At 63.6% G+C, this 56639-nt stretch carries 56 protein-coding genes and 1 riboswitch (1 of these 57 running past the window's edge); of the genes, 29 read left to right on the forward strand and 27 right to left on the reverse strand.

Annotation, left to right across the window (positions count from 1 at the left end; genetic code table 11):
- Both HCN50_RS30795 and HCN50_RS30800 read right to left on the reverse strand, forming a co-directional pair.
- On the reverse strand, positions 1-173 hold a 173-nt coding region (locus tag HCN50_RS30795; RefSeq protein ID WP_283812145.1), incomplete at its 3' end, for a sigma factor.
- On the reverse strand, positions 174-503 hold the full coding sequence (locus HCN50_RS30800; protein WP_171713640.1) for a hypothetical protein: 330 nt from the start codon (positions 501-503) through the stop codon (positions 174-176).
- Between the two features lie 197 nt (positions 504-700).
- Between HCN50_RS30800 and HCN50_RS30805 the strand changes: the two genes are divergently transcribed.
- Positions 701-1975 carry an NAD(P)/FAD-dependent oxidoreductase gene (locus HCN50_RS30805; protein ID WP_171713641.1) on the forward strand — a complete coding sequence of 425 codons (1275 nt, stop codon included), beginning with the start codon at positions 701-703 and terminating at the stop codon, positions 1973-1975.
- A gap of 343 nt (positions 1976-2318) precedes the next feature.
- Here HCN50_RS30805 and HCN50_RS30810 read toward each other — a convergent pair whose 3' ends face one another.
- The 3 genes from HCN50_RS30810 to HCN50_RS30820 form a co-directional block, all read right to left on the reverse strand.
- Complete coding sequence (locus HCN50_RS30810) at positions 2319-3533, reverse strand: ABC transporter substrate-binding protein (protein ID WP_171713642.1); 1215 nt, start codon at positions 3531-3533, stop codon at positions 2319-2321.
- An 88-nt stretch (positions 3534-3621) separates the two neighbouring features.
- Entirely contained in the window at positions 3622-3945 is a 324-nt protein-coding gene (locus tag HCN50_RS30815) for a 2Fe-2S iron-sulfur cluster-binding protein (RefSeq protein ID WP_171713643.1), read from the reverse strand.
- Positions 3946-3955: 10 nt separating this feature from the next.
- Positions 3956-5191: a cytochrome P450 gene (locus tag HCN50_RS30820; RefSeq protein ID WP_171713644.1), complete on the reverse strand. Its 1236-nt coding sequence runs from the start codon at positions 5189-5191 to the stop codon at positions 3956-3958.
- Positions 5192-5271: 80 nt separating this feature from the next.
- Here HCN50_RS30820 and HCN50_RS30825 point away from each other — a divergent pair, with 80 nt between their 5' ends.
- Positions 5272-5802 (forward strand): MarR family winged helix-turn-helix transcriptional regulator, encoded by a 531-nt coding sequence (locus HCN50_RS30825; RefSeq protein ID WP_171713645.1) that lies wholly within the window; start codon positions 5272-5274, stop codon positions 5800-5802.
- A 250-nt stretch (positions 5803-6052) separates the two neighbouring features.
- Here HCN50_RS30825 and HCN50_RS30830 read toward each other — a convergent pair whose 3' ends face one another.
- The gene (locus HCN50_RS30830) at positions 6053-7270 is read right to left on the reverse strand and encodes an ABC transporter substrate-binding protein (RefSeq protein WP_210265165.1); all 1218 of its coding nucleotides are present in this window, start codon (positions 7268-7270) and stop codon (positions 6053-6055) included.
- 118 nt (positions 7271-7388) lie between these two features.
- Here HCN50_RS30830 and HCN50_RS30835 point away from each other — a divergent pair, with 118 nt between their 5' ends.
- On the forward strand, positions 7389-7904 hold the full coding sequence (locus HCN50_RS30835) for a MarR family winged helix-turn-helix transcriptional regulator (RefSeq protein WP_171713646.1): 516 nt from the start codon (positions 7389-7391) through the stop codon (positions 7902-7904).
- A 14-nt stretch (positions 7905-7918) separates the two neighbouring features.
- Here HCN50_RS30835 and HCN50_RS30840 read toward each other — a convergent pair whose 3' ends face one another.
- Entirely contained in the window at positions 7919-9781 is a 1863-nt protein-coding gene (locus HCN50_RS30840; protein ID WP_171713647.1) for a feruloyl-CoA synthase, read from the reverse strand.
- 150 nt (positions 9782-9931) lie between these two features.
- Between HCN50_RS30840 and HCN50_RS30845 the strand changes: the two genes are divergently transcribed.
- Both HCN50_RS30845 and atzF read left to right on the forward strand, forming a co-directional pair.
- A complete protein-coding gene (locus tag HCN50_RS30845) occupies positions 9932-10465 on the forward strand; it encodes a MarR family winged helix-turn-helix transcriptional regulator (protein WP_171713648.1) in 534 nt (177 codons plus the stop codon).
- A gap of 211 nt (positions 10466-10676) precedes the next feature.
- Complete coding sequence (gene atzF, locus HCN50_RS30850) at positions 10677-12485, forward strand: allophanate hydrolase (RefSeq protein WP_171713649.1); 1809 nt, start codon at positions 10677-10679, stop codon at positions 12483-12485.
- Between the two features lie 92 nt (positions 12486-12577).
- Here atzF and HCN50_RS30855 read toward each other — a convergent pair whose 3' ends face one another.
- From HCN50_RS30855 to ugpB, 10 genes are all read right to left on the reverse strand, one after another.
- Complete coding sequence (locus HCN50_RS30855; RefSeq protein WP_171713650.1) at positions 12578-13282, reverse strand: GntR family transcriptional regulator; 705 nt, start codon at positions 13280-13282, stop codon at positions 12578-12580.
- Positions 13279-13692, reverse strand: a complete 414-nt coding sequence (hpxZ, locus tag HCN50_RS30860) for an oxalurate catabolism protein HpxZ (protein WP_171713651.1) — start codon at positions 13690-13692, stop codon at positions 13279-13281. Before hpxZ ends, HCN50_RS30855 begins: the two co-directional genes overlap by 4 nt.
- Positions 13693-13694: 2 nt before the next feature.
- Positions 13695-15092, reverse strand: coding sequence for an AtzE family amidohydrolase (locus HCN50_RS30865; protein ID WP_235977327.1), 1398 nt, complete (start codon positions 15090-15092; stop codon positions 13695-13697).
- Between the two features lie 7 nt (positions 15093-15099).
- Complete coding sequence (locus HCN50_RS30870) at positions 15100-15282, reverse strand: DUF4089 domain-containing protein (protein WP_171713653.1); 183 nt, start codon at positions 15280-15282, stop codon at positions 15100-15102.
- 103 nt (positions 15283-15385) lie between these two features.
- The gene (locus HCN50_RS30875) at positions 15386-17188 is read right to left on the reverse strand and encodes a dipeptide ABC transporter ATP-binding protein (RefSeq protein ID WP_171713654.1); all 1803 of its coding nucleotides are present in this window, start codon (positions 17186-17188) and stop codon (positions 15386-15388) included.
- A gap of 115 nt (positions 17189-17303) precedes the next feature.
- Entirely contained in the window at positions 17304-18203 is a 900-nt protein-coding gene (locus HCN50_RS30880; protein WP_171713655.1) for an ABC transporter permease, read from the reverse strand.
- Positions 18204-18212: 9 nt separating this feature from the next.
- Positions 18213-19226, reverse strand: a complete 1014-nt coding sequence (locus HCN50_RS30885) for an ABC transporter permease (RefSeq protein WP_171713656.1) — start codon at positions 19224-19226, stop codon at positions 18213-18215.
- A gap of 119 nt (positions 19227-19345) precedes the next feature.
- A complete protein-coding gene (locus HCN50_RS30890; protein ID WP_171713657.1) occupies positions 19346-20968 on the reverse strand; it encodes an ABC transporter substrate-binding protein in 1623 nt (540 codons plus the stop codon).
- Between the two features lie 227 nt (positions 20969-21195).
- A complete protein-coding gene (locus HCN50_RS30895; protein WP_171713658.1) occupies positions 21196-22149 on the reverse strand; it encodes an aminoglycoside phosphotransferase family protein in 954 nt (317 codons plus the stop codon).
- 205 nt (positions 22150-22354) lie between these two features.
- Entirely contained in the window at positions 22355-23665 is a 1311-nt protein-coding gene (gene ugpB / locus HCN50_RS30900; protein ID WP_283812144.1) for a sn-glycerol-3-phosphate ABC transporter substrate-binding protein UgpB, read from the reverse strand.
- Between the two features lie 586 nt (positions 23666-24251).
- Between ugpB and HCN50_RS30905 the strand changes: the two genes are divergently transcribed.
- From HCN50_RS30905 to HCN50_RS30955, 11 genes are all read left to right on the forward strand, one after another.
- Positions 24252-26252, forward strand: a complete 2001-nt coding sequence (locus HCN50_RS30905) for a sensor histidine kinase (protein ID WP_171713717.1) — start codon at positions 24252-24254, stop codon at positions 26250-26252.
- Positions 26222-27967 carry an ATP-binding response regulator gene (locus tag HCN50_RS30910; protein ID WP_171713660.1) on the forward strand — a complete coding sequence of 582 codons (1746 nt, stop codon included), beginning with the start codon at positions 26222-26224 and terminating at the stop codon, positions 27965-27967. The genes HCN50_RS30905 and HCN50_RS30910 overlap by 31 nt, the downstream gene beginning before the upstream one ends.
- Positions 27964-28701 (forward strand): response regulator, encoded by a 738-nt coding sequence (locus HCN50_RS30915; RefSeq protein ID WP_171713661.1) that lies wholly within the window; start codon positions 27964-27966, stop codon positions 28699-28701. Before HCN50_RS30910 ends, HCN50_RS30915 begins: the two co-directional genes overlap by 4 nt.
- 347 nt (positions 28702-29048) lie before the next feature.
- Entirely contained in the window at positions 29049-29660 is a 612-nt protein-coding gene (locus HCN50_RS30920; protein WP_171713662.1) for a sigma-70 family RNA polymerase sigma factor, read from the forward strand.
- Between the two features lie 177 nt (positions 29661-29837).
- Positions 29838-30038: a hypothetical protein gene (locus HCN50_RS30925; RefSeq protein ID WP_171713663.1), complete on the forward strand. Its 201-nt coding sequence runs from the start codon at positions 29838-29840 to the stop codon at positions 30036-30038.
- Positions 30039-30256: 218 nt separating this feature from the next.
- Positions 30257-31222 carry a hypothetical protein gene (locus HCN50_RS30930; RefSeq protein WP_171713664.1) on the forward strand — a complete coding sequence of 322 codons (966 nt, stop codon included), beginning with the start codon at positions 30257-30259 and terminating at the stop codon, positions 31220-31222.
- Between the two features lie 147 nt (positions 31223-31369).
- Positions 31370-32767 (forward strand): cytochrome ubiquinol oxidase subunit I, encoded by a 1398-nt coding sequence (locus HCN50_RS30935; protein WP_171713718.1) that lies wholly within the window; start codon positions 31370-31372, stop codon positions 32765-32767.
- Positions 32764-33774, forward strand: a complete 1011-nt coding sequence (gene cydB / locus HCN50_RS30940; protein ID WP_171713665.1) for a cytochrome d ubiquinol oxidase subunit II — start codon at positions 32764-32766, stop codon at positions 33772-33774. The genes HCN50_RS30935 and cydB overlap by 4 nt, the downstream gene beginning before the upstream one ends.
- A 29-nt stretch (positions 33775-33803) precedes the next feature.
- Positions 33804-33902 carry a DUF2474 domain-containing protein gene (locus tag HCN50_RS30945; protein WP_171713666.1) on the forward strand — a complete coding sequence of 33 codons (99 nt, stop codon included), beginning with the start codon at positions 33804-33806 and terminating at the stop codon, positions 33900-33902.
- Between the two features lie 153 nt (positions 33903-34055).
- On the forward strand, positions 34056-34655 hold the full coding sequence (locus tag HCN50_RS30950) for a L,D-transpeptidase (protein ID WP_171713667.1): 600 nt from the start codon (positions 34056-34058) through the stop codon (positions 34653-34655).
- 57 nt (positions 34656-34712) lie between these two features.
- A complete protein-coding gene (locus tag HCN50_RS30955; RefSeq protein ID WP_171713668.1) occupies positions 34713-35753 on the forward strand; it encodes an amino acid ABC transporter substrate-binding protein in 1041 nt (346 codons plus the stop codon).
- 118 nt (positions 35754-35871) lie between these two features.
- On the opposite strand, the gene HCN50_RS30960 is transcribed toward HCN50_RS30955, so the two are convergent.
- Both HCN50_RS30960 and HCN50_RS30965 read right to left on the reverse strand, forming a co-directional pair.
- On the reverse strand, positions 35872-37011 hold the full coding sequence (locus HCN50_RS30960) for an acyl-CoA dehydrogenase family protein (protein WP_171713669.1): 1140 nt from the start codon (positions 37009-37011) through the stop codon (positions 35872-35874).
- A 151-nt stretch (positions 37012-37162) separates the two neighbouring features.
- Positions 37163-38347 (reverse strand): acyl-CoA dehydrogenase family protein, encoded by a 1185-nt coding sequence (locus tag HCN50_RS30965; protein ID WP_171713670.1) that lies wholly within the window; start codon positions 38345-38347, stop codon positions 37163-37165.
- Positions 38348-38508: 161 nt separating this feature from the next.
- Here HCN50_RS30965 and HCN50_RS30970 point away from each other — a divergent pair, with 161 nt between their 5' ends.
- Positions 38509-39054 (forward strand): carboxymuconolactone decarboxylase family protein, encoded by a 546-nt coding sequence (locus tag HCN50_RS30970; protein WP_171713671.1) that lies wholly within the window; start codon positions 38509-38511, stop codon positions 39052-39054.
- 143 nt (positions 39055-39197) lie between these two features.
- On the forward strand, positions 39198-39692 hold the full coding sequence (locus tag HCN50_RS30975; RefSeq protein ID WP_171713672.1) for a VOC family protein: 495 nt from the start codon (positions 39198-39200) through the stop codon (positions 39690-39692).
- A gap of 92 nt (positions 39693-39784) precedes the next feature.
- On the opposite strand, the gene HCN50_RS30980 is transcribed toward HCN50_RS30975, so the two are convergent.
- From HCN50_RS30980 to HCN50_RS31000, 5 genes are all read right to left on the reverse strand, one after another.
- On the reverse strand, positions 39785-41023 hold the full coding sequence (locus HCN50_RS30980) for an MFS transporter (RefSeq protein ID WP_171713673.1): 1239 nt from the start codon (positions 41021-41023) through the stop codon (positions 39785-39787).
- A gap of 119 nt (positions 41024-41142) precedes the next feature.
- On the reverse strand, positions 41143-41502 hold the full coding sequence (locus tag HCN50_RS30985) for a nuclear transport factor 2 family protein (protein WP_171713674.1): 360 nt from the start codon (positions 41500-41502) through the stop codon (positions 41143-41145).
- Positions 41503-41531: 29 nt separating this feature from the next.
- Positions 41532-42776 (reverse strand): MFS transporter, encoded by a 1245-nt coding sequence (locus HCN50_RS30990; protein ID WP_171713675.1) that lies wholly within the window; start codon positions 42774-42776, stop codon positions 41532-41534.
- A 123-nt stretch (positions 42777-42899) separates the two neighbouring features.
- Positions 42900-43577 (reverse strand): DUF938 domain-containing protein, encoded by a 678-nt coding sequence (locus HCN50_RS30995; RefSeq protein ID WP_171713676.1) that lies wholly within the window; start codon positions 43575-43577, stop codon positions 42900-42902.
- 47 nt (positions 43578-43624) lie between these two features.
- Complete coding sequence (locus tag HCN50_RS31000) at positions 43625-43990, reverse strand: ArsR/SmtB family transcription factor (protein ID WP_171713677.1); 366 nt, start codon at positions 43988-43990, stop codon at positions 43625-43627.
- A gap of 216 nt (positions 43991-44206) precedes the next feature.
- Between HCN50_RS31000 and soxC the strand changes: the two genes are divergently transcribed.
- From soxC to HCN50_RS31050, 10 genes are all read left to right on the forward strand, one after another.
- Complete coding sequence (gene soxC, locus HCN50_RS31005) at positions 44207-45451, forward strand: sulfite dehydrogenase (protein WP_376700342.1); 1245 nt, start codon at positions 44207-44209, stop codon at positions 45449-45451.
- Positions 45435-46109: a c-type cytochrome gene (locus HCN50_RS31010; RefSeq protein ID WP_171713679.1), complete on the forward strand. Its 675-nt coding sequence runs from the start codon at positions 45435-45437 to the stop codon at positions 46107-46109. The genes soxC and HCN50_RS31010 overlap by 17 nt, the downstream gene beginning before the upstream one ends.
- A 65-nt stretch (positions 46110-46174) precedes the next feature.
- Positions 46175-46498, forward strand: a complete 324-nt coding sequence (soxX, locus tag HCN50_RS31015; RefSeq protein ID WP_210265169.1) for a sulfur oxidation c-type cytochrome SoxX — start codon at positions 46175-46177, stop codon at positions 46496-46498.
- 38 nt (positions 46499-46536) lie between these two features.
- Positions 46537-47022: a thiosulfate oxidation carrier protein SoxY gene (soxY, locus tag HCN50_RS31020; protein ID WP_376700343.1), complete on the forward strand. Its 486-nt coding sequence runs from the start codon at positions 46537-46539 to the stop codon at positions 47020-47022.
- Between the two features lie 21 nt (positions 47023-47043).
- Positions 47044-47355, forward strand: coding sequence for a thiosulfate oxidation carrier complex protein SoxZ (gene soxZ, locus HCN50_RS31025; protein WP_171713681.1), 312 nt, complete (start codon positions 47044-47046; stop codon positions 47353-47355).
- On the forward strand, positions 47352-48218 hold the full coding sequence (gene soxA / locus HCN50_RS31030) for a sulfur oxidation c-type cytochrome SoxA (RefSeq protein ID WP_171713682.1): 867 nt from the start codon (positions 47352-47354) through the stop codon (positions 48216-48218). Before soxZ ends, soxA begins: the two co-directional genes overlap by 4 nt.
- An 8-nt stretch (positions 48219-48226) precedes the next feature.
- Positions 48227-48532 (forward strand): hypothetical protein, encoded by a 306-nt coding sequence (locus HCN50_RS31035; RefSeq protein ID WP_171713720.1) that lies wholly within the window; start codon positions 48227-48229, stop codon positions 48530-48532.
- A gap of 26 nt (positions 48533-48558) precedes the next feature.
- Positions 48559-50307, forward strand: a complete 1749-nt coding sequence (gene soxB, locus HCN50_RS31040) for a thiosulfohydrolase SoxB (protein ID WP_171713683.1) — start codon at positions 48559-48561, stop codon at positions 50305-50307.
- A gap of 14 nt (positions 50308-50321) precedes the next feature.
- Positions 50322-50765 carry a DsrE family protein gene (locus HCN50_RS31045; protein ID WP_171713684.1) on the forward strand — a complete coding sequence of 148 codons (444 nt, stop codon included), beginning with the start codon at positions 50322-50324 and terminating at the stop codon, positions 50763-50765.
- Between the two features lie 177 nt (positions 50766-50942).
- Positions 50943-51983, forward strand: a complete 1041-nt coding sequence (locus HCN50_RS31050) for an MBL fold metallo-hydrolase (RefSeq protein ID WP_171713685.1) — start codon at positions 50943-50945, stop codon at positions 51981-51983.
- 100 nt (positions 51984-52083) lie between these two features.
- Here the strand turns inward: HCN50_RS31050 and HCN50_RS31055 are convergent, their stop codons facing one another.
- From HCN50_RS31055 to HCN50_RS31065, 3 genes are read right to left on the reverse strand one after another with little or no spacing between them, the layout of a single operon-like run.
- Positions 52084-52905 carry an ABC transporter substrate-binding protein gene (locus HCN50_RS31055; RefSeq protein ID WP_171713686.1) on the reverse strand — a complete coding sequence of 274 codons (822 nt, stop codon included), beginning with the start codon at positions 52903-52905 and terminating at the stop codon, positions 52084-52086.
- A 17-nt stretch (positions 52906-52922) separates the two neighbouring features.
- Positions 52923-53705 (reverse strand): ABC transporter ATP-binding protein, encoded by a 783-nt coding sequence (locus HCN50_RS31060; protein ID WP_171713687.1) that lies wholly within the window; start codon positions 53703-53705, stop codon positions 52923-52925.
- The gene (locus HCN50_RS31065) at positions 53702-54745 is read right to left on the reverse strand and encodes a FecCD family ABC transporter permease (protein ID WP_171713688.1); all 1044 of its coding nucleotides are present in this window, start codon (positions 54743-54745) and stop codon (positions 53702-53704) included. The genes HCN50_RS31060 and HCN50_RS31065 overlap by 4 nt, the downstream gene beginning before the upstream one ends.
- 135 nt (positions 54746-54880) lie before the next feature.
- A riboswitch (cobalamin riboswitch) is annotated at positions 54881-55078 on the forward strand.
- Positions 55079-55196: 118 nt separating this feature from the next.
- Between HCN50_RS31065 and HCN50_RS31070 the strand changes: the two genes are divergently transcribed.
- Positions 55197-56639: the 5' portion of a TonB-dependent receptor gene (locus tag HCN50_RS31070; RefSeq protein WP_171713689.1), read on the forward strand. 849 nt of this gene lie beyond the right edge of the window; the window shows 1443 of its 2292 coding nt (coding positions 1-1443); it begins with the start codon at positions 55197-55199; its stop codon lies off the right edge, out of view.

A 56639-nucleotide genomic window follows, 5' to 3' on the forward strand; every position in this document is an offset into this window, starting at 1 on the left:
GCGCCGGCGATGGCCTGCGCTTCCACCGCCTTGATCAGCGCATCCTGCAGCACGTCCTCGCCGTCGATGACGGAGCCGACCATGCGCGCGCAATAGCGATGCAGTTTTGGCCGCATCGCGGCCAGCAGACGATCGATATCGAACGCGGCGGACGTTTCGGGAACCACTGTCATTCAGTCTCCGGCAAGCGCGTTCTCGGTCTCGCGCAACATGCGATAATTGCCGACGATCGTCACCCCTTTGGCCAGAGGCGGTTCGGCGCAACGCTCGCGAATGCTGCTCTGGAATGCCTGGAAGGCCGCCAGTTTCGGCAAGGCGCTGGAGCCGTCATCGGCTGCGGACTCGACGAAATGGATGAACGTATCATCCTCCAGCCGCAGCGACAGATAGCGGAATCCCTCCGGCTGCGCCGCCTTTAGTTCCGCAAACACCGCGGCCACCAGTTCGGCATTCCTGTCGCTCATTTCCGGCTTGGTTTTGTACCTGATTACGGTCCGTCGCATGGCTTTCTCCTCGTTGGCACTGCAAAGGCAGCGCCTCGATCCCAAGGACGTTTGGAACAGGCCGAAGGATGCGTCCCGGACGAATCTTTTTCGACCACGATACGCTTTCGCTATCGACCGATTAGCAAACGCGTCTTGGACCGGCGCCGCAGATGGTTACATTATCTGACGAAGCCGATTTCGAACGGGGCCATGCCATGACAACAACGCCGAACCAGCCCCATCACGTGGTGATCGTTGGCGCCGGTTTCGGCGGACTGGAGGCCGCGTTCGGCCTTGCCGGCGCACCTGTTAGGATCACGCTGATCGACCGCCGCAACCATCATCTGTTCCAGCCGCTGCTCTATCAGGTCGCGACCGCCTCGCTGGCGACATCGGAAATCGCCTGGCCGATCCGATATCTGCTGCGCGGACGCAAGGAGGTGACGACACTGTTCGCCAATGTGAATGGCGTCGATGCCGCGAGCAAGCGCGTGCTGCTCGAAGACGGCGAGGCCATCGCCTACGATACGCTGGTGCTCGCCACCGGAGCCCGCCACGCCTATTTCGGACACGACGAATGGGAGCCGTTCGCGCCGGGCCTGAAGACGCTGGAGGATGCCACCACGCTGCGGCGGCGCATCCTCGTCGCCTTCGAGCGCGCCGAGCGCGAGACCGATCCGGCGCGGCGCGCCGCTCTGCTCACTTTCGTCATCATCGGCGCCGGTCCGACCGGGGTCGAAATGGCCGGCACCATCGCCGACCTCGCCCAGGACACGCTGCCGCCGGACTTCCGCAACATCGACACCCACAAGACCCGCGTTGTCCTGGTCGAGGCCGGCCCGCGCGTGCTGGCGGGCTTTCCCGAGGATCTGTCGGCCTATGCCCACCGCTCGCTCGAGGAACTCGGCGTCGAAGTCGTGCTGGGCCAGCCCGTCACCGAATGTGCCATCGATGGCGTCGTCTATGGCGGCAAGAAGCTGGAGGCCAGAACCATCGTCTGGGCGGCTGGCGTGCGCGCCTCGCGCGCGGCCGAATGGATGAAGGCGCCCGCCGACCGCGCCTATCGCCTGAAGGTCGAGCCTGATCTGACCGTGCCCGGCCATCCCGACGTGTTTGCCATCGGCGACACCGTGACGATCGCCGGTCCCGACGGCAATCCTGTGCCGGGCATCGCGCCGGCGGCCAAGCAGCAGGGGCGCTATGTGGCGGCACTCATCAAGGCGCGCCTTGCCGGTGGCACGCTGCCGCCGTTCCGCTACAAGCATGCTGGCAGCCTGGCGCAGATCGGCAAGAAAAAGGCCGTGATCGATTTCGGCTGGATGAAACTGCGCGGCAATCTCGCTTGGTGGATCTGGGGCATCGCCCACATCTATTTCCTCATCGGCCTGCGCAACCGGCTCAGCGTCGCGCTGAGCTGGTTGTGGATCCATGCCCGCGACCAGCGCGCCGCGCGGCTGATCACGCAGGGCTCGAGCAAGGTCACCGGGTAGTTCGCGCGTTCTGCGCGCACTCACGGCGCGCAGGTAAAACTGGCCGCGCTACCCGTCGGCCCCGACTTGTAATGCGGCCATGCCGGCCACTGGCACAATGGCAGCGAGCGCGTCAATCTCGAACGCCGGCGCCTCGACCTTCTGCTCGATCACTGGAATCTGAGATCTTGCATCATTTCCCCTTCGCTGATGCAGCGGTCTCTTTGACCGGCCTTTGACTGGCCGCCGCGCTTACATGGTTCAAGCTACGCGGGCGTCAACAGAAATGGGACCAGGCAAGATTGACGCCGATGTCTTATCTTTGGCCCTCCCCGGCAAGCGGGAGAGGGAGGGCGGCGTCGCGTCACTTCACCAGCGAGCAGCCGCCGTCGGCGAGCGGGCGGAAAGCCTGGTCGGCCGGAATGGTCGAAACCAGCTTGTAGTAGTCATAAGGGTATTTCGACTCTTCCGGTTTCTTCACCTCGAACAGGTACATCGGGTGAATGACGCGGCCGTCCTGGCGGATGGTGACGTCGCCGAACAATTTGTCCTTGCCCTTGAACTTCTTCATCTGCGGTACGGCGTCCTTGGCGTGGTCGCTGCCGGTCGCCGCCACCGCATTGAGATAGGCCAGCGTGGAAGCGTAGACGCCGGCCTGGTTGCCGCTCGGCATCTTGCCGTTCACGCCCGGCCGTGCCGCAAAGCGTTTTGCGAACGCGCGGGTGTCGTCGTCCATGTCCCAGTAGAACGCCTCGAACAATTGCAGGCCCTTCCCCACTTTCAGTCCCATGCCATGGACATCATTGATGAAGAGCAGGAACGCCACCATCGTCTGGCCGCTCTGCTGAAGGCCGAACTCGGCGGCCTGCTTCACCGCGTTGACGGTGTCGCCGCCGGCATTGGCGAGCCCGATCACCTTGGCCTTGGAGTTCTGCGCCTGCAGCAGGAGCGAGGCAAAATCCGGAGTGTTGAGCGGATGCTTGGCCGAGCCCAGCACCTTGCCGCCATGCTTTTCGATGTAGCTGGTGGCCTCTGCCTCTATGCCCTGGCCAAGGGCAAAGTTCACCGTGATGAAGTACCATTCCTTGCCGCCGCGTCCCATCATCGCCGCCGCCGTCGAATTGCCGGTCGCCCAGGTGTCATTGACCCACTGGATGGTGTTGGGCGAGCAGGCCTTGCCGGTCAGATCGGAACTCGCGGTCGATGACGCCAGGAACGTCATCCGCGAATCGCGCAAGAGCGAGTTGATGGTGAGACCGACGGCCGAATTCGGCACGTCGACCACCGCATCGACGCCATCGACATCGAGCCATTTGCGCACGATTGCCGAACCAACATCGGCCTTGTTCTGGTGGTCGGCATAGACGATCTCGACCTTGATGCCCTTGCCGCCGCCGTTGAAATCTTCCGCCGCCATGCGCGCGGCCTCCACCGAGCCCATGCCGTTGGTATCCTGGAAGATGCCGGAGATGTCGTTGAGCACGCCGATGCGCACGACATTGTCGGAAATTTCCGCGCGCGCCACGGGCGATAGCGCGCAAGACAACGCAAGCGCCAGTCCGAACTTGAAATCCCTCATTGTTCTCTCCCTCTGCTATTTGATTTTGGACGCTCCCGGACTTCGCCGGGTTTGACTTCAACGCGACCGATGGCCGCCGATCACCCCGTCACAATTGCCGGTCCGGCAGATTGAGGACCAAGCCGTCGAGATCGACAGCAAGCTTGATCTGGCAGGACAGCCGGCTGCTGGGCCGCCGTTCGGCGGCAGCGCCGTCGAGCAGTGCGTCCTCGTCGTCGCTCATGGCCGGCAAGCGGGCGAGCCATTCCTCGGCGACGTAGACGTGGCAAGTGGCGCACATGGCGTTGCCGCCGCACTCCGCCAGAATTCCGCTGACATCATTGCGCGTCGCGGCCTGCATCGCGCTTTCGCCGTCGCCGGCCTCGATCTGCTGCTGGCGGCCGTCGGGATGGATGAAGGTGATGCTCGGCATGGGTGGTCCGTCAGGCCGGAGACATGGTGATGGGGAGGCTTTCGAGACCGCGCAGCGTGTTGTTGTAGCGGCGCTTCACCGGGCCGGTGATCTCGATTTTTCCAACCTTGCGGGCGATCGCCGCCAGCATCACCTCGCCTTCGAGGCGCGCGAGAAGCTGGCCGACGCACATGTGAATGCCCGAGCCAAACCCGACATGCCCCGAGGTACGGCGGGTGACGTCGTAGCGATCAGGATTCTCCCAGCGCCGCGGATCGCGGTTGGCGGCGCCGAGGAACATCAGGACCTTTTCGCCTTCACCGATATGATGTCCCGCAAGTTCGACCTCCCGCGTCGTGGTACGGAAGAAGGTCTGCACTGGGCTTTCGAAACGGATCGCCTCCTCGAACGCATTGCGCGCCAGCGTCGGATCGCTGCGCAGCCGCGCAAGCTGATCGGGAAAGCGCGCCAGGCAATAGACCGCGGCACCGATGCCGTTGACCGTCGTATCCAGCCCGGCCGAAAGCAGCGAGCGCACCAATAGCGGCGCCTCTTCCGCCGTGATATCGCCGGCGTCGGCGCGGGCATGGACGCAGGCGCCGAAGCCGCCGGGCGCAAGATTTTCGCGCTGGCATTGCGCGGCGACATAGGCCTGGTGCGGCGCGGAGCGTTCGATCGCCTCCTGGCGCAACTGGTTCGGCGGCCCGAAGGCGTTGAACACCAGGCTGGCATAGGGCAGCAGGTTCTCCCGCCCCTCCTGCTTCAGGCCCATCGCATCGGGAAACACCGAGAGCGGATAGGCTTCCGCCAGATCGGCAACCGCATCGAAACTGCCGCGCGCCAGCAGTTCGTCGACCTTCGCGGCGGCGGTCGCCGTGAAATGTTCGCGGACCCCCTTCATCGCGGTCGGCGACAGCACCTGGGCGAGCACCGCGCGCGTCCTGGTATGGGCCGGCGGATCCGCCTCCAGGATGATGCTTTGCGGGCGCCATGGCTTTTCCTTGGCGAAATCGCTCAAGCCCACGCCCCGGCTCGAACAGAAGGTGATGGGATCGTTGAGAACCGCGTGCACCTCCGTATAGCGCGCGATGCCAAAGACGACCCACTTGTTGAGCCACACCACCGGCCCGGCCTCGCGGAGGACCTCATGAATACGGTGCGGATCCTCAAAAAATTCGGCCGAGAACGGGTCGACGTCCAGGCTCGGAACGCCGGCTGACACAGCCTTCGCCGATGTTGCGGGATCGGTGGGAGATGTCGCGCTCATGTGGGTCTCCTGCATAATGTTCTTGCAGAGCGGCGTGCGCTGTCTCTATGTCTGGAAAGCTGGAGCGGCTTCGGAAGACCATGAGCAGGAACAGACAGGCGCGCGCCCCTCGCGCGGGCACGGCAGGCAGGAGCGGACGGGCCGAACAGGTGCTCGACCTCGACCGTTATGTTCCGGCGCTCATCACCTTCATCGCCAACAAATTGTCGCGCAGCGCGACGGTGGTCTATCAGAAGCGTTTTGGGGTCAACGTCACCGAATGGCGGATCCTGTCGCTGCTCGCGATCGAGCCGGAAATTTCGGCAGCCCGCATCTGCCATGTGATCGGCTTCGACAAGGGGCCGGTGAGCCGGACGCTGGCGGCGATGGAGGAGCGCGGGCTGGTCAGCATCCGCGCCGACCGGCAGGATGGACGTAGCCATTCCATCTCGCTCACCGCAAAGGGATATGCCACCCACGACCAGGTCATCGCCGTCGCGCTCGAACGCGAGCGCCGCCTGCTTTCCTGCCTGAGCAAGCCGGAACGCGAAACGCTGATCGCGCTGCTCTTGCGGGTACACGGCAATCTCGATGCCGTCAAAGGCGCGGGCGAGATCGACGACAGGGCTTGAACCGAGCGAGCCGGCCCGCGCGTTCATGCCGGCTGCCGTAGCGACAGGACGCGCGCACTGGCGCATCACGTCGTGACGATACGATTGACCTGACATCCGTTTCTCCCTGCACGGCCTGGCAATCTCGGTGCTCTTTGATCGGCCGCTTGTCGAAAGCAGGCTCTCACAAATTAGTTGCCTTGGCAACATCAAGAGCGGGGTTCAGCGGATGGGTTCCGCGAGCGGCCGCAAGCCGCTCGCGGAGACAAGATTACCGCTTGACCAGCGGGCAGTTACCTTCGCTCTCGGGACGAAACGCCTGATCTCCGGGAATGGTGGCGACGACCTTGAGGAGGTCCCATTTCGACGTGGACTCGTCGGGCTTCTTGACCTCGAGCAGATAGAGCGGATGAATCTTGCGTCCGTCGCTGCGGATCGTTCCCTTGCCGAACAGCGGATCGTCGGTCGGCATCGCCTTCATCGCCGCGACGACGGCCTTGCCGTCGGTGGCGCCGCCGACCTTGTCGACGGCTTTCAGGTAATGCAGCACGGACGCGTAGACGCCAGCCTGCATGTCGTTCGGATAATTCTTCTGCGGATGGCGTTCGGCGAAACGCTTGGCGAAGGCACGCGTGCCGTCGTTCAAATCCCAGTAGAACGGATTCATGATCTGCGCGCCTTGCGCGGCCTTCAGCCCCAGCGCCGGAATGCCGTTCATGCCGAGGATCAAGCCGACCGGCTTCTGCTTTTGCGTCAGCCCGAATTCGGCCGCCTGCTTGATCGAGGTGATGGTGTCGTCGCCGGCATTGGCCACGCCGACGATGTCGGCGCCCGAGGCCTGTGCCTGCAGCAGGAACGAGGCGTAGTCGGCGGTACCGAGCGGATGCCGCACGGCGCCGAGCACTTCGCCGCCGGATGCCTTGACGCCTTCCATCGCCTGCTTCTCCAAGTCATGGCCGAAGGCATAGTCGGCGGTGAGGAAGAACCATTTCTTGCCGCCCTGCGCGACCACCGCTTTGCCGAGGCCGCGCCCATAGTCATAGGTATCGTAGGTCCAGTGCACGGTATTCGGGGTACATTTCTCGCCGGTGAGAAGCGCGGTGCCGGCGCCCGAGCCGATGAAGACCTTGTTCTTCCGCTCGCTCATATTGGCGACCGCGAGCGCGATCGCCGAATTCGGCAGGTCGAAAATGGCGTCGATGCTTTCGGTGTCGTACCAACGCCGTGCGATGCCGACGCCGACATCGGTCTTGTTCTGATGATCCGCAGTGATGATCTCGACCACCTTGCCGGCGGCCTTGCCGCCATAATCTTCCACCGCCATCTGCGCCGCGATGACCGAGCCGATGCCCTGATAGGTCGAAAACACGCCCGACTGGTCGTTGAGCACGCCGATCCGGACGCGGTCCTGGGCTTGGACTTGCGCGGTGCCGACTATCAAGCCGCCAAGCGCGGCCACGAGCATTCCTGTACGAAAAAGCCGTCGCATGCGTTCCCTCCCCTCCTGAATGGAAAGGGCGAGCCTTCGCGGGGTCGCTTCTGATTAGTTATAATTTATAAGCATTTTGAGGATTGTCAATTCACGTGGCAGCGTGCGAGCTATTGCCATGAGCAGAATCGGCAAAATTTCGACAGGCAGGGGGAACGGCGCAGCGAAAGCGGCCGAGCCAAATGGGGAGCGGGAGCTCGATCTCTCTGCGCTGCGACAGACGCCTGGATTCATGATCCGGATCCTGCAATTGCAGAATTTCGAGGCGTTCTATCCGTATTTCGAATCGCTGAAGCTTTCGCCGCTCGAATACGCCATTCTCGTCGCGGTGCGCGACAACAAGGCGGTGACGCAGAGCGAGCTTGCCGGCGTGCTGAAAATGCAATTGCCCAATCTGGTGAAGATCCTGTCGCGGATGGAGGAGAGTGGCATTCTCCGGCGCAAGCGGTCGGCGCGAGACCGGCGAGCGGTCGAGCTCAGCCTTAGCGCGGCCGGCGAGCGGCGCGCCGAGGAGGCCAGCCGCCTCGGCGAGCGCTTCAATGCGCAGACGCTTTCCGCGCTGACCAAATCCGAGCAGGCCGCATTCCTGCAGATGCTGGCGAGGCTGGTCGAAGCGCACAAGAACGGGATTTGAGCCGCGAATGCGCCTCAGCCCGCGCAGCCGATCCATTCGGCTGACGCGTCGTCGTCCAGCGTTGCCACCGCGCCCGCGCGCCGTGTCAGCACCGCGCGCTGGTTGATGTAGCCCTTGTCGGTGATCTCGCCGCCGTCAACCGAGGCCGGCTCGGCGAGCAGCAGCGCCCGCGTGGCGTGACCGGACGAGTTGCCGCTCTGCGCCTTTAGTTTCGCAAGGCCTTGCGCGATGGCGCGACGAACCCTGTCGTGACCGATCACCTCTTTCACATCGGCATTGTCCGATAACCCGGCATGGGCCCGGCAGGCCGCGATGTTCGGGAATAGCAAAAAGCGAACCTCGTCGCCGCCATGGCCCGTCACGACAATGTCCTGCGCCAGCGGCGCCAGCGCCGCAATGCCGGCGACGCGCAAGGTGCCGACGCTGACCCAGGTGCCGGAATTGAGCTTGAAATCTTCGGCGACGCGCCCGTCAAAGAACAGTCCGAGTTCGGGGTGCGCCGGATCGGCGAAGGTGACGGCATCGCCGATCCGATAGAAGCCTTCGGCATCGAAGGCTTGCGCGGTCAGATCCGGTGCCTTCCAGTAGCCGGGCGTGACGTTGGGGCCGCGCACGCGTACCTCGAGCTTGTCACCTGACGGCACCAGCTTCAGTTCGGTGCCCGGGATCGGCACGCCGATATTGCCGGAGCGTTTTGCGAGGAAATGGCAGTCGGTCGCCAGCGGCGACGTTTCCGTCGAACCCCAGGCCGACACCATCGGCAGCGCTCGGCCGGTTGTCTTGATGGAGAGCTCTTCCAGCGCATCCCAAAGATTTTGCGGCAGCGCCGCGCCGGCATAGAAGGCGAACTTCACCTCGCTGAAAAACTTCTGCCGCAGCTCGTCATCGCTGCGCAGCGCCGATATCAGCATGTCAAAACCGCGCGGAACGTTGAAATAGACCGTCGGCATCACGCTGCGAAGATTGGCCAGCGAGGTCGCAAACAGCCCGGGCGCCGGCTTGCCGCCGTCGACATAGAGCGAGCCGCCGTTGCGAAGCACCAGATTGAAATTGTGGTTGGCACCGAAGGTGTGACTCCAGGGCAGCCAGTCGAGGATTACCAGCTGGTCGCCGATGTCTTCGAGGAAGGTCCAGATCTGCGCCTTGGCCTGCTGGCTCGAGGTCAGCATGCGCTGGGTGTTGATGACGGCCTTTGGCGTGCCGGTCGAGCCCGAGGTGAACAGGAATTTTGCGATGGTGTCGGACGTGATCGCGGCGAATGCCGTTTCGACGTCGGGCGTTTCCGGCGTCGCCGCAATGGCGCGGAACGAGATCGCATCAGCATCGTCGGCATTGCCGCTGACGATGGCGGCCGTATGCAGCGGCTTGATCGCGGCGAGCGCCGCGGCAAACGGCTTGGTGGCGGACACATAGATCGCGCCAGGCCCGAGCAGCGTGACCATGCTCTTGAGCTTGTCAAAATCTTTCGACATCAGCGAATAGGCCGGCGAGATCGCAGCCGACGGCACGCCGACATGCTGGGCCGCGAGCGCAAACAGCGCGTGCTCGACGCTGTTGTCGGAGAGGATCACCAGCGGACGCTCGGCGCTCAGACCCTGTGCGAGGATCCACGAGGCCGCGCCGCGCACCTGCTTCAGCGCATCCTTGTAGGTGACCATCGTCCACGGCGCATCGATGCCGGCACGGTCGGCAAGGAAGATCCGGTCCGGCGCCTGCCGCGCCCAATGCTCCAGCCAGTCGCCGATGCAACGCGCATACGGCTTAAGCGGCGTCGTCGTCCGCACCAGAATGCTTCCGTCGGCGCGGCGATCGGCGACGATCGCGGGTGTTGCGAACAGGCTGCTGGAATTGTCACCGCTGGTGGCGGCGGTGGCCATGAACTTCCTCCTGTCCCGGCTGGTGCGGGATGCCGGATCATACCGGCGTGCGGCTCGACGGCGGCGCTTGCCGCTAATGTTGAGCACAACAATTGTTGTCGTCAACAACAATCTTTCGCTTGAGTGCGCGACGCGCTAAAAGGGAAGACGATGACGGGGAACGCACAGCTATCCAAAGCGACGAAATCACGGACCGACGCACGGCCGCCTCGCGGTCGCAAGCGATCCGCCAATAGCGGCGCAGGCCAGCACGCCCTCGACGACGAGATCGGCCTCGACGCGCTGGCCGGCCACGCCGGCTATGCGGTGCGGCGTTTCCAAATCTGGATTTTTCAGGACTTCATCCGCACGCTATCGGCGGTCGACATCCGCCCGACGCAGTATTCCGTCATGACGGTGATCGGCGCCAATCCGGGCTTAAGCCAGATGGCGGTCGCCAAACGGCTCGGCATCGAGCGCGCCAGGCTGGTGCACCTGCTCGACAGTCTCGAGCAGCGCGACCTCGTCAGCCGGATCAAGTCCGCCACTGACCGGCGCTCCCATGCCCTGCACCTGACCGCGCGCGGCCGAACGGCCTTGGCGCAGTTCAAGCGGCTCGCGGCTGAACATGAGCGCCATGTGGCGGAGAAGATCGGCAAGGGAAACCGGGAGAAACTGCTGCAGATCCTTGCCGCCTTCACCTGAATGAGATGCCGCCTCGCCCGAGGCGCTTCCGCCTAAACTTTGTGCACATGCCCGGCCGCAACAGGCCACCCGGGCGCACGCAATTGGACCGCAAACAACTGAAATAGCGTCGCTATTGCCAAATGGCGGCCTGACTTCATCATTGTACACAATGGCACATCGCTTGCTTCTTCCGCGGTAACCTTTTGCTCGCTGGAGTTTTTTGCTCGCCATGGGGTCCGACGCGCCTGAAACCGTTGCCGCCATCGTCGCCGCGCATCGCGCCGACGCCGTGACCCCGGCGCAAACCGTCGCCCGCTCCTACCAGCGCATCCGCGCCCACAACGATCCCGCCATCTTCATCAGCCTGCGCGACGAGAAGGATGCGCTCGCCGAAGCCGAAGCGCTGGCGAGCAAGGATGCTGCGGCACTGCCGCTGTTCGGCGTCCCGGTGGCGGTCAAGGACAATATCGATGCGGTGGGCTTGGCGACCACGGCGGCCTGCCCGGCCTTTTCCTATTCGCCCGCGCAGGACTCGACCGCAGTCGCAAGACTGCGCGCAGCCGGCGCCATCATCATCGGCAAGACCAATCTCGATCAGTTCGCGACCGGCCTCGTCGGCGTCCGCTCGCCCTATGGCATTCCCGTCAATCCAGTCCGCGCCGATCTCGTTCCGGGCGGATCGAGTTCGGGGTCAGCGGTTGCGGTTTCCGCTGGCCTCGTGCCACTCGCGCTCGGCACCGACACCGCCGGCAGCGGCCGCGTGCCGGCGATGCTGAACAACATCGTCGGGCTGAAGCCGAGCCTCGGGCTGATCTCCAACGCCGGTCTGGTGCCGGCATGCCGGACGCTGGACTGCATTTCCGTGTTCTCGCTCACCGTCGACGACGCGATGACCGCGCTGGCGGCGATGGCAGGACCCGACGGCGCCGATCCGTTTTCGCGCGACCGGCCGCTGGGCACGATGTCCGCGTTTCCGGAAAAACTCCGGCTCGGCGTGCCGCGCAACGGCCAATTGATCTTCTTCGGCGACGCGGCTTCCGAGAAAGCCTATGGCGAGGCGCTTCAGCGCTGGACGCAGCTCGGCGCCACGCTGGTCGAATTTGATCTCGAACCGTTTTATGAAACCGCGCGGCTGCTCTACGAGGGGCCCTGGGTCGCCGAACGCTACCTCGTCATTCGTGACCTCCTCGCGTCCGTGCCGGATTCGATCCATCCGGTGACGCGCGAGATTACGGCCGCCGGCGCGCGGCTGACCGCCGCCGACGCCTTCGCCGCGCTTTATCGCCTGCAGGCGCTGCGCCGCACCGCCGAGCGCACCTTCACCGATTTCGACGCGGTGGTACTGCCGACGGCGCCGACCGTCTATTCGACCGCGCAGGTGCTGGCCAATCCGATCGAGCTCAACAGCCGGCTCGGCATCTACACCAATTTTGTGAATTTGCTCGATCTTTGCGGCCTCGCGCTGCCGGCCGCGATGCGGCCAGACGGAATTCCGTTCGGGATCACATTGCTAGCGCCCGCGGGGCATGATGCAAAGCTCGCCAGCATCGGGCGGGTCTTTCACGCCGATACAAAACTGGCGATGGGAGCCAAGCGTGTGATGCAGCCACCGCTCGCTGCATTGCCGGCAGTGGCGGCTGGCGACGAGATCACGCTCGCCGTGGTCGGCGCGCACCTCTCCGGCATGGCACTCAACGGCGAACTGCAGGCGCTCGGCGCACGCCTGCTCGAGACCACCGCGACTGCGCCGGACTACAAGCTCTACGCACTCGATACCACGCCGCCGAAGCCCGGCATGCTGCGCGTGGACGCGGGCGCGGGAAGCTCGATCGAGCTGGAGCTATGGGCGTTGTCGGCGGCGGCCTTCGGCAAATTCGTCGCCGCGATCCCGCCGCCGCTCGGCATCGGCACGGTGCGGCTGGCCGATGGAAGAGGCGTGAAGGGTTTTGTCGTCGAGGCCGCCGCGGTCGACGGGGCGCGCGATATCTCCGCATTCGGCGGCTGGCGCGCGTTCATGGCGGAGAGGGCGGCGGTGTAGCCGTCATTGCGAGCGAAGCGAAGCAATCCATCCCTCCACGCGCGCGGACCGATGGATCGCTTCGTCGCTTCGCTTCTCGCAACGACAGATACTTACACCGACACCGCGTAGAGCTCGTACTCTCCGCGCACCAGCTCGATATGGGCACGCATCGCAGCCGCGGCTCCGGCCTTGTCCCCCCGCATGATCGCGACGACCACGCGGTCGTGCTCGGCGTGCGATTTCGCCAGACGCCCGAGGTTGCGAAACTGGGCGCGGCGGAATGGCTGCACCCGCACCCGCGTCGCCAACGTCATCTCGGCGATGTAGCCGTTCTGCGACCCGGCATAGATCGCGTTGTGGAAGCGCTCGTTGACCTCGTGAAACCGTTCGGGATTGCCGGCATGGCTGAGCACCCGCAATTCCTCGTGGATCGCTTCCAGCTTCTGGCGATCCGCAGGCGACATCCGCTCGGCAGCGAGGCCCGCGCACAGCGCTTCGAGCTCCGCCATCGCCTCGAACATCTCGGTCAGTCGATCGAGCGAGGGCCGCGCCACCACAGCGCCGCGATGGGCGCGAGCTTCGATCAGGCCACTGGCCACCAGTTGCCGCAACGCCTCGCGCACCGGGGTGCGCGAGACGGAGAAGCGGCGCGCGATGTCGGTCTCGTCGAGCGGCGATCCCGGCGGCAACACGCCGCGCACGATCTCGTCGGCAAGCTGCAATCTCAGTTCTTCGGCGCGCGTGACCTTGTCGCGTTGCGACGACGGCCGGTCGACACGGCGAACCGTGGTTTGCGGCAAATCCTCCAGGCTCATGTCTTTTGATCCGCTTGCTTGGAAGATTCTGACACGTCGATGACGCTGACATGGGCGGCGACGATCTTCCAACCTTCCGGAAACCGGACCCAAGTCTGCATCTGCCGCCCTACCCTGCCCGGCGCATTGTCGCGATAGAACAGCGTCGACGCGACGGCGGTGTCCCGGCCATAGGTCGTGATCACCGTCTTGTCAGTTCGCCGCATCAGCCCGACCGGCGAGCGCGCGGCGCGAAACGCCATGATGGCCTCATAGCCGTAGAGATTTTCGGCAATGCCATAGCGCAGCGTGCGCGGATCGTTACGGAACAATTCATCCAGCACCGCGACATCATTCGCCACCAGCGCCCTCTCGTAGCGTTCGAACTGCGCCGTGACTTCGGCGAGCACGTCGGGAAGGTCGATCTCCATCGTCACAGCCCTCTCGGCGTCGGCGCAGCGGCGACGCCCATTCTTTCCAGCGCATGCGCCACCCGCAGCGCGATATCTTCCCGCCACGGCGCGGCAATGATCTGCACGCCGATCGGCATCGGCTGCAGCGGCACCGGCACCGCCACGACCGGCAGGCCGATGAACGAAATCGGCTGGGTGTGGATGCCGATATTGGCGCGCACCGGCAGTTCGACGCCATCGAGCACGAAGTTGACCTGACCCAGTTTCGGCGCGATGCAGGGCGTGGCGGGCGCGATGATAACGTCGACCGACTTGAACAGCTCCAGCACCTGCGCGCGATACCAGCGGCGGAATTTTTGCGCGCGGTCGACCAGCGGCGCCGGCACCATGGCGCCGGCGATCAGGCGGTCACGGACTGCGGGATCGAAATCATTCGGCTGCTTGCGCAAGCGATCGAGATGCAGCGAGGCGCCCTCGGTGGTCGTGATTACGTAAGCCGCCGCGCGGGCGCGCGCGGCTTCGGGAAGTTCGACCGTCATCGTGGCATCGAGCGCTTTCGCAATGCGCGACACCGCCTCGAGCGCTTCGGGAAAGACGTTCTTTTGGAAATAGCCGCCGGCGACCGCGGCCCGCAAACCGTCCGCGCCGTTCGCCAGCAGCGACGTGACCGGCTCGACCGGCCGCGTCGTGCACGCCGCATCGTCCGCATCTTGCCCCTGCATCGCGTCATAGGCCAGCGCGAGGTCGCCGACATTGCGCGCCAGCGGACCGAGATGATCGAGGCCAGCGACAAAGGGAAAGGTTCGCGCCCGCGACAGCCGGCCGTAGGTCGGCTTCAGGCCGAAGACGCCGCAGAACGACGACGGCACCCGGATCGATCCATTGGTGTCCGAGCCCAGCGCGATTGGAACCAGCGCGCCGCCGACCGCGCTGCCGGAGCCGCCGGAGGAGCCGCCGCTCATCCGCGAGGGATCGTGCGGATTGCGCGACGGACCATCATGCACATTCTCGCCGGTGAAATCATAAGCGTACTCGCCCATATTGAGCGCGCCGACCAGGACGGCACCGGCCGCCTCCATCCGCTCGATCAGCGTGGCGTCGCGTGACGAGGGGGCAAGATCGCGGTTGATCTTCGACCCGGCGCGGGTGGCGAGGCCCTTTACGTCGAACAGATTCTTGACCGCAAACGGCACACCGGCGAGCGGACCGACCTTTTCGCCGGCGGCGATTTTGGCATCGATCGCTTTGGCTGTGGCGCGGGCGCGATCCGCAGTGACGTCGGTAAAGGAATTCAGCACGCGATCATGTTTGGCGATCCGCGCCAGCGCGGCCTCGGCCGCATCGAGCGCGGAAAGCTTACGATCGGTTACGGCTTGCGCGATCTGTTGGGCCGAAAGCCCGTCGGTGTTTGCGCTCATGACATTCTCAGGCGGTGTAGACGCTGGCCGGCTCGGTTTCATCCGGGAGCGGGAATTCATCGACCAGCCGCGCCAATCTCAGCGACACGTCGAGGTTGGCCCGTACTGCGGGACGCCAGGCTTCCTCGACAGACAGCGCCAGCGCTTTCGATACAGCATCGATGTAATTATCAAGATGATCGGCAGCCATTTCGCTCCACCTTCTCTTCCTTGTCATCGCCCGACCTGACCGGGCAATCCAGTAAACACCGCCATCGGTGAGTACTGGATGTCCCGCTTTCGCAGGGCAACAGCTAAACCGGCAACGGCGGATGCGGGATCGCCGTCAGCAATTCCTTTGTATAGCCGTCCTGGGGATCGCCAAGCACGCGCTCCGACGAGCCGTGCTCGACGATTCGGCCCGCACGCATCACGATGACACGATCGCATAGCAAACGCACCACATTCAGATCATGCGACACGAACAAATAGCTCATGCCCATCGACGCTTTCAGATCCTGCAGCAGGTTGAGCACGATGGCCTGCACGGATACGTCGAGCGCCGCCGTCGGCTCATCGAGGATCACGAGTTTTGGATGCAGCGCGATCGCGCGCGCGATGCCGACGCGGGCCTTCTGGCCGCCGGATAGTTGGTGCGGGAAACGATCGAGCAAATTGACCGGCAGACCGACCAGCCCGGCAAGTTCCTCGCATCGCGCGCGCAGCGCGTCGCGCCCCCTGATGTTGCCTAGCTGCATGATCGGATCCGCAATGGCGCGCGCGGCGGTGAAGCGCGGGTTGAGGCTGTCGGTCGGATCCTGGAACACCATCTGGATGCTCTTGCGCTGCGGCAGCCGCGCAAAGGCCTGCGGCAGGATGGCGCCAATCTCCTCGCCGTCAAACGCGATGCGGCCGGAGCTCTGGTCCAGCAGTCGCATCACCATCATCGAGGTCGTCGATTTGCCGCAGCCGGATTCGCCGACCAGGCCGACGCTCTCGCCATGGCCAACCGTGAAGCTGATGCCGTCGACGGCGCGGAACACTTCCGCCTCCACCGGCGGCTTGCGTGAGAACAGTTTTGACAGCAGCGCGCCCGCGCCCTGGCGCGGATATTCCTTGACCAGCTTTTCGACGAGGAGGAGCGGTTTCTGCTTCCTCTCCCCGCCTGCGGGGAGAGGGTCGGGGTGAGGGGCTGTTTCAGCGAGCGCAGTCTGCGGAGAGTCCCCCTCACCCGCCGCACTGCGCGCGTCGGCCTCTCCCCGCAGGCGGGGAGAGGCTGAAGAAAGCGCAACCTCCTCCTCCGGAAGCAGATCCCGCAACGACACGCCAATCCGCGGCGTCGCGCGCATCAGCTTCCGCGTATAGGGGTGCTCGGGCCTGGCAAAGATATCAGCGGACTTCGCTGTCTCCACCACGCGGCCCTTCTCCATCACCACCACGCGATCGCAATAGGCGGCGGCGAGGCCGAGATCATGCGTGATCAGGATCGTCGACATGTGCCGGCGCTTGGTCAGCTCGACGATCAGATCCATCACCGCCTTCTGCGTGGTAACGTCGAGGCCGGTAGTCGGCTCGTCCGCGATCAGGAGCTGCGGATTGCAGGCCAACGCCAGCGCGATGACGACGCGCTGGCACATGCCGCCGGAGAGTTCGAACGGATAGGCGTGATAGCGCTCGCGGGGACGGGCGATCTTGACCTGCTCCAGCGCCTCGATCGCCTTTTCGCCGCGGTCGCTGGCGGCGCTCTGCACATGCTGGCGCAGCACGTCCTCGATCTGGTCGCCGACCTTTCGGATCGGGTTCAGTGCCGCGCGCGGGTTCTGGAAGATCATCGAGATTTCGCGGCCGCGCAAATCGCGCATCTCGTTCTCGCTTGCCGCCTTGACGTCGATGCCGGAAAACATCACCGAACCCTCGGCGATCCGCCCCGCCCGGTCGAGGATCCGCATCACGGCATAGGAGGTCACCGACTTGCCGGAGCCGGACTCGCCGACGATGCCGAGCGTCTCGCCCTTGGCCACCGAGATATTGACGTGCTGCACCGCCTTGACGATGCCGCGCCGGGTGGTGAATTCGATGGTGAGGTCGTGGACGTCGAGCAGAGGCTGCGCCGTCATGGCGACCTCCGCCAAAATCTCGAAAACAACCCCATGCAAAGTAGAACGGTCAGCACTCCTGTCGCATTTCCTCCTCCGATGCGGGGGCTGAGACGAGCAAGGCTTGAATCAGCCATCACGTCCTCCGCTGCGGATCGACGATGTCGCGCAAGCCGTCGCCGAGCAGGTTGAAGCAGAACACCGCGATCATCAGCGCAAGACCCGGGAACAGCGCGATCCACCATTCGCCAGAAACCATGAAGGTGGCGCCTTCCGCGACCATGATGCCCCATTCCGCCGTCGGCGGCCGCACGCCGAGCCCGATGAAGGAAAGGCCGGCGGCGTTGAGGATCGCGTAGCCCATGGTCAGCGACATCTGCACAATCATGATCGGCATGATGTTGGGCAGGATATGCACCAGCAGAATGCGCGCTTCGCCATTGCCGGACAGCCGTGCCGCCTGCACGAAACCGGCGTTGCGGCGGACATTGGCTTCGGCGCGGGCGACACGCGCATAAAGCGGGAAGTTCACGATCGCGGTTGCGATAATGATGTTCTGCACGGTATTGCCGAGCGCGGCGACGATGCCCATCGCCAGCACGAACAACGGGAAAGCCATGATGGTGTCGGCGATGCGTCCGACGATGCGGTCGGTCCAGCCGCCGAAATAGCCGGCAGCGATGCCGGCAAGCCCGCCCATCAGGAACACCAGCGCCACGGAGGCGACCGCGATGAAGGTGTCCAGCCTTGTGGCCACGATGACGCGGCTGAAGATATCGCGGCCCAATTGATCGGTGCCGAACCAGTGCGCCGCAGACGGCGGCTTCAGCGCCGCCGCGGTGTCGCTGGCGAGCGGATCGTAGGGTACGATGTAAGGGCCGAAGATCGCGGCGAACAGAATGATGATCAGAAGGCCGAAGGCAAAGGCCGTGACGCGGTTCTCGCCGAGCACGTATCTGACGTGCTCGAATGTCGCTGATAGCCCTGAGGCACGCCCGGGCGCAGCGGGTTCAACGGCAGGCGCAACGCTACTCATGTTCCAACCTCACCCTTCAAGCCGCACGCGCGGATCGATCACGCCGTAGAGAATGTCGATGAACAGATTGAGCAGCACGTACATGACCGCCATGGTCAGCACGAAACCCTGCACCGGCGCGAAGTCCGACGAGATCAGCGCTTCCACCGCGTAAGATCCTATCCCGGGCCAGGCGAAGACTTTTTCGACCAGCACGTTGGCGCCCAGGAGAAACGAGAACACCATGCTGAGCGTGGTGATGACCGGCAGCATCGCATTGCGGAATGCATAGGTGACGATCACCGTCGACGGCGAAAGCCCGCTGGCGCGCGCGGTGCGCACGAAGTCGGACGCCAGCACCGCGAGCATCGAGGCCCGCGTCATGCGCGCGATCGGCGCCAGCGAGAAGATCGCGAGCGTCGCCGCCGGCAGGATCAACTGGCTCAATGCGGAACGAAACGTCTCGAAATCACGCGCGATCAGCGCATCGATCAAATAGAGGCCGCTCACGTGCGCTGGCGCGCTGTAGAACACGTCGAGCCGGCCGAGCGGCGCCGGCGACCAGCCGAGCCTGAAATAGAAAACATAGACCAGCACCAGGCCAGTGAAGAACACCGGCAACGACACGCCGGCCGTCGTGGTGACCCGGCAGAGATGGTCGATCCAGGAGCCCGGCCGCGTCGCCGCCAGCACGCCGAGCGGGATTGCGATTGTGATCGAGACGATCAGGCCGAGCAGCGTCAGCTCGGCAGATGCCGGCAGGCGGTTGCGGATTTCGGTCGCGACCGGCTGGCCCGTCGTCAACGACGTGCCGAAATCGCCATGCGCGAGATCATTGGTGTAGCGGAAGAACTGCTCGATCAGCGGCTTGTCGAAGCCGAGTTTCTTGCGGATCTGCTCGATCGCCTCTTTGCTCGCCGCAGGCCCCGCAAAATAGGCGGCGGGATCGCCGGGCAGCGCGCGGGTCAGAAGGAAGGTGACGATCACAACCCCGATCAGCGAGGGAATCGCAAACATCAGCCGCTTGCCGATCATGGTCAGCATGGGCAGCGCTCTACGCTTCGCTTGGCGCACGCGAATAGCGAATAGCGAATGGCGAATAATCGGAAACTATCGTCCTTTCCCATTCACTACTCCCTATTCGCTACTCGCCATTCGCCAACTCACGCCTTCACCAGCGCGCGGTAATCGAGCCTGCGGTGGAACCAGTACTGATAGCCCGACACGTTCTTCTGCATCGCGACGTTGACGTAGGGCTGATAGAGCGGGATGCGCGGTATGTCCTTGAAGGCGAGGTCGACGAAGCCCTTTACGTCGGCGTCGTACTTGGCTGTATTGCCGACCGCGGCAGCGTCGACAGCGCCGGCGATGAACTCGTCCATCGCCTTCGACTGGTAACTCATGGTGTTGAAGATCGAGTTCTTGCCGTCGTAGCACCAGATGAAGAAATACTCGGGATAGTCCAGCCAGCCGGAGAACACATTGGTGTAGAGCGGCAGCACCTTCTTGTTCAGCTCGGTGCGCCAGTTGGCGCCGGGGATCTTGTTGATGGTGGTCTTGATGCCGATCTGCGCGAGAGACTCCTGCACCAGCACGCAGAGCGGTTCGTTGACGCCGGCAAAGCCGAGGTCGAACGACAGCGTGGTCTCGAAACCGTTGGGATAGCCGGCCTCCGCCAGCAATGCCTTGGCGCGGGCGATGTCGGTGAAATATTTGGTCGGCTGCGGCCACGCCACCTCGGTCGCCTTGTCGGCAGCGGCGCCGAACATCGGCTTGGCCAGACCGAACAGCACCGCATCCATGATCTTCTGATAGGGGATCGCGCAGGCGACGGCCTCGCGGACCTTGACGTTGTCGAACGGCGCGATCTTGACGTTCATGCCGATATACTGGACGCCGTTGGAATACGGCACCGAGACGATGTTGAGCTTGACGTTGTCCTTCAGCTCGACGAAATCCTTGTTCGGCAGATCGTAGGAGATGTCGGCATCGCCGCGCTCCAGCAGTGCGCGCCGGTTGCCGGCCTGCGGCACCATGCGCCAGACCACGCGCTTGACTTTCGGCAAGGGACCGCCGACCCAGGCGTCGTTGCGCTCCATGACGACTTCGGTGCCGGCCGTCCACTTCACCACCTTGTAGGCGCCGGAGCCCGCGGTCTGCTGCTTGGTGTATTCGAGGCCCCAGGGGTCCTTCTCGGTGGCGTTCTTCTTCACCAGCTCGGAATTGACTACGCAGGGCACGATGACCGCGAGATCGGGGATGGTGAGGCGATCCTTCTTGGCGAAATCGATCCGCACCGTGTTGTCGTCGACAACGACGAACTGCTCGGTCTTGGTTAGGGAGCCCGCGCCCATCTGGAAGGTCGGGAAACCGCCGACGCTGACGGCACGATCGAGCGACCACTTGACGTCCTTGGCGGTAACAGGCGCGCCGTCGTGGAATTTGGCATTCTTCTTCAGCTTGAAGGTGACCGACATGTCGCCGACATTCATGTCCTCGGCTAGTTCGGGCTTGAATTTGTCGCGGTCGTAATAGGGCACGCCGCCGGGGCCGCTCTTCATCTCGTGGCTGATCAGGCGATCGTAGCAATTCCACGACACCTCGTAGCCGGGCACGTTGGTGCCGACGCCGTGAATGTCGAGATTGTTGGGGCCGCTTTCGGAGACGATCAACAGCGTCTCCGACCGCGCGTCCGCCTTGGCGGCGGACCAGATCGCCGGTGCCGGCGTCAGTGCGCCGGCGGCCGCCAGCCCCGACACGGATTTGAGGAAGTCGCGACGTTTCATGGGATGATGCTCCAACGCCTGGGGAAACGGCCTTGGAACTGGAATCGCAAGGTTTGTGCCAACCCTTAAGAAAGGGTTGCTGCCGCCCGAACCGCCTGATTCTGCAGACAAATATCTCGAACCTCTCCCGTGCCGCGAGGTGCGACATCCTGGCGGATTGCATACAAAGCGGCAGATTTGCCCATTTTACATGCAGATACTTGAGCGCTCCGTTGCTGGGCGGTTCCTCAGATCGGCCAGAGCAGATCCTGCAATTCATGGAGGTCGGCGGCCTTCTGTTGCCAACCCTCGACACCAATTTGCCTGGTCGGGTCGCCGAAGCGATGCAGCAGCATCAGCGCCATCAGCCGCCGCTTCAGGTCGGGCGTGATATCCGCGGCGGAGTAGCCAAAGCCCTCGAACAGGCTCCGCACCCGGCGCGGCATGCCGGCGGCCATCAAGGCGCTCGGACCCAACAGGTCGTATTCGCCCCTGCCCGTCATCACGTCGCCGAAGTCGATCAATCCCGCGAGCCGCCAACCCGAGCCGCCCCGGCGCAGCAAGAAATTTTCGGGGATGTACTCGCCGGTCAGGATCACCGGCGGCCCATCCAGCGCAACCAGGGTGGCCGCATCGCGCAGGAGTTCGTCCAGCCCATCGAGAAATTTCTGCGGCAATCCGAGACGCGTATGCCGGGCACGACACCCCTCGATCTGTCCACGCATGAAGACGTCCCAGCCCGGCTCGACGTCTGCGAGCGGTCCGACGGGTGCGCGCTGCACTTCCGCGATGGTCTCGCCGATTTCGACGAGCACGCGCTCCTTGTCCCGTTCCGGCAAGGACGGCCAGGCATCCGCGCCCAACGTACCCGACAGCCGCGTGATGACGAGATATGGCCATCCGTCGCGCTCGCCTTCGACGACGATTTCGGGGATCGCGAGACGAAGCCGGCCATGAAGCTGCGCGAGCGTGCTGCGTTCCGAGGCGAATTGGCCGCGAAGAAACGGCGGGAAGATTTTTAGGATCAGTTCTTCGTCGAGAGCGAGGACGAGATTGGTGCCGGTAGAGAACACGTGCGGCGCTGTGCACGCCAGGCCATGGCCACGAGCGATGTCGCGCGCGATCGGCAGCCATTGTGAGGGGGCCGCACGAAAGGGGCGGAAGGCCTCGTAGTCGGCGAAGGCGGGAAGTGATGCGGTCATGCGGACGCCAACTTTGTTTGCCGTCATTGCGAGCAAAGCGAAATGGAAACGCCGTCATTCCGGGGCGATGCAAAGCATCGAACCCGGAATCTCGAGATTCCGGGTCTGGTGCTAACGCACCATCCCGGAATGACGGCGCTTCCGTTGTCACTTCGCTCCCAGCAATGACGACAGTTCGCTGCCGCTCGCAATGACGGCGGTGAGGTTATCTATCCGGGTTGGCCCGCTCGAACTGGCGCAGCAGGCGGTTGCCGCGATCGACGGCGAGGTCGAGGGCTGCCTGCGCGGTCTGCTTGCCGCGGAAAACCTGCTCGAGTTCTTCATCGATCACGCTGCGGATCAGAACAAAAGAGCCAAGCCGGATTCCCTTCGAGTTCTCGGTCGGCGGCTTCAACGTTATCTGCTCGATTCCGATCGCCGCACCCGGGTTGCGGTCGTAGAAGCCCTGCGCGCGGGTGAGGTCGAAGGCAGCGCGGGTGATCGGCAGATAGCCGGTGTGCTGATGCCAGGCCGCCTGAATTTCCGGCTTCGAAAGATAGGCGAAGAAGCGCGCGACGCCGGTGTATTCGGCACTCGGGCGGTCGCGCAGCACCCATAGGGTGGCGCCGCCGATGATCGAGTTTTGCGGAGCGCCGGCGATTTCGGGCCGGTATGGCATCAATCCGTAACCGACCTCGAATTTGGAATTGGCCTTGATGTCGGCGCGCGTTCCGGACGAGCCGATGAAGATGGCGCATTCGCCCTTCTGAAAGCGCGGCTCGGCCGATTGCCCGCGGCCGCTGTAATCGAAAATTTTGGTCGCCTGCCATTCCGCGAGTTGCGCGATGTGCTGCACCACCTGCGGATTGTTGAAGGTCAGCTCGGCGTCGAGCCCACCAAAGCCATTGGCGCGGCTTGCCAGCGGCAGATTGTGGAATGCGGAAAAATTCTCGATGAGGATCCAGGAGGGCCAGGATGTGGTGAGCCCGCACGGCGAGCCGGCCGCGCGCAGGCGCTTCGCCGCCGCGCCGACCTCGGCCCAGGTCTTCGGCGCCGCTTCGGGATCGAGGCCCGCGGCGCGGAACAGATCCTTGTTGTAGTAGAGGATCGGCGTCGAGACGTTGAAGGGGAACGAGAGCATGTTGCCGTCGACGTCTGAATAGTAGCCGGTCACAGCCGGCAGATACGCCTCCGGCAAGAACGCTTCCGACTGGTCGCGCATCAATTCATAGACCGGATAGATCGCGCCCTTTGCCGCCATCATGGTCGCGGTCGCGACCTCGTTGACCTGAACGATCGCGGGCTGGCTTCGTGAACGAAACGCGAAGATCGCCGCCGTCACCGTCTCGGTGTAGTTGCCCTTGTAGGTCGGCACGATCCGGTAGTCGGATTGCGACGCATTGAAATCGGCCGCCAGCTTTTCGAGCTGCTTGCCGAGCTCTCCCGACATTGCATGCCACCAATTGATCTCGGTGGCGGCCTGCGCCGGAGACGCCAGCGCCGTGGCCATGAGCGCTGCGAATTGCAAGAATCTCAAGGCCCATTTCACCGGTGATTATCCTGCTCTACTGCGCCGGCGATCTATCTGCCCGCTGCGCCCTCATAAATCCCCGCGGCCGTGGTTGCAATCCGCCCGCCGTCGCCGCAATGCACAATCAAAGATTGCTGCGGGATTGCCGGGATTACCTCCGGCAGGCCGGCTGCCGGCCAAGCCGGCCAATAGCCAAGCATCGGTAAATTCTGCTAAAAATGCGTTGAACCTTTTCTCCCCGACGCAGACTCCATCTCTAAGGGGATTTGTCGCCTGTGTATCGCCGCGCCGACCTTTGGCGGACCTTCGTGCTTGTTGTTGCGCTGTTGCTCACGGCGATCTCAACGGGCGCTTTTGTACGCGAGTCCCGCCGGTTCGGCGCGGAAACGGCGCTCGAACAGATCAGGACCGGAACAACCGACCCCGACCGTACCAACGTTGCATTGATCGGGACGATGACGCCGGTATTGATCCGGCGCCATCTCAGGACGGAGCGAACTTGACTGCCGCACCGCAACAGCAGCGAACCGCGGAACGGCCGGCGAGCTTCGCCGCGCGCGGCCGCTTTCGCGTGGTCCAATGGCTGCGCGCGGTGCCGATACGCTGGCGCATTCTGTCGATCGCCGGATTGAACTCCGCCGTCGTTGTAGTGCTCGCCCTGTTGATCTGGAACGGCTCGAAGGTGCTGGGCTCGGCCTGGGACGACGTCCGGCAGGTCCGGGAGTCCGACAAGATCCTGGCCCATCTCGAAAGCGAGACCAGCCGGCTGCAGAACCTGATCCACCGCTACATCAACCAGCCAAGCCCGGAGCTGTTCGCCGAGATCCTGCTGTTGCGCGAGGCCGTGCTCGGCACGTTGACCACGCGCGCCGCGAACGACCCGATCCTCTCGGACTCGGTGGAGCGGCTCGAACAGGTCACCGACCGTTTCCTCAACGGCTTTGGCGAATTGCGCGCCGCGCAGACCACCATCACCAAGACCTATGAACAGCAGGTGCTGGGGCCGGCCAGGGAAATGGCCGGGCTGTACTCGATCATCGAGGGCGCCACCGGACATCGCGACGCGCAGATCTGGCCGGCGCTCGGGAGATCCCGCGAAGCGTTTACCGCGATGCTGGTCGCGGCCAATGCCTATTATCTATCGCCCGCCTCGACCACGGCCGAGGACGCCCGCAGGAACACCGAAACGATCGAGAAGACCATCCCCGTGATGGCCGAGCTCGCCGACAATGACCTGCAGCGCATGGCACTGACGCGGCTCAAGGCGCGGACCGTGGCGCTGCGCGAGGGCATGGCGAAACTGACCGAGCAACTCGCTGTCAGGACCGAGCTCTTGCGCAACACCATCGATGCCAGCCAGGCCGAGGCCATCGCCGTCATCGACGAGCTATCGGTCAAGATGCGCCAGCGCGAACAGAAGGCACAGGAGACGTTCGACAAGACGCTGTCCGCCATCTCGCGCCGGGTGCTCTCGATCGCCGTGATGTTCCTTGGCATCATCCTGTCCGCCGGCGTCCTGATCGCGCTCTCGATCCGGCTGCCGCTGCAGCAAATTCTCGCGGCGATGCATGCGATCACGTCGGGCAATTACGATCGGCGCGTGCAGGGCACCACGGCGAGAGACGAGGTCGGCGCCATGGCGCGCGCGGTGGATGTGTTCCGCGAGAACGCCATCGCCAAGCGCAAGACCGAGGACGAGCTGCGCGCCGCCAAGGAAAGAGCCGAGAGCGCGCTGCTCGAGCTCAACACCGCGCAGCAGAACCTGATCGACGCCGAACGGCTGGCGGCGCTCGGCGGACTGGTCGCCGGCGTCGCCCATGAAGTGAACAACCCGATCGGCATCAGCCTGACGGTGGCGTCGAGCTTTGCGCGGCGCGCCGAAACGTTCGAGTCCGAATTGCGCAGCGAGCCGTTGCGCCGCTCCAAGCTCGACGAGTTCGTGAAGAGTTCGCGCGACGCAGCAGGGCAACTGGTGGCGAACCTGCACCGCGCCGGCGAGCTGATCCAGTCGTTCAAGCAGGTGGCGGTGGACCGCTCGCACGCCGAGCGCCGGCAATTCAACTTGAGCGAGGCCACCGACCAGATCGTCGCAAGCTTGAGGCCGGTATTGAAGAAGGCGGCGATCACGCTGTCCGTCGATGTGCCGGAGGGGCTCGTCATCGACGGCTATCCCGGCTCCTACGGCCAGATATTAACCAATCTTTTCCTCAACGCCGCCAATCATGCATTTGCCGACGGCCGTTCCGGGGCGATCTCGATCTCGGCACGGGCCCGCGGCAGCGACGATGTCGAGATCATTTTTGCCGACAACGGGGCTGGAATGACGCCGGATGTGCAGCGGCAAGCGTTCGACCCGTTCTTTACGACACGCCGCAACGAAGGCGGTACCGGACTGGGGTTGCATATCGTCTATAATCTTGTCACTCAACAGCTCGGCGGCCGGATGATGCTGGAGTCGAGGCTGGGACAAGGCACCACCTTCCGCATTATCATGCCGAAAGTCGCCAAGGGCGGATCGGCGTCCACGAGTACAGACCAGACAGCAGCCGACGGAACTTCGCAATGGCCGAACAGGACGATGTCCTCCACCTGATCGACGATACCGGAATAGCTCCGGAGGACTCGTCCGCCCGCAAATGGAAGATCGCCGTCATCGACGACGATGCCGCGGTGCATGAAGGCACCCGCTTTGCGCTGAGCGACTACAGCCTGAACGGCGCGACGCTGGAAATCCTGTCGGCCTACTCCGCGGCTGAAGGCCGCAAGCTGATGCGCGACAATCCCGACGTGGCCGCCGTGCTGCTCGACGTCATCATGGAAACCGACGTCGCGGGGCTGGAGCTCGTCGAATACATCCGCAACGAGATCAAGAACGAGACCGTCCGTATCATCCTGCGCACCGGCCAGCCGGGCCAGGCCCCGGAGCGTCGCGTCATCGTCCAGTACGACATCAACGACTACAAGGCCAAGACCGAGCTGACGGCCGACAAGCTGTTCACCTCGCTGACGGCGGCGCTGCGCAGCTACCAGCAGCTCGAGCGCATGGTGCAGACCAGGCGCGGGCTCGAAATCATCATCGACGCCGCCTCGACGCTCTACGACTTCAAATCGATGCAGCGCCTTGCGGAAGGCGTGCTGACCCAGCTTGCCTCATTGCTCAATGTCGATTGCGCCGGCATCCTGGTGCTGCGCGACGATGGCGCCCCGGGAAGCGAATTCTCGGTGCTGGCCGGCTCGGGCTGCTACAGCCGCTTCATCGGCACCACCAGCTCCAAGGCGCTCGATCCGGATTTGCGGGCGATGGTGGAAGCCGCCTTCCAGCGCCGCAAGAACGAATTCGCCGACCACCGCAGCGTGCTTTATTTGCGCACCGGCTCCGGCCGCGAAGTGGTGGTGCTGCTGCAGGCCGAGCGCCAATTGTCCGACACCGACCGCGCGCTGGTCGAGATCTTCTCCAGCCGCCTTTCGATCGCCTTCGACAATGTCATTCTCTACCGGCAACTGCATGAGGCCAACACCCAGCTCGAGGACCGCGTCGCTCAGCGCACCCGAGCGCTGATGCAGGCCAACCGCCGGCTCTCGGCGCAGTGGCTCAGGCTGCAGCGCGCCAACGGCTTCAAGAACGAAATTCTCGGCACGGTGGCGCACGATTTGAAGAATCCGCTCGGCGTGATCCTCGGCCGCACCGAAATGCTGACCGAACTGATCGGCGCCGGGTCCCCTAAGGAGAACATCACCGCGCAGGTCGAGCACATCAGGGACGCCACCAAGCGGCTGACCTCGATGGTCGATCACCTGATCTCGGATGCGATGGCTGATGCCTTCGACATCACGATCCGCCGCGAGCCGGTCGATATCGCCGCCCTCGTTACCGAGGTCGCCGATTCCAACCTGCCCTCGGCGGTCAACAAGCAGCAGGCCATCACGGTGTCGGCGCCGCCGAACATCATCACCATGTGCGACACCGACCGGATCCGCGAGGCGATCGACAATCTCGTCAGCAATGCCATCAAATACTCGCCGATTGGCGGCAAGATCACGGTCACCGTCACCCATGAGGGCGGCGACACGGTGATCCGCATCGCCGACCAGGGCGCCGGCCTTTCGCCGGAGGATCTCGGCCGGCTGTTCGGGCGTTTTCAGCGCTTATCGGCCAAGCCGACGGCCGGCGAAAGCTCGACCGGCCTCGGCCTGTCGATCGTCAAACGCATCATCGATATGCATGGCGGCCATGTGACGGCGGAAAGCGCCGGCCCCGGACAGGGATCGACCTTTACCGTTACACTGCCTGCGACAGAGACAACATGACCCAGAGCCCGCACATCTTCATTGTCGATGACGAGGCACCGGCCCGCGAGATGGTCGGCGATTACCTCAAGATGCACGGTTTCGGCGTCACGCTGTGCGACGGCGGAAAAAGCCTGCGCCGCGAGATCGAGACCACCGTGCCCGATCTCGTCGTGCTCGACCTCAACATGCCCGAGGAAGACGGGCTTTCGATCATTCGCGACCTCAAGAGCCGCATCAACGTTCCCGTCATCATGCTGACGGCAACCGCAAGTCCGATCGACCGCGTCGTCGGCCTCGAGCTCGGCGCCGACGACTACATTGCAAAACCCTGCGAGCTGCGCGAATTGATGGCGCGCATCCGCTCGGTGCTTCGCCGCAGCACGCCGGCCAAGACGGCCGCGCCGGAGCCTGCGGCGGCAAAGGCGGAGAAGGAGCAATTGGTGCGGTTCGGCACCAAATGGCTCGACCTCGAGGCCCAGGCGCTGCGCGATGATGAAGGCAACGAGCACCCGCTGACGGCGTCCGAGTTCGGCCTGTTGAAAGTGTTCGCGGCGAATCCCAAGCGGGTGTTGTCGCGCGAGCGGCTCCTGGAGCTCGCCAATGCGCGCGATGCCGAAGCCTTTGACCGCGCCGTCGACCTGCGCATCATGCGCATCCGCCGCAAGATCGAGATCGATCCGACCAAGCCCGCCGTGATTCGCACGATTCGCGGTGGCGGCTATCTGTTCTCGCCGACCGGCGAGAAGGGTTAGCGGCGCGCTGCTTCTGCCCAACCCTCATGGTGAGGAGGCGCGTTAGCGCCGTCTCGAACCGTGTGGCCCCTATCGCGCCTGCATCCTTCGAGACGCGACGACGACGCCGCTCCTCAGGATGAGGGGCGACAACCGCGGAACTATTCCGCGTCTGAAATCTTCCAATTTTCCACATATTGAAATTATTGGGGTTTTTCATCCGAATGTTTCGTCGCAAGCCGTGCGACGAAACAATTCTCTGCGGCACGAAACCATTTTCCCCCTTTGGAGCAGACGTCCCGAAACGGAGGCTCATTAACAATTCTCCCAACGGAACGCCGCACCTCGTGGCGCAATGGGAGCCTGTCATGTCGAACGTCATCGCCATCAACGCCGCAGCCAAGCAGTCGATTGCCGCCGCCCGTGCGACATCAGACGAAATGCTGCTGGTCAGTATTGCCAAAGGCGACCGTACGGCGATGCACGTGCTTTATTCCCGTCATAACGTCCGGGTCTATCGCTTCGTGCTGCGCATGGTGCGCGACACCACGATGGCGGAAGACCTTGTCAGCCAGGTTTTCCTCGACGTGTGGCGCACGGCCGCACAGTTCGAAGGCCGTTCGCAGGTCTCAACCTGGCTGCTGTCGATCGCCCGCTTCAAGGCGCTGACCGCGCTGCGCCAGCGCAAGCATGAGGACATCGAGCAGGAAGACGTGCTGGAGATCGCCGACGAGGCCGACACGCCGGAGGCCTCGCTCGACCGCAGCAACACCAGCGCGATCCTGCGCGCCTGCGTCGCCAAGCTGTCGCCGGCGCATCGCGAGATCATCAACCTGGTCTACTACCACGAGAAGTCGGTGGAAGAGGCCGGCGCGATCATCGGGATTCCCCAGAGCACGGTGAAGACCCGGATGTTCTATGCCCGCAAACAATTGGCGGAGTTGCTTAAGGGCGCCGGCGTGGACAGCCTCGCTGCGTAAATCATAGCGATTTCAATTGATTGGCTGGGTATTGGGATTGAAAAACCGGGTCGGTTTCGACGGACAAAGATTACCCCCGACGAAACAAATGAAACAATTGGCGACATCACCCGGAAAAACTCATTCCCTATACCGATCATCACCGACGCAACACCGACGCCGAACAGGAGAGCGAACATGCTGAAGCCGTCCTTCCGCTTTTTCATCGTCCCGCTCGGCGCGGTCGCAACACTCGCCACCCTGTCGGCACAGAACGTCCAGCCCCGTGTCCAGCGCGACTCCGGCTCGGCCTTCGTGCGCGAACAGGTGGTCGATTGCCGCACCAAGAATCCCAAGGAGATCTGCGTGATCTCCTACGACAGCGAGACCCCCCGCTGAACTTCCTCTCACCTCCCAAGTTCTAGGACCTCCAAGCTACCTCCAACGACCCGGCCGGGATGCCCCCCAGCCGGGTCGCTCTGTTTGGAGCCCCGTTTCGCGCGCGACACGGAAAAGACGTAACGTTTACGAAGTTCAGCCGTGATTAGCCGCCGCAATCGTCCGCACGCCTTGCCGCTTGACGTAACTGCGCGCGGCCGTGATGTTTGCCGCCGTCGATGGACGCTGCGGCAAACGAGAATGAGGTCAGGCTGCGCAAGGGCACGTCGCTCAACGAGCGGCTCGCTCTCGCAGGCGCTGCTGCGCTGCTGTGCCTGATTGCCTTGCCTGGCCTCGTTCACCTGGCGAGCGGTCATTGGCTTGGCATCGCCGCTCTGTTTGCACTGCTGTTCGGATGCCTCCTGCTGGGCGCATCGCTGCTTGATCGCAACGTCGTCTGGATCATTACGCCGGGGGGAATCCTGATCGGCGAACAGCGTCCATTCGGAAAGCTGCACAAAAGGCTGATCAGGCCCGATGAAATATCTAAGATGCATCTGCGAAGGAACAGCGGCAGATCAATTGAGTTCAGCCTGGCATTCGTGACCGCATCGGAAGATGTGCTCACATCGCCCCCGCTGCCTGATGTCACCCAGGTGCACGAAACCACCGTCCGCATCGCACGGCTGCTTCGGCTTCCCGATCCCGAACCGGTCGAGAATCCGCTCGACGCCGTCAATGCCGGGATCCGACTGGGCAAGCCGGTCAACTCCAAACGGGTGCGAGGTTTCAAGGTTCTCATTGTGCTGCTCGCCGGCGCGCTGAGCATTCCGTTCATCTATGCGCTCTGGAACGACAAATTGTCGCCGTTCGGGATCGCCGTTTGGTCGCTCGGCGCGATCGCTGCCTACGTGCTGCTCAGATCCGTCAACCGGATGAGCGCATGCTGGATCGTCCACGATGGTGCAATCAGGATTGAACGGCTTTCGTGGAACGGCACAGAGGTGGAAATGATCGCCGGCAGCGATGTCGAGGCCGTCGACGTCGAGAGCGGCGGTCGCAAGGATAGCCTTTACGTAATCACCATCCGGCTTCGCACGGGAAGGAAAATCCGCAGCCCGGCGTTGGCCGGCAAGGATCAGACCCGCGCCGTGCAAGCGGAGATCGTTCGACGACTAAGATCGAATCCATCGGGTGGCGGATAGGCTTGCACGGCTGTCCCACGCCGCATGCAGGTACAATCGTCACGGCGGGCGTGGTAGGATGCACGCCTGGTTCGGGCGCAAGTTTCGAGAACACTAGTTCCGCTTTCGAAAATGCCGCGCCCGGCGAAACTGCGACAGGTGGTGCCGATGTTCGAAGGCTGGGATGCGGTGGTATTGGCCCGGGCGCAGTTTGCTTTCACGATGTCGTTCCATATCATATTTCCCGCCTTTTCGATCGGGCTCGCCAGCTATCTCGCCGTGCTCGAAGCGCTGTGGCTATGGACCGGCCGCGAGGTCTATATCAACCTGTTCAATTACTGGCTAAAAATCTTTGCGGTCGCCTTCGGCATGGGCGTGGTGTCGGGCATCGTGATGTCTTACCAGTTCGGCACCAACTGGTCGGCCTTTTCCGACAAGGTCGGACCGGTGATCGGTCCGCTGATGGCCTATGAGGTGCTGACGGCGTTTTTCCTTGAGGCAGGCTTCCTCGGCGTGATGCTGTTTGGCCTGAAGCGCGTCGGCCCGAAACTGCATTTTCTGGCGACGCTGATGGTCGCGATCGGCACGCTGATTTCGGCGTTCTGGATTCTCTCGGCCAATTCGTGGATGCAGACGCCGGCCGGCCACACCATCAATGCTGACGGCCAGTTCATTGCCGCCGACTGGCTGAAGGTGATCTTCAACCCGTCGTTTCCCTATCGTCTCGTGCACATGGTGCTGGCAGCCTATCTGACCACGGCACTGGTGGTCGGCGCGGTCGGCGCCTGGCACCTGTTGCGCGACCGCCATCTCGCCGGCCCGCGCGTGATGTTTTCGATGGCGATGTGGATGGCGACGCTGGTGGCGCCGCTTCAAATCCTGGCGGGCGACCAGCACGGCCTCAACACGCTGGAGCATCAGCCCGTGAAGATCATGGCGATGGAAGGCCATTTTCAGAGCCACAAGGACGGCGCGCCGCTGATCCTGTTCGGCCTGCCCAACCAGAGCGCCAGCCGGGTCGACTACGCGGTCGAAGTGCCGAAGCTGGGTTCCGTGATTCTCAAGCATTCGCCGGATGCGCCGATGGCCGGCCTCGATACCGTGCCGCGCGAAAACTGGCCGCCGGTTGCGATCGCGTTCTGGTCGTTCCGGATCATGGTCGGCATGGGATTGCTGATGCTGGCGCTCGGCATGTTCAGTCTGTTGATGCGCCTGCAAGGCAAGCTCTACGATTCGCGATTGCTGCACCTGTTCGCGGTCGCAATGGCGCCTGCGGGCTTCATCGCCGTGCTCGCAGGCTGGATCACCACCGAAGTCGGGCGCCAGCCGTTCACGGTCTATGGCTTGCTGCGCACGACTGAATCCGCTTCGCCGCTGGCGGCGCCGGCGGTTGCCTCCTCGCTGATTGCCTTCATCATCGTCTATTTCGCCGTGTTCGCGGCTGGCGTGATTTATCTCTTGCGCCTGATGGCGGCGCCGCCGCATCCGGGTGAAGAGGGACCGTCTCACGAGGCGCCGATCCGCACCGCCGGCATCACGCCCGCCACCCAGGGGGCCCCCTCATGAATATCGCGGTCGATCTCGCCACCGTCTGGGCCTTCATCATCGCCTTTGCCGTGTTCGTCTATGTCGTGATGGACGGCTTCGACCTCGGCCTCGGCATCCTGTTTCCGTTGTTTCCGGAGAAGCACGACCGCGACGTCATCATGAATAGCGTCGCGCCGGTCTGGGACGGCAATGAGACCTGGCTGGTGCTCGGCGGCGGCGGGCTGATGGCCGCGTTTCCGCTGGCCTATGCCGTGCTGATGCCGGCGCTCTACACGCCGATGATTGTGATGCTGCTCGGCCTGGTGTTTCGCGGCGTCGCGTTCGAATTCCGCTGGCGCACGACCAAGGCGCAAAACCGGTGGGACATCGCCTTTTTCGGCGGATCGCTGCTGGCGACGCTGGCGCAAGGCATTGCACTCGGCGCCATCCTGCAGGGCGTGCATGTCGAGGGACGGCACTACGCCGGCGGCTGGTGGGACTGGCTGACGCCGTTCAGCATTCTGACCGGCGTATCGCTGGTGATCGGCTATTCGCTGCTTGGCGCGACCTGGCTCGTCATGAAGACGGAAGGCGAGTTGCGCGACCGCGCCTATCATCTGAGCTGGATATTTTTGCTGGCGATGCTGGGCGCGATCGGCGCGGTCAGTATCGCAACGCCATTCCTGCATGTGGAGTACACGCATCGCTGGTTCGCCTGGCCGAACGTCCTCCTGACCGCGCAGGTGCCGATCACGGTGGCCGTGATCACCGTGCTCTTGCTGCGCAGCCTCGCCAACAAATATGATTACCAGCCGTTCTTCCTGGCGCTGGCGTTGTTTGCGCTCTCCTATGCTGGCCTCGGCATCAGCATGTATCCCTACATCGTGCCGCAGAGCATCACGATCTGGCAGGCGGCGGCGCCGGCCAACAGCCAGCTCTTCATGCTGTTCGGCGTCGCGGTGCTGATCCCGCTGATCCTCGGCTATACCGCCTGGGCCTATTGGGTATTCCGCGGCAAGGTCAAACCCGAGAGCGGATATCATTGAAACCAAACGAGCCGCCCCCTCGCCCTCTCATGCAGCGCCTGCTGTGGTTCGTCGCGCTCTGGCTCGGCGGCGTCGGCACCGTTGCGCTGATTTCGTTTTTGCTGCGGCTGTGGATTGCGCCGAAATGAGGCAGCTCAAGTCCCATGAATATGGCGTCGCACGGAAATAGAAGATATTTCAGTGGGGTAACAACCTCGTTCGCCCTAAACTTGCCATCAAGCTAGCCCTGAGATTTTATGGTTCCGCTGATTTGGCCAATGCGCCGCAAGGAGATTTCTGCGATGAAAAAATTTCGTCACCTGATCTGGATGTTGATCGCCACGGGCGGTCTGATCCTTTCGGTCTCGCAGAGCCAGGCGCAGTTGCGCCAGCCGGATGTCGGCGACCAGCCCGGGCTGCTTCCCGATGAGTCCGTCGAACTCGATCCGCAATTCAGGAAGACCGCGGTGCTCTATCGCACCAGCGAACCGCCGGGCACCATCATCATCTCCACGCAGGACCGCCATCTCTATCTGGTGCAGGGCAACGGCCGCGCGCTGCGATACGGCATCGGCGTCGGCCGCGAGGGATTCCAGTGGCAGGGACTCGTGAACATCACGCGCAAGGCAGAGTGGCCGGACTGGACGCCGCCGCCGGAGATGATCGCGCGCCAGCCCTATCTGCCGCGCTTCATGGCGGGAGGCCCCGGCAATCCGCTCGGCGCCCGCGCCATGTATCTCGGCACCACCGTCTACCGCATCCACGGCACCAACCGGCCCGACACCATCGGCACCGCCGTGTCTTCGGGCTGCTTCCGGCTCGTCAATGCCGACGTTACCGATCTCTACGAGCGCGTCCCGGTCGGCACCAAGGTGATCATCCGCCAGAAGCCTGAACTGTAATCCCCGCCGCTGTCTCTTCAGACGCTCCATTCCCTCCTGAAATTGGCGAGTTAAATAATGCTACGGACATTTCGAGGCGGCCTGCTCATCGGGCTGGCGGTCGCAATCGCGGTCGCGGCCGCTGCAATCACCTACGAGCGTTACGACACCAAGACCTTGAAGCGCACCATCCGCCGCGGCGAGGTGCTGTGCGGCGTCAACAAGGGCCTGCCCGGCTTCTCGATCCCCGACGACAAGGGTGATTGGACCGGCTTCGACGTCGATTTCTGCCGCGCGGTGGCCTCGGCGATCTTCGACGACCCCAAGAAGGCGAAATTTGTTCCGCTCGACGCCAGCGAGCGCTTCAAGGAATTGCAGAGCCGCAAGGTCGACATCCTCTCCCGCAACTCGACCTGGAGCATGTCGCGCGAGACCAACTACGATCTCTATTTCCCGGCGGTTGCCTATTATGACGGCCAGGGCTTCATGCTGCCGCGCTCGCGCAACATCGATTCGGCGCTCGATCTCAACAATAGCAAGGTTTGCGTGCAGGAGGGGACGACGACGGCGCTCAACGTCGCCGACCATTTCCGCACCAACAACATGAAATATACCGAAGTGAAGTTTCCCAAGCTGGAAGACGTGCTCAAGGCCTATGAAGGCGGCAAGTGCGACACCTTCAGCGCCGACGTCTCCCAGCTATACGCGCTCCGCCTGAACCTGATCCAGCCGAGCGACCATGTCATCCTGCCCGACGTCATTTCCAAGGAGCCGCTTGCGCCGGTGGTGCGCCAGCGCGACGACGACTGGATGATGATCGTGAAGTGGACGCTGTATGCGATGATCAATGCCGAGGAGCTCGGCATCACGTCGAAGAACATCGACGAGGCGCTGAAATCGAAGAAGCCCGACGTGATGCGCCTGGTCGGCACGGACGGCACCTACGGCGAAGACCTCGGCCTGCCCAAGGACTGGGCTGCCCGCATCATCCGCCATGTCGGCAATTACGGCGAGGTCTACGAGCGCAATGTCGGCGAAGGATCGAAACTGAAGATTCCGCGCGGGCTCAACTCGCTGTGGAGCAACGGCGGCATTCAGTACGCGCCGCCGATACGGTAAGTCTCTCCGCCGTCATTGCGAGGAGCGAAGCGACGAAGCAATCCATGCTTCCCGAGCGGGACTATGGATTGCTTCGCTTCGCTCGCAATGACGAGGAAACAGCCCGTCCGAACAACAATCAATACCCCTTCATCCGCGCCAACTGCTCCGCGTGGTAGTTGCTGTCGCCGAACAATTCCTGGCACACCCGCGCGCGCTTCATGAAGAAGCCAATGTCGAACTGGTCGGTCATGCCCATGCCGCCATGCATCTGCACGCCTTCCTGCACCGCCAGCGTCGCCGTGGTGCCGGCGCGTGCTTTGGCGACCGCGACCGCCGCGCTGGCGTGATCGAAATCGCCATCGAGGGCCTGCAGCGCCTTCAGGACGGCCGCGCGGGTGATCTCGATGTCGATGTAGAGCTGCGCGGCACGGTGCTGCAGCGCCTGGAACTCGCCGATCAATTTGCCGAACTGCTTGCGCTCCTTCAGGTACGTCACGGTGCGGCCGAATACCTCTTCGCTCAGCCCCACCATTTCAGAGGCCACTGCGCCGCGGCCGATATTGAGCACGCCTTCGAGCAGCGCCCATCCCTGATCGACTTCGCCGAGCACCTGATCGGCATTGATCTCGACATTGCTGAACTCGACCCGCGCGGCGTTATGGGCGTCGACCATCACGGTGCGTTCGACCGCGACGCCCTTGGCCTTTGGATCCACCAGGAACAGCGTCAGGCCGTTGCGCTCGCCGGGCGCGCCGCCGGTGCGGCCGGCGACGATCAGGAGATCGGCGGTATGGCCGTCGACCACGAGGGCCTTGGCGCCGCTGAGCTTGAAACCATTGCCCGAGCGCATCGCCTGCAATTTGGTCTGCAGCGGACGATGTTTTGCGCCCTCGTCGATCGCGAGTGCCGCCAGCAGCGATCCATCCGCGATCTTCGGCAGATGCGCCGATTTCTGCGCCTCGCTGCCGCCGCGCGACAGCGCCGATGCCGCCAGCACCGCAGTCGACAGAAACGGCGACGGCATCAGGGTGCGGCCGATCTCCTCCATCACCACGCCGGCCTCAACGCAGCCAAGCCCGCTGCCGCCGAAATTCTCCGGCACCAGCAAACCGGAAAAGCCCATCTCGGCAAAGGTCTTCCAGAGCTCGCGGGAGAATCCTGTTTCGTCCTTGCTATCGCGCAAATGGCGCAGATGCGACACCGGCGCCTTGTCGCTGATAAGGCCCCGCGCGCTGTCGCGCAGCATGGATTGTTCTTCGGTGAGGACGAGTGCCATGGAGGTGCTTCCGGTTTGAAAGGTAACACGTGATTTTTGAGGCGTCATTCCGGGGCGATGCGAAAGCCTCGAACTATAGTGCGCCAGTGCGCACCTGAGAATCTCGTTCCGGGTCCGACGCTTCGCGCCGCCCCGGAACGACGGAATTTGCTCACGCCCCCGGCAGATCGAGGATGCGCTTGGCGACGATGCCGAGCATCACCTCCGATGTGCCGCCTTCGATCGAGTTGGCCTTGGTGCGCAGCCAGGCGCGTGGGCGGGCGCCGCCGCGGGAGCGCTCGCTTTCCCATTCCAGCGCATCGATGCCGCCGGCCGACATCAAGATCTCGTGGCGGCGCTTGTTGAGCTCGGTGCCGTAATATTTCATCGCCGAAGAGAACGCCGGATGCGATTGCCCGGCTTTCGCGAGATCAACGGCGCGCTCGGCCACGGCCGCAAACGCCGCCTCGTCGATGTCGAACGCCGCGATCTGGCTGCGCAGCACGGCATCGTCGAGCCGGCCGGAATCATCGCTCCCGACGGAGTCGGCGGCAACTTGTCCGAGCGGACGGCCGATACCGCGCTCTCCAGTGCCCGAGATCATCGCGCGCTCGTGCTGCAGCAGATATTTTGCAACATCCCAGCCGCGGTTGACCTGCCCGACCACATTGGATTTCGGCACGCGTACATTGTCGAAGAAGGTTTCGCAGAACGGCGAATAGCCCGAGATCAGGAGGATCGGCTTGGTGGAGACGCCCTTTGAGGCCATGTCGAACAGGATGAAGCTGATGCCGTCATGCTTCTTTGCGGTCGGATCGGTACGCACCAGGCAGAAGATCCAATCGGCATAGTTCGCATAGGACGTCCAGATCTTCTGGCCATTGATGATGTAGTCGTCGCCATCGCTCTCGGCGCGGGTCTGCAGCGAAGCGAGGTCCGATCCGGCGTTCGGCTCCGAATAGCCCTGACACCAGCGGATCAGGCCGGCAGCAATCTTCGGCAGATGCTCCTTCTTCTGCGCCTCAGTGCCGTATTTCAGCAGCGCCGGCCCGAGCATCCAGATGCCGAAGCTGGACAGCGGCGAGCGCGCGCCCATTGCCGCCATTTCCTCGCGCAGCACCTTGTGCTCCGCGGGCGAAAGGCCGCCGCCGCCATATTCCTTCGGCCAGTCCGGCACGGTCCAGCCCTTGTCGCGCATCCGCTCGAACCAGACGCGCTGCGGCTCGGATGAAAATTTGGCGTTGCGTCCGCCCCAATAGGTATCGCTCTCCGAGGTCATGGGGCGCCGCATTTCCGGCGGGCAATTCGTCTCCAGCCACGCGCGGGTTTCACGGCGGAAGGTTTCCAGATCGGACATATCAGGCGTTTCCATGTGGGATGTCACAGGTGACCTTAGCCCTCGCGTTGCGGAATTCAATATATGTCTGACGTCAGCTCATGCCCTAGACGCGGTGGCCTTGGCACCCGATCGGGTGTATGCGCAACGGCGTAACAATTGAAAAACAAGAGGAAACGGGCATGCGGCTGAAATTGCTTTCGCCTGGCGAAATGAGCGCCGACCAGAAAGAAGTCTATGACGAGGCCATCGCAGGAAAACGCGGTGCGCCGCCGGCGCCGATGATGGCCTGGCTCAACAGCCCGGAGATGGCGCGGCACGCCACGCGGCTTGGCGAGCAGCTCCGTTTCAACACGATCTTTCCGGCAAAGCTTTCCGAGATCGCGATCCTCGTCACCGCACGGCACTGGACCTCGCATTACGAATGGTATGCGCACAAGCGCCTGGCGCTGAAGGGTGGCATGGACCCTGACATCATCGAGGACATCAGAGATCGCCGTACGCCGACCTTTGACGATCCCAAGGGCAAGATGATCTACGATCTCGCCAAGTCGCTGCACGAGGGCCACGGCGTGTCGCAGGCGCTGTACGACGAGGCGGTGAAAATGCTTACGGTGCGCGGCGTCGTCGAAGTGATCGGGCTGTGCGGCTATTACACGATGGTGTCAATGACGCTGAACACGTTTGAATTCGGACTGCCGGAGGGCGAGGTGTCCGATCTTGCGTAACGAGAATCCGCGCCTACGTGTCCCGGACGCGGTGCACCGCGGAGCCGGGACCCATGCCGGCGCGCAACATAGGCCCCGGCTTAGCAGCGCACCGCTTCGCGCTACGCAGCATCCGGGGCACGCCAGCTTCGAAGGAAGGCAAGATGCCCTCACATCCTCCCATCATTGCCGGTACCCGCATCGGGCATGTCCACCTCAAGGTCGCCGATCTCGAGCGCGCGCTGGGGTTCTATTGCGGCGTGCTCGGTTTTGAGGTGATGCAACGGATGGGCTCCGGTGCGGCGTTCATCTCGGCGGGCGGCTATCACCACCATATCGGGCTCAACACCTGGGAAAGCAAAGGCGGCCATCCGCCGCCGCCTGGCACCACCGGGCTGTTTCACACCGCCATCCTCTATCCCACGCGCGCGGCGCTGGCCGATGCGCTATATCGCGTGATCGAGGCCGGCATCGAACTTGATGGCGCCAGCGACCACGGCGTCAGCGAGGCGCTTTATTTGCGCGATCCCGACCAGAACGGCGTCGAGCTCTATCGCGACCGGCCGAAGGAGGAATGGCCGCGCACACCCGACGGATCGCTCGCGATGTTCACCAAGCGGCTGGATCTGGAGGATCTGTTGCGGGCGCGGGAGGCGTAGTCTCACCTCCGCCGTCATTCCGGGGCGATGCGGAGCATCGAACTATGGTGCCCAATTGCGCACCTGAGAATCTCGAGATTCCGGGTCTGGTGCTAACGCACCAGCCCGGAATGACGGGACCGCCCGCGCACCATGATCAGCACCGCCGCCGTCAGCTCCACCGCGATGCAGCCATAGAACGGCAGCGCGTAGCCGCCGGAAAAATCGCGCAGCAGCCCGACCACACCGGGACCAAACGCGTAGGTGATCTGGTTGATCGCCGTGATCAAACTCACCAGCACGCCGAACGAGCGCGGATCGAATTCGCGCTGCACGATCAGCGCCGGCAGCGTGATCAGGTTGCCGACGGAGAAGCCGAACAGCGCGCAGGCGGCGATCAATGCGTATTCGTTATGCACATTGATGACGATGAGCAGAGCGACCGCCTGGCTGACGAAGGAGAGCGAGGACGCCAGCCGCTGGTTCATCCGGTCGATCACGAAGGAAAACAGCACGCGGCCGACCACCGCCATCGCCGTCAATAGCGCCACCGCTATTGCCGCGCGCTGACGTCCGATCACCGAATCCAGAAACGCGATCAGGTGCACGATGAAGCCGACCTGCGCGAACAGCACCAGCGCGAACGCGATCGATACCGAGAGGAAGCCGATATCGCGAAAGGCGTGGGCGCGAATCTGCGTCGGCGACGGCGCGTCGGCAGCCTCGGCGGCGCTCAGGCTCGAATGGATCGGCGGCCGTCCGACGAGCAGCAGAATCACGGGGACCATCAGTACGACCAGTACGGCGGCCGAAACGGTCATCGCGCCGGAGAAGCCGAAATAGCCGATCGCGGTGACCAGCAGGGGCACGCCGATGATGCCGCCAAAGCTCGCGCCGTTCAGCGCCAGGCTGATCGCCATGCCGCGCTTTTTGTCGAACCACAGGCCCAGCGTATTAGTGATGATGCCGAGGCTGGTGCCTGCCCAGCCGAAGGCGAGCACCGCGTTGGCAAGGTAAAGCTGCCACGGCTCGCGCACCAGACCGATCGAGATCGCGGCGGCGGCCATCGCGAAGGTGCCGGCAATCAGGCAGTTGCGCGGGCCGAACGCCTTGATGGCTTCGCTGACGAAGGCGACGAGCGCGGCGCCGAACAGATAGAAGAACGTGGTGCCGGACGAGATCAGCGAGGCCGGCCAGCCATGCAACCGCTGAAGCTCGGCGACGTAGACGCTCTGGCCGTAGAAGCCGAGCCCCCAGCCGAAGGTTGCCAGCAGGAAACAGACGACGACGATACGCCAGCCGTCGTAGCGGATCGAGCCTTCGTCGATCGGGGTGTAGTTCAGGGCGTCCAAGGGATTTCTCTTTGTTGCTGTCTCGTCATTGCCGCACTTGCCCGGCACATGTCAGCAACAGCAAACACACCTGCAAGGCCGATCAATTCGACGGACGCCGAACTGTCAGCAAGTGGCAACTAGGCCGGCTTCGACGGATCGTAGAAGAAGCGCTCGCGCCAGACCTTGTCGCCGCGCCATTCCTGCAGCGCGACCTCGTCGAACCGGCCGGTTTTGCCGGATTTGTAGGTGAATTCGAACAGCCAGTGGATCGCGACACGGTCGCCCTCGACGATCGAGGTCACGCAGGTCGAGGTCACGCTCTCGACCCGCTCCAGCACGGCGCGCTCATGCGCCACCAGGACGTCGCGGCCGACCCGCGGCGCGGCGGCATTCTCCTGCATGCTGGCGTCCTCGGTGTAGAAGCGCTCGATCGCCCCGGCATGATCGCCGGATACGACGGTGGCAATGAATTCATCGAGACGGGCGCGCGACGGCATGGGCCCCTCCTAGGTGATTAGATCGAGAACTAGATACTCGGATCGGGAATTTCATCAACCGCGCGCAGCTTCGCACGGCGCTTGGCAAATGACCCAAACGACAGCACCACAAGGCCGAGCAGCACCGGGGGAAACACCACCATGTTGACCATCGACCAGCCGTAATGGGCCAGTAACTGGCCGGACGAGAACGAGCCGATCGCCATCATCCCGAATACCAGGAAGTCATTGAACGCCTGCACCTTGTTGCGTTCCTGCGGCCGGTGCGTCTCCAGCACCAGTGCGGACGCGCCGATGAAGGCGAAATTCCAGCCCACCCCGAGCACAATCAGCGTCGCCCAGAAATGCATCGCAGTGATGCCGGCGAGGCCGATTCCGGCCGCCGCGGCCTCCAGCAAAAGGCCGACCGCAACGATGGCGGGCGCCCCGAACCGCGCAATCAGCGTGCCGGTGAAGAAGCTCGGGCCGTACATCGCCACGATGTGCCACTGAATGCCAAAATTGGAATCGCTGACGGTCAGCCCGCACATCTTCATGGCGAGCGGCGCTGAGGTCATCACGAGGTTCATCATCGGATACGCGATCACGCCGCATAGCGCAGCGGCGATGAAGCGCGGCTGCCGCGCAATCTCGAACAGCGGCCGGCCGCCATGCATGTCCGACGGCATCGGCTTCGGCGCATCGACGCCCGCCAGCACCGCCATCGCCACCAACGCGACAAAGGCCTGCACCACGAAGCTGAAGGCAAACAGATAAGGCGGCCAGATATCCATGGTCCACTGCACGAGCTGCGGACCGAGCACGCCGGCGAATACGCCGCCCGCCATCACCCACGACAGCGCCTTCGGCCGGAACGCTGCGCTGGCACCGTCGGCCGCGGCAAACCGATAGGACTGTGCCACGGCGCCGTAGAGCCCGCCGAGGAAGGTCGCAAAGCAGAACAGCCAGAACGAGGCGTAGAGGACGGCAAGAGCGGCGAGCACACCGGTCAGCACACCGCAGAACGTGCCGATGATAAAGGCCGTACGGCGGCCATAGGCGCGCGAGATCGCACCCGTTGGCAGTGTGCCGGCAGCAAGCCCCAGCACATACATCGACAGCGGCACGGTCGCGAGCGAGATATCGGGCGCCAGCGTCGCGCCGACGATCGAGCCGGTGGCGAAGATGACCGCCGAATTGGCCCCGGTCAGCGCCTGCGCCGCAGCGAGCCGCAGCACATTGCCGCGCGCGCGTGCGTCATTGGCGATCTCTTCGGTGATAGTCGTATCCAGCATCGGCATTCCCGCCCGGCAGGCCCCGGGGGCGGGAGCCTCATTGATTCATTGCGGGCACTATGAAGATGCGAAGCTGTGCGATCAACCGGCGCAAACGGGCGCGCGCTATGCGCCCGCGTCACGCTAGCTCGATCGCCCGAAAGCCAAAATCATGTTGTTGGCCGGCATTTGCACGGCCTCGATCAGAACAAGGCCGACGGTCGCGGCGAGCTTCTCGAGATCGGCAATGTCGCGCACGCCCCATTCGGCGTTCTGCTCGCGCAGGCTGGTATCGAACACGGCATTGCTCATCGCGGTATGCTTGCCGTCGCGCTTGAACGGGCCGTAGAGAAACAAGCGCCCGTCACTGCGAAGATAACGGCCTGCGCCGGCGAACAGGCCTTTGGCGACGCGCCAAGGCGCAATGTGGATTACATTGGCGCAGAACACGGCCAGCAATTCGGCCGGGCCGCTGCCGTCATGCATCGCCGGGCACCAGGCGGGATCGGCGAGATCGACCCGCAGCGGCGGGCGAATATTCGACAAGCCGGCATGCGCCCGCCATGCCTCGATGCTCTTCAGGTGATGCTCGTTGAGATCGCTCGGCCACCAGATGATGCCGGGGCTATGCGTCGCAAAGTAAACCACGTGCTGGCCGGTGCCGCTGCCGGCCTCCAGCACCTCGCCGGACTGGCCGGCGAGAAATCTCTGCAGCACCGCCCAGATCGGCTCATGGTTGCGGTGGAACGCCGCCGCGTCGAGCCGGCCGTCGGGCTCGACCGGCCGGTCATCCCGACCGAACTCCACGACATATTCGGCCATTGCAGTCTCGCCTGAAAATCGTTTGTGGATTTGAAACGCCGGAGGCGTCACGTCAGTTCGCCGCAATACATCTCTTTCAGCACCTGCAACAGGCGCAAGGCGCGCGCATCAGTCACCCGATAATGCAGTGTCTGCGACGTCCGACGGAATTCGACCAGGCGGTCGGCGCGCAGCTTCGCCAGATGCTGCGACAAGGCCGACTGGCTCAGTTTCACCACGCCGACGAGCTCTCCGACCGTCATCTCGCCGCGCACGGCGAGAAAACACAGGATCAGCAGGCGCTTTTCGTTGGCCAGCATTTTCAAGAGTTGCGCGGCGTCGCCCGCCTGCCTGGCAAGCTTCTTCAGCGCTGCCGCATCGTCGGCCCCGGGGGCGGATTGGGTCTCATTGGCTGCCGCTGCGGCTGCTCTCATCGCGTCAGATCCGGATGGTTTTCCGTGCCTGCGAAGCACACATGGTACTGTAGCGCCCGCAGCGTTCTTTAGCATTGACTAAATTAGCAATTGTGGATACCGGTTAAAAAAAGCAAGAAATAAGCGGCGATGCGGCCGCGAGGGGAAGAAAACGTGCGGCCCAACCCGTTACGCAGCAAAGCTGTTCTCTCCGACCCCGCCGGCGCGGACGTTCCCGTGGGACGACGCAGCTTTCTCAGGCTCGGCGCGGTGCTGACCGGCGGCCTTGCCCTTGGCGGCAATTCCGCCATCGCCGAGCCCTCGCAGGAATCTCCCCCCGCAGACGCGCCCTGGTCGCAATCGATCGGCGCAGGCGTGGTCGACCGGCCCTACGGCCGGCCGGCGGATACCGAAGCCTCCGTCATCCGGCGCAATGTCCCCTGGCTTACCGCCACCGCTGAATCGTCCGTGAGCTTTTCGCCGTTGCAGGACCTGCACGGCATCATCACACCGAATGGATTGTTCTTCGAGCGCCATCACGCCGGACGGCCCGACATCGACCCGGCGCAGCACAAGCTCTTGATCCACGGGCTGGTCGAGCGGCCGCTGCTTCTGACCATGAAAGACATCCTGCGCTTCCCGCAGACCACGCGCATTCATTTCATCGAATGCCCGGCCAATGGCGGCATGAACTGGCGCGCCGCGCAGATGAACTCGCTGCAGTTCAGCCATGGCATGGTCAGTTGCGCCGAATGGACCGGGGTGAAGCTCTCGACGCTGCTGGAGGAAACCGGCATCAAGAAGGAAGCGAAATGGGCGATGGTCGAGGGTGCCGACGGCGCGCATATGAACCGCAGCCTGCCGCTCGACAAATGTCTCGACGATTGCCTCGTGGTCTACGCGCAGAACGGCGAGGCGCTGCGGCCCGAACAGGGCTATCCGCTGCGGCTGGTGGTGCCGGGCTGGGAAGGTAACGTCAACATCAAGTGGCTGCGCCGCATCAAGCTCGGCGAGAAGCCGTGGCACAGCCGCGAGGAAACCTCGAAATATACCGACCTGATGCCGGACGGCACCTCGCGCGGCTTCACCTGGCTGATGGATGCCAAATCGGTCGTCACCTTTCCCTGCCCGGAAAAGCCGCTCGATGGCGCCGGCCTCTATGAGATCAGGGGACTGGCCTGGACCGGAAACGGCAAGGTCACGCGTGTCGATGTCTCCGTGGACGGCGGCATCAACTGGCAGACCGCGCGGCTGCACGAGCCGGTGCTGTCGAAAGCGCTGACCAAATTCACCCTGCCCTGGCGCTGGGATGGCCGTCCGGCGCTGGTTGCATCCCGCGTCGTCGACGAGAGCGGTTACGTGCAGCCGACGATTGCAGAGCTGCGAAAGCAGCGCGGCTCGAATTCGGTCTACCACAACAATTCGATCCAGACCTGGCAGGTCAAATCAGACGGAACCGTCTTCAATGTACAGCTCGCGTAAGGTTGGCCTGCCGATCGTCGCCCTCCTGCTGGCGGCGGGAGGAGGCCGCGCCGGCGCGGCCGAGCCCGGCTCGTTCGGCTACGGCACGGCGGCGACGCCGGCGCAGATCGCGGGATGGGACATCGACGTGCGCGGCGAGGACGGCGCGGGCCTGCCGCCGGGAAAAGGCACGGTCGACCGCGGCGCCGACGTCTATGCCGAGCAATGCGCCGCCTGCCATGGAACCTTTGGTGAAGGCGAAGGCCGCTTTCCGAAGCTGGTGGGCGGCGTCGGATCGCTCCGGGACGAGCGCCCGGAGCCGACGGTCGGGAGCTACTGGCCGTTCGCCCCGACCCTGTGGGACTATATTAACCGCGCCATGCCGATGCCCGCGCCGCACACATTGTCAGCCGATGACGTTTATGCTTTGACCGCCTATATTCTGAACCTGAACGAGCTCGTTCCAAGTGAATTCGTTGCCGATCGCAACAGCTTGCCGAAAGTCAAAATGCGCAATCGCGACGCTTTCATCTGGACCGACCCGCGCCCCGATACGGGGGCCAAGCCTTGCATGCAAGCCTGCGTGAATGGCGCCGATGTCAAGGTATCGTCGACGGCGGAGGACAGGAACCTGACGCCGCGCACGACCGGCCCGCTCGACACGATGCAACCGAAATAGACATTACGGAAACGCCTGTGACCGTTCACTTCAAGATCAAATCCGCAAGGCTTCCGACCCTTGCATTGGCGCTGGTGATCAGCGCTTTCGCATCGGCAAGCACCGCGCAGGCGCAGTCCACCGTGGACGAAGGCCGCAAGCTCGCTTTCGACCGCAGCAAGGGCAATTGCCTGACCTGTCATGTCATCAAGGGCGGCGACCTGCCCGGCACGATCGGACCCGAGCTGGTCGACATCAAGAGCAAGTACCCCAAGCGCGAGGATCTCGTCGCCATTCTCAACGACGAAACCCTGCGCAATCCGCTGACCGTGATGCCGCCGTTCGGCCGCAACCGGATCCTGACCGAGAAGGAGATCAACGCGGTGGTGGATTTCCTGCAGACGCTTTGAACGCGGCGCAACACTTTGGAGAGTTTTGGATGAACACTATGGAAAACGATTTTTCAGCGACACGGCGATTGATCCTGAAGGGCGCGGGCGCATTGACATTGATCGGCCTCGGCATCGTACCTCTCGATGTCACGAAGGCACTCGCCGCGGCCAATGACAAATATCCGGAAGAGGCTTTCAAGCAGAAGAGCGACGCCGACGTCATCAAGACGCTCTACGGCAAGACCGCGGAGCCCTCGGAGAAGGTGAAGATGGACGCGCCCGAAATCGCCGAGAACGGCGCCGTCGTGCCTGTCTCCGTTACCACGACGCTGGCCGATGTGACCTCAATTGCATTCCTCGTCAGCGAAAATCCGAACGTGCTGATCGCAAAGTACAACATTCCGGCCGGCACGCTGCCGAGCGTGGCAAACCGCATCAAGATGGCCAAGACCAGCAACGTCACCGTGCTGGTGGAAGCCGGCGGCAAGCTGTACAGCGCGGCCAAGGAAGTCAAAGTCACCGTCGGCGGTTGCGGCGGCTGAAGGCACCGAGGGAGTATTCAAATGGCATCCACTATTCGCGTGCGGGCTTCCTCCAACGGCGATATCACCGAAGTGCAGGCGCTGATCCAGCATCCAATGGATTCCGGCTTCGTCAAGAACGCCAAGGGCGAGATCATTCCGCCGCATTTCATCCAGCAGCTCACCTTCGAGCATGACGGCAAGAACGTATTCACGGCCGACTGGGGTGGCGGTGTTTCCAAGGACCCCTATGTCAAGTTCGCGTTCAAGGGCGGCAAGAAGGGTGACGAGCTCAAGATAAGCTGGGTCGACAACAAGGGTGCGACCGATACCACCACGGCGAAGATCCAATGAAGCTGCGATCCGCGATCTATCTGGCATCGGCAGCCCTTGTGCTCGCAGCTCTGACGCTTGCGGGCGCCTTGCCCTCGGGCGCCGCCGACAAGGTCGATCCCGTCGCCGATGCCAAGGCGTTCAGGAAATTCTTCACCGATAAATTCCCGAAGGTGAAGCTGGAAGACTTCGTCAACGGCCCCTATTCGATGAACGAGGACCTCTACCGGCAGTGGCAGGACAAGGAGCAGTTTCCGCCCTACGAATTTTCGCTCGAAATGGGCAAGGAAATGTTCTCCAAGCCGTTCAAGAACGGCAAGTCCTATGCCGATTGCTTCCCGAACGGCGGCATCGCCATCCGCCAGAACTATCCTTACTTCGACGAGAAGGAAGGCAAGGTCATCACGCTCGAACTGGCGCTGAACCGCTGCCGCGAGGCCAATGGCGAAGAGCCGTATTCCTATGTGAAGGACGAAATGGCGGCCTTGACCGCCTACATGGCCTTTACGTCGCGCGGCAAGCCGATGGACATCAAGATCCCGAACGATCCCCGCGCGCTCGAGGCCTACGAAAAGGGCAAGGAATATTTCTACACGCGGCGCGGCCAGCTCAACTTCTCCTGCGCCACCTGCCATGTGCAGAGCCCTGGCGAGCGCATCCGCGCCGAAATCCTCGCGCCCGCGCTCGGCATCGTCAACGCGATGCCGATCTATCGCTCGGAATGGAGCGGCATGGGAACTACCAGCCGGCGCTTTACCACCTGCAACAGCCAGATTCGCGCCGTGCCGCTCAGCCCGCAGGACGATGAATATCGCAACGTCGAATATTACCTGTCCTATGTCAGCAACGGCCTGCCGATATCGGGTCCGGGAGCGCGGCCATGAGGAACCTGATGCAGCAATCAGCATTGGTTCTGGCGCTGCTCGCCGCGGGCGCTGGATCCGCGCTCGCTGCGGGCTCGGAGGAGGACTTCAAGGCAGCGTACGCCGCGGCCGAGGCCGCTAACAAGGAAGCCGGCAAGCTACGCAACCAATGGACTACGACGGCGAACACGCTGGCGGCGGCGAAGAAGGCGGCGGACGCCGGCGATTTCGACAAGGCCACCGCGTCGGCCAAGGAGGCCGAGGCCTTGGCCAAGGCTTCGATTTTCCAGGCCACCAGCGAGAAGACCCGCTGGAGGGACATGGAAATACGCTGAAGCCGCAACGACGCGCGGAGACCCGCATGACCATCCGCCGCCGCGATTTTCTGACGCTCGCGGGCGCTGCTACTCTGTCGGCCAGCCTGCCACGGCTGGCTCGTGGTGCCGACAATGCCGGCGTCTACGATCTCGAGCGCTTCGGCAATGCCCGCATCCTGCACATCACCGATACCCATGCGCAGCTTCGTCCGGTGTTCTTCCGCGAGCCGAGCGTCAATCTCGGCGTCGGACCGATGCAGGGCAACCCGCCGCATTTGGTCGGACGCGCCTTTCTCGATCGCTTCGGCATCCGGCCCGACAGTGCCGATGCCTATGCTTTCACCTGCGTCGAATTCGAGAAGGCCGCCGGAAGATTCGGCAAGCTCGGCGGCTTCGCGCATCTGAAGACGCTGATCGACCGGCTGCGCAGCGAGGTCAGCTCCGGGCGCTCGCTGCTGCTCGATGGCGGCGATCTCTGGCAGGGCACCGGCCTCGCCAACACCATGCAAGGCGCCGACATGGTCGATGCCGCCAACCTGCTCGGCATCGAGGCGATGACCGGCCATTGGGAGTTCACCTATGGCGAGACGGTGTTGCGCGCCAACCTCGAGCGCTTCAAGGGCGAATTCCTGGCGCAGAACGTCTATCTCACCGAGGAAGCCGCCTTCAACGACGCCAAGGCGTTCGATCCGGCCTCGGGCCGCGTGTTCAAACCGTCCATCATCAAGGAAATCGGCGGGCATCGCGTTGCCATCATCGGCCAAGCATTCCCCTACGTGCCGATCGCCCACCCCAAGCGCTTCACGCCCGACTGGAAATTCGGCATCCGTGACGAAGAGCTGCAGAAGCTCGTCGACGCGCATCGCAACAACGACAAGGTCGATGCCGTCATCCTGCTTTCGCATAACGGCATGGACGTCGACCTCAAGCTCGCGAGCCGCGTCACCGGCATCGACGTCATCCTCGGCGGCCATACCCACGACGCGGTGCCGCAGCCGATTGCGGTGACCAACGCGGCCGGGGTCACGCTCGTCACCAATGCCGGTTCGAACGGCAAGTTTCTGGCCGTGCTCGATCTCGAACTCGGCAAGGGCAAGGTCAAGGATGTGCGTTATCGGCTGCTGCCGGTGTTCTCGGAGTTGCTGAGGCCCGATCCGGCGATGCAGGCGCTGATCGACAAGATCCGTGAGCCGCAGGCGGCCCTGCTCAACGACAAGGTCGGTGTCGCCGACCGCCTGCTCTATCGCCGCGGCAATTTCAGCGGCAGCATGGATCAACTGATCTGCGACGCTCTGCTCGGCGAATTGAATGTCGAGATTGCGCTCTCGCCAGGTTTCCGCTGGGGCACCACAGCGCTGGCAGGCCAGCCGCTGACGATGGAGGACGTGCTGGCGCAGACCGCGGTCACCTATCCGGAGACCTATGTCCAGACCATGACCGGCGGCCAGATCAAGGACGTGCTGGAAGACATCTGCGACAATCTCTTCAACGCCGATCCCTACTACCAGCAGGGCGGCGACATGGTCCGCGTCGGCGGCCTACACTACACCTGCACACCGGCCGAATCGGTAGGGAAACGGATTTCCGACCTCAAGCTCGACAACGGCCGCAAGCTTGAGGCCGGAAAGCGCTACAAGGTGGCGGGCTGGGCCTCCGTCAACGAGCAGACCGGCGCCCCGATCTGGGATGTGGTCGTCAGGCATTTGAGGTCGGGCAAGCCGCCCAATCGGTCGCCGCCGGGGGTGACGCTGAAAGGTGTCGAAGGCAATCCGGGCATTGCGGGGCACGTATGACGGGCTTTTCGGCCATGCTTCGCGCGACAATCGCGGCGCTTCTGATCGCAGCCGCCGTGTCTGGCGTGCGCGCCCAGCAGGTGCCGCTGCAGGACAAGCCATTTGCCGAGCACAAAGTCGTGCTGCAGCTCTCCGACAACGATCCGCGCAAGCAAGGCCTTGTGCTCAGCGTCGCCAACAACCTGATGAAGCATTACGATCCCGACAAGGTCGCCATCGAGGTCGTGGCGTTCGGTCCCGGCATCGACCTGCTGCGTCCGGAAAATCCCAACCGCAAGATGGTCGAGAGCCTGGTGGCGCAGGGCGCGCGTTTCGACGTCTGCCTCAACACCGTCGATACGCTCGAACGCGAGAGCGGCAAGCGGCCGGAGTTCATTGCAGCGGCGACGCCGGTGCAGGTCGGGGTCGCGCAGATCCTGTTTCTGACGGAGAATGGGTATACGCTGGTGCGGCCGTGACCGCCGCCGTCATTGCGAGCGCAAGCGACGGGAAAAGTCGAGGGACGCGAGATTTTGATTGCGCCCGACGCCATCATCGTGCCGTTGGGCGTGATACAATTGATGAAATTGCAGGAGCAGGGCTGGAGATACGTCCGGCCCCGACGACACAGGAAATTTTAATCCGGGCATACGGCCATGATCTTTCGTCAACTCTTCGACAGCGTTTCCGGCACCTACAGCTATCTGCTGGCGAGCCGCGCCGGCGGCGAGGCGTTGATCCTCGATCCCGTGCTGGAGAAAGCGGACCGCTACTGCCAGCTCCTGCGCGAGCTGGATCTGCGGCTGGTGAAGGCGGTCGATACCCATCTGCACGCCGATCACGTCACCGGACTGGGCGAGCTGCGCGACCGCACCCAGTGCATCACCATCATGGGCGAGCAGAGCAAGGCCGACGTAGTGTCGATGCGGGTTTCCGACGGCGACAAGGTGATGATCGAGGGGCTGAGCCTCGATGTGATGTATACGCCCGGCCACACCGACGATTCCTACTCCTATTTGATGGGCGATCGCGTCTTCACCGGCGACACGCTGTTGATCCGCGGCACCGGCCGCACCGACTTCCAGAACGGCTCTTCGCGCGCCCAGTACGATTCAATCTTCAACCGGCTATTGAAGCTGCCGGAGGAGACGCTGGTCTATCCCGCCCATGACTACAAGGGCGACACGGTTTCCACAATCGGCGAGGAGAAGCGCTACAATCCGCGGCTGCAGGTACGCAACGTAGATGAATATATCGAGCTGATGGCGAACCTGAAGCTGCCTAATCCGAAGATGATGGACGTCGCCGTGCCTGCCAACATGCATGTCGGCCTGCATCAGGAGGAGCTTGCCAAGCAAGGCCTGGCGCTCTCCGCCCGCGACGCCATCAACAGCCTCGGCCGGCCCGATATCCTGCTGGTCGATCTGCGCGAGGCCGGCGAGCGGGTCAAGCACGGCACGATCTCCGGCGCACTGCATGCGCCGTATCCCGGCATCGCCGAGAGTCTCAAGCCTGGCGGCATGCTGCGCGAGGTCGCCGCCGCCACCGGGCGCCGCGTGGTGTTCTTCTGCGCCTTCGGCGAGCGCTCGGCAATGGCGGTGGCCGCCGCCAAGAATGCGGGACTGGCCAACACCGCGCACATCGAAGGCGGGCTGGACGCCTGGAAGAAGGTCGGCGGGCCGGTGGTGATGGGCTAAAGCATGGGTAAAGGCGCTTGCGCCGTGCCCACATCTATCACACATCGACTCCGGATGGTGGGCACGCTTCGCTTTGCCCACCCTCAAAATCGAGCAAACCTCACCGCCCCACCCGCCTCAATTCCGCGGTCAGCGCGTCGAGCGCATCCGCCAGCATCACGCCGCCGCATTCGGTCATGCGCTCCGGAATCACGATACGCTTTTGCGGCGGATAGAAGCGCTCCAGCGCCGGATGCAGCAGGAACGCCTGGCCGTCGTCCCTCGCATAATCGCCGGCCTGCGAAACCACGATGAAGTCGGGCCGCAAGTTCACGATCGCCTCCAGCGAGGCAAATCCGCCGAAGGCAAAGCCGAGATCGCCGGCCGCGCTGCGCAAGCCTGTTTCGCCGAGCAGCGAGCCGACAAAGCTGTCGCTGCCCGCCACCCAGCCGCGCCGCGACAGCGGCAGCACGCGATAATGCTTTTCTGAAACAGCCTGGCGGGCGCGCGCCAGCGCGGCATCGAGCCGCGCAATTTCCTTGGCTGCGCGATCCGGATGCCCGGTGATGTCGCCGGCCTCGCGGATCTGCTGCCGCGCCTCATCGAGGGTTCGCGGCACGGCGAGTTCGGCGAGACGAAGCCCCTTGGCCTTCAACAGTTCGCGCGTCGAACGCTTGTCGAAGGCGCTGGCGATGACGATGTCGGGCCTGATGAGCAACACATCCTCGGCGCCGCCAGAGAGAACCGGATAGCGGGCAAGGTCGCCGGCAGCCGGGCCCTGCCAGCCGTCGCGCGAAAACCGGCTCAATCCCAGAATCTGCTCGGGGTCGGCGAGCGTCAGCAGCAACTGGTCGGTGCAGACATTCATCGATACCAGGCGCGGCAGAGGCGCGGCCGACGCCGGGCCGCCAGACATCGCCAGGGCAGCGGCCACGGCCACCATTCCGGATCGCCACCGCATCAGATATCGGCCCAGGGCACGATCACGGCTTCGCGCTGATATTCCGCGCGATAGGCCGAGATCCGGAAAACATCCGCCATCACCTGCTCGGACAGCGCCTCTGCCGGCGGACCCTGCGACACCAGGCCGCCTTCGCGCAGCACCAGCACATGGTCGGCAAACCGCGCCGCAAGGCCGAGATCATGCGTCACCACGATGACCAGCACGCCCTTGTCGGCGGTCGTGCGCAAGTTCCTCATGACATCGATCTGGTGCCGCGGGTCGAGCGAAGCGGTCGGCTCGTCGGCCAGGATGACCGGGGCCTCCACGGCCAACGCGCGCGCCAACGCGACGCGGCTGCGCTCGCCGCCGGACAATTCCGTGACGCGGCGATCGCTAAACTCGATCACGTCGACGGCCTGCATCGCGCGCAGCACCGCCTCGGCATCTTTCGGCGACAGCCGCGCCGGATCGGTCGCGCCGTGTGGGTAGCGGCCGAGCGCCACGATATCGCGGGCCGGCAGCGGCCAATGCACCATATGTCCCTGCGGCAGGTAACCGAAGCGTTTTGCCCTTTCGCGCAGCGGCAGCGAAGTCAGGGCGTGGCCGCCGATCTCGATCTCGCCTTGGGACGGAATCAATCCCGCCAGCGCACGCAGCAGCGTGGTCTTGCCGGCGCCATTCGGCCCAACCAGCGCCACCAGATGTCCTGCCGCCAGCGCGAGCGAGACGTCTTTCAGCACGACGCGGCCGGCGAGCCGGACGTCAAGTTCCTTTGCGGTCAGAAGCGCTGCCTCGCTCATGCGACGCCTCCGCCGAGCGCGCGGCGTTCGCGCATGATCAGATAGAGGAAGAACGGCACGCCGATGATCGAGGTCAGCACGCCGACCTTGATGTCCGATGTCGAGGGGATGATGCGCACCGCGATGTCGGCCGCCAGCAGCAGCGCGGAGCCGGCGAGTGCGCTTGGGATCAACAGCCGCCCCGGGTCGTGGCCGATCAGCGGCCGCATCAGATGCGGCGCGACCAGGCCGATGAAACCGATGGTGCCGGTGACGGCAACTGCGCCGCCGACGCCGAGCGCGACGCCCGAAATGACGAACAGCCGCAAGCGACCGACATCGACGCCGAGGCTTTGCGCGGTTTCTTCGCCGAGGCTCAGCGCGCGAAAGGCATGGCGCTGGCTGAACAGCATGACCGCGCCGGCAATGATGAATGGCAGCGCCAATATCACGTGCTGAAAGCTGCGGTCCTCCAGGGAGCCGAGCAGCCAGAACGCGATCTCCAGCACCAGAAAGGGATTGGTAGCGAGGTTCATCACCAGCGCCGTGGCGGCGCCTGCAAAGCTCGATATCGCGAGGCCCGACAGGATGAGAATCAATAACCCAGCATTGCGACCGGCGATCGAGAGCAGCCCGAACACCGAACCGAATGCGGCAATGATCGCTGCGACCGGCAGCGCGTAGGAGCGCACGTCAGCCAGGCCGAGCGCAATCACCAGCACCGCGCCGAACGCCGCCGATTGCGGGGCGCCGAACAGTTCGGGCGAAGCCAGCGGATTGCGCAACAGGCCCTGCAGCGACGCGCCGGACAGCCCGAGGATGGCGCCGATCGCAAGCGCCAGCAATGTGCGCGGCAGGCGGATTTCCCGCACGATCACCTGCGATACCTCGTTGCCGCCGCCGAACAGCGCTTCCGCTACCGACAGAGGCGAGAGCCGCACCGGACCGATGCCGAGCGAGATCAGCGCCAGCAGCGCAACTACGGCGGCAAGCGCCGCGGTGGCGCCGATCCGCCGTCGCGCGGCATCCTCGTTGGTGACGATTACGGCCTCAACACTCATCGATCGTCCTAAAGCAGGTTTACCCGTCCCGGTACAGAAGCGCCGGCAGGCGTGCTCATGCGGCAAAAATAGCGCACTCGTCCAGTGAGGATCGCGAGGGCGCCCCAGGCGGATTGACTCGGCGTTTGACAAACTTCTACCATAGTTCCCGACGGTTCCCGTTTGGGGATCAAAAGGGAATGCGGTGCGGGGACATCCCCCAATTCCGCGGCTGCCCCCGCAACTGTAAGCGGCGAATCCTTCGTCATACGCCACTGGGCATCTCGGTCCTGGGAAGGCGACGATGGGTAACGACCCGCGAGCCAGGAGACCTGCCGTCAGCCGTGGTCACACGCGAAGATGTCGGTCGGGGAGTACAGGCATTAGCTTCACCTGAGCTGCTGCTCAAGCACATGGTGAGACTTGGTTCGCTGTGACGTGCCACTGACGTCATACCGAGGTCCAAAAAACCATGTCTTCCATCACCGCCACGCGGCAGCGCCGCTTCTGGCTTGCCAGCAGCTTCCTGATACCGATCGTATCGCTCGGCATTTCCGGCGCCCAGGCCCAGCAGACGCCATCCGAGCCATTGCCACCGATTGAGATAACCTCGCCCACAGACCCGAACCGGACCCGCGCAAAACCAAGCTACGATGAGCCATCGACGTCGCGCCGCGTCGTACCGGCGGCTGCGCCGTCGACCGCCACGCGGCCCGCGGCCGGGACCGGCTCGAACGTCGCTTCGCAAAGCGCCTCGCAAGGTGCGGGCGGCGGCGGCCGGCAGTTCTCCGGCATCGTCGGCACCTCGGCGACCGTGATCACCGCAGACGAGATCGCGCATTCGCCGGCGCAGACGCTGCCCGACATCATCGCACAGGTGCCGGGCGTGCAACTGCAATCGCTGTATGGTGGCGTGAACGGCGCCAAGACGACGGTTGACCTGCGCGGGTTTGGCGCATTCGCCACCGCCAATAGCCTCGTCCTGATCAATGGCCGCCGGCTCAACGATATCGACATGGCCGGCGTCGATCTCTCGACCATTCCGCTCAATTCAATCGAACGGATCGAAATCAGCCGCGGCAACAGTGGCGCGGTGCTCTATGGCGATAACGCCGTCGGCGGCGTCGTCAACATCGTCTTGAAGAACGGCGCCAGCGGCCCGCCTGTCGCGATACGCAGCGAAGCCGGCGTCGGCTCGTTCAACCAGCGGCTTGCGAATATTTCGGCCGCGACCAACTACGGACCTTGGTCGACATCCTTCTATGGCAACGCCATCAAGTCTGATGGTTACCGGGTCAACAACGCCCTCGATCAGCGCAACGGGATCGGCAATCTCAATTATACCACACCGGACCTCAAGGCCTTCCTCACCGTGACTGGTGACGACCAGAAGCTCGGCTTCCCGGGCGGACGCACCGTCGATCCCTCAATCGGGCTCAATCAACTCGTCACTGATCGCAGGGGCACCAACACGCCGTTCGATTACGGCAACCAGCAGGGAGCCAGCGCAACCACCGGCTTTACCAAGACTATCATGAACGGCGTCGACCTGATCGTCGACGGCGGCGTTCGGAAGAAGGACACGCAAAGCGGTTTCTTCGGCGCGGTACCGTTTGCCTCGCCACTTCCGAGCTTCTCCTCCACTTATAACGACGCATCATTGCAGACCTGGTCGATCACGCCGCGACTGAGCGTTAAGAACTCGATCTTCGGAATTCCCTCACAGATCCTGACCGGCATCGATTATTACGATGCGACGTTTCGCCAGGACCGCGGCGCGTTCAAGGGTCTTCCGCCGACCCACATCTACGACCTGTCGCAACAGACGCTGGCCGGCTACTGGCAGCACACTGTAGGACTGTTGCCGACGACCGATTTCTCCTATGGCGCCAGGGTTCAAAACACCAGCCTGACT

This window comes from Bradyrhizobium archetypum (genome assembly GCF_013114835.1).
Classification (GTDB): Bacteria; Pseudomonadota; Alphaproteobacteria; order Rhizobiales; family Xanthobacteraceae; genus Bradyrhizobium; species Bradyrhizobium archetypum.

What these genes read in the sequence shown, in the direction of transcription:
- atzF (WP_171713649.1), top strand. Translation starts at nt 10,677, where the DNA reads ATGGGGTCCGACGCGCCTGAAACCGTTGCCGCCATCGTCGCCGCGCAT.
- HCN50_RS30910 (WP_171713660.1), top strand. Translation starts at nt 26,222, where the DNA reads ATGGCCGAACAGGACGATGTCCTCCACCTGATCGACGATACCGGAATA.
- HCN50_RS30820 (WP_171713644.1), bottom strand. Translation starts at nt 5,191, where the DNA reads ATGAGCGCGACATCTCCCACCGATCCCGCAACATCGGCGAAGGCTGTG.
- HCN50_RS30955 (WP_171713668.1), top strand. Translation starts at nt 34,713, where the DNA reads ATGCTACGGACATTTCGAGGCGGCCTGCTCATCGGGCTGGCGGTCGCA.
- HCN50_RS30925 (WP_171713663.1), top strand. Translation starts at nt 29,838, where the DNA reads ATGCTGAAGCCGTCCTTCCGCTTTTTCATCGTCCCGCTCGGCGCGGTC.
- HCN50_RS30835 (WP_171713646.1), top strand. Translation starts at nt 7,389, where the DNA reads ATGAGCAGAATCGGCAAAATTTCGACAGGCAGGGGGAACGGCGCAGCG.
- HCN50_RS30970 (WP_171713671.1), top strand. Translation starts at nt 38,509, where the DNA reads ATGCGGCTGAAATTGCTTTCGCCTGGCGAAATGAGCGCCGACCAGAAA.
- HCN50_RS30990 (WP_171713675.1), bottom strand. Translation starts at nt 42,776, where the DNA reads ATGCTGGATACGACTATCACCGAAGAGATCGCCAATGACGCACGCGCG.
- HCN50_RS30995 (WP_171713676.1), bottom strand. Translation starts at nt 43,577, where the DNA reads ATGGCCGAATATGTCGTGGAGTTCGGTCGGGATGACCGGCCGGTCGAG.
- HCN50_RS31055 (WP_171713686.1), bottom strand. Translation starts at nt 52,905, where the DNA reads ATGGTGGCCGTGGCCGCTGCCCTGGCGATGTCTGGCGGCCCGGCGTCG.
- HCN50_RS30965 (WP_171713670.1), bottom strand. Translation starts at nt 38,347, where the DNA reads ATGTCCGATCTGGAAACCTTCCGCCGTGAAACCCGCGCGTGGCTGGAG.
- HCN50_RS30845 (WP_171713648.1), top strand. Translation starts at nt 9,932, where the DNA reads ATGACGGGGAACGCACAGCTATCCAAAGCGACGAAATCACGGACCGAC.
- HCN50_RS30885 (WP_171713656.1), bottom strand. Translation starts at nt 19,226, where the DNA reads ATGCTGACCATGATCGGCAAGCGGCTGATGTTTGCGATTCCCTCGCTG.
- soxY (WP_376700343.1), top strand. Translation starts at nt 46,537, where the DNA reads ATGGAAAACGATTTTTCAGCGACACGGCGATTGATCCTGAAGGGCGCG.
- HCN50_RS30865 (WP_235977327.1), bottom strand. Translation starts at nt 15,092, where the DNA reads ATGAGCGCAAACACCGACGGGCTTTCGGCCCAACAGATCGCGCAAGCC.
- hpxZ (WP_171713651.1), bottom strand. Translation starts at nt 13,692, where the DNA reads ATGGAGATCGACCTTCCCGACGTGCTCGCCGAAGTCACGGCGCAGTTC.
- HCN50_RS30935 (WP_171713718.1), top strand. Translation starts at nt 31,370, where the DNA reads ATGTTCGAAGGCTGGGATGCGGTGGTATTGGCCCGGGCGCAGTTTGCT.
- HCN50_RS30985 (WP_171713674.1), bottom strand. Translation starts at nt 41,502, where the DNA reads ATGCCGTCGCGCGCCCGTCTCGATGAATTCATTGCCACCGTCGTATCC.
- HCN50_RS30880 (WP_171713655.1), bottom strand. Translation starts at nt 18,203, where the DNA reads ATGAGTAGCGTTGCGCCTGCCGTTGAACCCGCTGCGCCCGGGCGTGCC.
- HCN50_RS30800 (WP_171713640.1), bottom strand. Translation starts at nt 503, where the DNA reads ATGCGACGGACCGTAATCAGGTACAAAACCAAGCCGGAAATGAGCGAC.
- HCN50_RS30915 (WP_171713661.1), top strand. Translation starts at nt 27,964, where the DNA reads ATGACCCAGAGCCCGCACATCTTCATTGTCGATGACGAGGCACCGGCC.
- HCN50_RS30825 (WP_171713645.1), top strand. Translation starts at nt 5,272, where the DNA reads ATGAGCAGGAACAGACAGGCGCGCGCCCCTCGCGCGGGCACGGCAGGC.
- HCN50_RS30960 (WP_171713669.1), bottom strand. Translation starts at nt 37,011, where the DNA reads ATGGCACTCGTCCTCACCGAAGAACAATCCATGCTGCGCGACAGCGCG.
- HCN50_RS30870 (WP_171713653.1), bottom strand. Translation starts at nt 15,282, where the DNA reads ATGGCTGCCGATCATCTTGATAATTACATCGATGCTGTATCGAAAGCG.
- HCN50_RS30830 (WP_210265165.1), bottom strand. Translation starts at nt 7,270, where the DNA reads ATGCGACGGCTTTTTCGTACAGGAATGCTCGTGGCCGCGCTTGGCGGC.
- HCN50_RS31000 (WP_171713677.1), bottom strand. Translation starts at nt 43,990, where the DNA reads ATGAGAGCAGCCGCAGCGGCAGCCAATGAGACCCAATCCGCCCCCGGG.
- soxA (WP_171713682.1), top strand. Translation starts at nt 47,352, where the DNA reads ATGAAGCTGCGATCCGCGATCTATCTGGCATCGGCAGCCCTTGTGCTC.
- HCN50_RS30930 (WP_171713664.1), top strand. Translation starts at nt 30,257, where the DNA reads ATGGACGCTGCGGCAAACGAGAATGAGGTCAGGCTGCGCAAGGGCACG.
- soxZ (WP_171713681.1), top strand. Translation starts at nt 47,044, where the DNA reads ATGGCATCCACTATTCGCGTGCGGGCTTCCTCCAACGGCGATATCACC.
- HCN50_RS30840 (WP_171713647.1), bottom strand. Translation starts at nt 9,781, where the DNA reads ATGGCCACCGCCGCCACCAGCGGTGACAATTCCAGCAGCCTGTTCGCA.
- HCN50_RS30810 (WP_171713642.1), bottom strand. Translation starts at nt 3,533, where the DNA reads ATGAGGGATTTCAAGTTCGGACTGGCGCTTGCGTTGTCTTGCGCGCTA.
- HCN50_RS31065 (WP_171713688.1), bottom strand. Translation starts at nt 54,745, where the DNA reads ATGAGTGTTGAGGCCGTAATCGTCACCAACGAGGATGCCGCGCGACGG.
- HCN50_RS30950 (WP_171713667.1), top strand. Translation starts at nt 34,056, where the DNA reads ATGAAAAAATTTCGTCACCTGATCTGGATGTTGATCGCCACGGGCGGT.
- HCN50_RS30890 (WP_171713657.1), bottom strand. Translation starts at nt 20,968, where the DNA reads ATGAAACGTCGCGACTTCCTCAAATCCGTGTCGGGGCTGGCGGCCGCC.
- HCN50_RS30815 (WP_171713643.1), bottom strand. Translation starts at nt 3,945, where the DNA reads ATGCCGAGCATCACCTTCATCCATCCCGACGGCCGCCAGCAGCAGATC.
- cydB (WP_171713665.1), top strand. Translation starts at nt 32,764, where the DNA reads ATGAATATCGCGGTCGATCTCGCCACCGTCTGGGCCTTCATCATCGCC.
- HCN50_RS31050 (WP_171713685.1), top strand. Translation starts at nt 50,943, where the DNA reads ATGATCTTTCGTCAACTCTTCGACAGCGTTTCCGGCACCTACAGCTAT.
- HCN50_RS30875 (WP_171713654.1), bottom strand. Translation starts at nt 17,188, where the DNA reads ATGACGGCGCAGCCTCTGCTCGACGTCCACGACCTCACCATCGAATTC.
- HCN50_RS30945 (WP_171713666.1), top strand. Translation starts at nt 33,804, where the DNA reads ATGCAGCGCCTGCTGTGGTTCGTCGCGCTCTGGCTCGGCGGCGTCGGC.
- HCN50_RS30805 (WP_171713641.1), top strand. Translation starts at nt 701, where the DNA reads ATGACAACAACGCCGAACCAGCCCCATCACGTGGTGATCGTTGGCGCC.
- HCN50_RS30855 (WP_171713650.1), bottom strand. Translation starts at nt 13,282, where the DNA reads ATGAGCCTGGAGGATTTGCCGCAAACCACGGTTCGCCGTGTCGACCGG.
- HCN50_RS30975 (WP_171713672.1), top strand. Translation starts at nt 39,198, where the DNA reads ATGCCCTCACATCCTCCCATCATTGCCGGTACCCGCATCGGGCATGTC.
- HCN50_RS31010 (WP_171713679.1), top strand. Translation starts at nt 45,435, where the DNA reads ATGTACAGCTCGCGTAAGGTTGGCCTGCCGATCGTCGCCCTCCTGCTG.
- HCN50_RS31045 (WP_171713684.1), top strand. Translation starts at nt 50,322, where the DNA reads ATGCTTCGCGCGACAATCGCGGCGCTTCTGATCGCAGCCGCCGTGTCT.
- HCN50_RS31060 (WP_171713687.1), bottom strand. Translation starts at nt 53,705, where the DNA reads ATGAGCGAGGCAGCGCTTCTGACCGCAAAGGAACTTGACGTCCGGCTC.
- HCN50_RS31035 (WP_171713720.1), top strand. Translation starts at nt 48,227, where the DNA reads ATGCAGCAATCAGCATTGGTTCTGGCGCTGCTCGCCGCGGGCGCTGGA.
- HCN50_RS30920 (WP_171713662.1), top strand. Translation starts at nt 29,049, where the DNA reads ATGTCGAACGTCATCGCCATCAACGCCGCAGCCAAGCAGTCGATTGCC.
- soxB (WP_171713683.1), top strand. Translation starts at nt 48,559, where the DNA reads ATGACCATCCGCCGCCGCGATTTTCTGACGCTCGCGGGCGCTGCTACT.
- HCN50_RS30895 (WP_171713658.1), bottom strand. Translation starts at nt 22,149, where the DNA reads ATGACCGCATCACTTCCCGCCTTCGCCGACTACGAGGCCTTCCGCCCC.